52 protein-coding genes, 2 rRNA genes and 1 pseudogene (1 of these 55 only partly in view) are annotated in these 56118 nt (G+C 73.0%); 19 read left to right on the top strand and 36 right to left on the bottom strand.

The features are described 5' to 3' along the window. On the top strand, nt 1-304 hold the end of the coding sequence (locus AB0F01_RS05810) for a serine/threonine-protein kinase (protein ID WP_362090348.1). 1523 nt of this gene lie to the left of the window's left edge; the window shows 304 of its 1827 coding nt (coding positions 1524-1827); its start codon lies beyond the left edge, outside the window; it ends in the stop codon at nt 302-304. Between the two features lie 29 nt (nt 305-333). Here AB0F01_RS05810 and AB0F01_RS05805 read toward each other — a convergent pair whose 3' ends face one another. From AB0F01_RS05805 to AB0F01_RS05765, 9 genes are all read right to left on the bottom strand, one after another. Further along, a complete protein-coding gene (locus AB0F01_RS05805) occupies nt 334-789 on the bottom strand; it encodes an SRPBCC domain-containing protein (protein ID WP_362090346.1) in 456 nt (151 codons plus the stop codon). A 481-nt stretch (nt 790-1270) separates the two neighbouring features. After that, complete coding sequence (locus tag AB0F01_RS05800; protein ID WP_362090344.1) at nt 1271-1978, bottom strand: AAA family ATPase; 708 nt, start codon at nt 1976-1978, stop codon at nt 1271-1273. Nucleotides 1979-2069: 91 nt separating this feature from the next. Further along, the gene (locus tag AB0F01_RS05795; protein ID WP_362090342.1) at nt 2070-3335 is read right to left on the bottom strand and encodes an ArgE/DapE family deacylase; all 1266 of its coding nucleotides are present in this window, start codon (nt 3333-3335) and stop codon (nt 2070-2072) included. 362 nt (nt 3336-3697) lie between these two features. Beyond that, nucleotides 3698-5287, bottom strand: coding sequence for an ATP-binding protein (locus AB0F01_RS05790; protein WP_362092417.1), 1590 nt, complete (start codon nt 5285-5287; stop codon nt 3698-3700). A gap of 400 nt (nt 5288-5687) precedes the next feature. Further along, nucleotides 5688-6431 carry a response regulator transcription factor gene (locus AB0F01_RS05785; protein ID WP_362090340.1) on the bottom strand — a complete coding sequence of 248 codons (744 nt, stop codon included), beginning with the start codon at nt 6429-6431 and terminating at the stop codon, nt 5688-5690. Between the two features lie 76 nt (nt 6432-6507). Next, nucleotides 6508-7257, bottom strand: a complete 750-nt coding sequence (locus tag AB0F01_RS05780) for a CE1759 family FMN reductase (RefSeq protein WP_362090338.1) — start codon at nt 7255-7257, stop codon at nt 6508-6510. Then, nucleotides 7254-8363 carry an LLM class flavin-dependent oxidoreductase gene (locus tag AB0F01_RS05775; protein ID WP_362090336.1) on the bottom strand — a complete coding sequence of 370 codons (1110 nt, stop codon included), beginning with the start codon at nt 8361-8363 and terminating at the stop codon, nt 7254-7256. The genes AB0F01_RS05780 and AB0F01_RS05775 overlap by 4 nt, the downstream gene beginning before the upstream one ends. 406 nt (nt 8364-8769) lie before the next feature. Then, nucleotides 8770-9246 (bottom strand): MarR family transcriptional regulator, encoded by a 477-nt coding sequence (locus AB0F01_RS05770; RefSeq protein WP_362090334.1) that lies wholly within the window; start codon nt 9244-9246, stop codon nt 8770-8772. A gap of 20 nt (nt 9247-9266) precedes the next feature. Continuing rightward, on the bottom strand, nt 9267-9836 hold the full coding sequence (locus tag AB0F01_RS05765; RefSeq protein WP_362090332.1) for a hypothetical protein: 570 nt from the start codon (nt 9834-9836) through the stop codon (nt 9267-9269). A gap of 222 nt (nt 9837-10058) precedes the next feature. On the opposite strand from AB0F01_RS05765, the gene AB0F01_RS05760 reads away from it, so the two are divergent. Further along, nucleotides 10059-10397, top strand: a complete 339-nt coding sequence (locus AB0F01_RS05760; protein WP_362090330.1) for a YnfA family protein — start codon at nt 10059-10061, stop codon at nt 10395-10397. A 287-nt stretch (nt 10398-10684) separates the two neighbouring features. Further along, nucleotides 10685-11470: an SDR family NAD(P)-dependent oxidoreductase gene (locus tag AB0F01_RS05755; RefSeq protein WP_362090328.1), complete on the top strand. Its 786-nt coding sequence runs from the start codon at nt 10685-10687 to the stop codon at nt 11468-11470. A gap of 170 nt (nt 11471-11640) precedes the next feature. Here the strand turns inward: AB0F01_RS05755 and AB0F01_RS05750 are convergent, their stop codons facing one another. After that, complete coding sequence (locus AB0F01_RS05750) at nt 11641-12834, bottom strand: RtcB family protein (RefSeq protein WP_362090326.1); 1194 nt, start codon at nt 12832-12834, stop codon at nt 11641-11643. Between the two features lie 215 nt (nt 12835-13049). On the opposite strand from AB0F01_RS05750, the gene AB0F01_RS05745 reads away from it, so the two are divergent. The 3 genes from AB0F01_RS05745 (at nt 13050) to AB0F01_RS05735 (ending at nt 16839) form a co-directional block, all read left to right on the top strand. Beyond that, nucleotides 13050-13964, top strand: a complete 915-nt coding sequence (locus tag AB0F01_RS05745; protein ID WP_362090324.1) for a DUF3558 domain-containing protein — start codon at nt 13050-13052, stop codon at nt 13962-13964. Between the two features lie 133 nt (nt 13965-14097). Then, a complete protein-coding gene (locus tag AB0F01_RS05740) occupies nt 14098-15024 on the top strand; it encodes a DUF3558 family protein (protein WP_362092414.1) in 927 nt (308 codons plus the stop codon). 276 nt (nt 15025-15300) lie between these two features. Beyond that, nucleotides 15301-16839 (top strand): DUF2637 domain-containing protein, encoded by a 1539-nt coding sequence (locus AB0F01_RS05735; protein WP_362090323.1) that lies wholly within the window; start codon nt 15301-15303, stop codon nt 16837-16839. 85 nt (nt 16840-16924) lie between these two features. Here the strand turns inward: AB0F01_RS05735 and lysS are convergent, their stop codons facing one another. Next, nucleotides 16925-18667 (bottom strand): lysine--tRNA ligase, encoded by a 1743-nt coding sequence (gene lysS, locus AB0F01_RS05730; protein WP_362090321.1) that lies wholly within the window; start codon nt 18665-18667, stop codon nt 16925-16927. A 237-nt stretch (nt 18668-18904) separates the two neighbouring features. Between lysS and argS the strand changes: the two genes are divergently transcribed. Together argS and AB0F01_RS05720 are read left to right on the top strand one after the other, a co-directional pair. Continuing rightward, a complete protein-coding gene (gene argS, locus AB0F01_RS05725) occupies nt 18905-20662 on the top strand; it encodes an arginine--tRNA ligase (RefSeq protein ID WP_362092411.1) in 1758 nt (585 codons plus the stop codon). Between the two features lie 266 nt (nt 20663-20928). After that, nucleotides 20929-21429: a hypothetical protein gene (locus AB0F01_RS05720; protein ID WP_362090319.1), complete on the top strand. Its 501-nt coding sequence runs from the start codon at nt 20929-20931 to the stop codon at nt 21427-21429. A 71-nt stretch (nt 21430-21500) separates the two neighbouring features. Here AB0F01_RS05720 and AB0F01_RS05715 read toward each other — a convergent pair whose 3' ends face one another. Beyond that, nucleotides 21501-23054, bottom strand: a complete 1554-nt coding sequence (locus AB0F01_RS05715; RefSeq protein ID WP_362090317.1) for a helix-turn-helix domain-containing protein — start codon at nt 23052-23054, stop codon at nt 21501-21503. A gap of 213 nt (nt 23055-23267) precedes the next feature. Here AB0F01_RS05715 and AB0F01_RS05710 point away from each other — a divergent pair, with 213 nt between their 5' ends. Further along, nucleotides 23268-23981: a DUF4232 domain-containing protein gene (locus tag AB0F01_RS05710; protein ID WP_362090315.1), complete on the top strand. Its 714-nt coding sequence runs from the start codon at nt 23268-23270 to the stop codon at nt 23979-23981. Between the two features lie 65 nt (nt 23982-24046). Here the strand turns inward: AB0F01_RS05710 and hemB are convergent, their stop codons facing one another. After that, complete coding sequence (gene hemB / locus AB0F01_RS05705; RefSeq protein ID WP_362090313.1) at nt 24047-25048, bottom strand: porphobilinogen synthase; 1002 nt, start codon at nt 25046-25048, stop codon at nt 24047-24049. Between the two features lie 357 nt (nt 25049-25405). Here hemB and AB0F01_RS05700 point away from each other — a divergent pair, with 357 nt between their 5' ends. The 3 genes from AB0F01_RS05700 to AB0F01_RS05690 are packed head-to-tail and all read left to right on the top strand — an operon-like array spanning nt 25406 to nt 28285. Further along, a complete protein-coding gene (locus AB0F01_RS05700) occupies nt 25406-26011 on the top strand; it encodes a LysE family translocator (RefSeq protein WP_362090312.1) in 606 nt (201 codons plus the stop codon). Between the two features lies 1 nt (nt 26012). Further along, on the top strand, nt 26013-26741 hold the full coding sequence (locus AB0F01_RS05695) for a phenylalanine--tRNA ligase beta subunit-related protein (protein WP_362090310.1): 729 nt from the start codon (nt 26013-26015) through the stop codon (nt 26739-26741). Nucleotides 26742-26755: 14 nt separating this feature from the next. Continuing rightward, on the top strand, nt 26756-28285 hold the full coding sequence (locus AB0F01_RS05690) for a PLP-dependent aminotransferase family protein (RefSeq protein ID WP_362090309.1): 1530 nt from the start codon (nt 26756-26758) through the stop codon (nt 28283-28285). 10 nt (nt 28286-28295) lie between these two features. On the opposite strand, the gene AB0F01_RS05685 is transcribed toward AB0F01_RS05690, so the two are convergent. After that, nucleotides 28296-29426: a helix-turn-helix domain-containing protein gene (locus tag AB0F01_RS05685; protein WP_362090307.1), complete on the bottom strand. Its 1131-nt coding sequence runs from the start codon at nt 29424-29426 to the stop codon at nt 28296-28298. A gap of 374 nt (nt 29427-29800) precedes the next feature. Between AB0F01_RS05685 and AB0F01_RS05680 the strand changes: the two genes are divergently transcribed. Then, complete coding sequence (locus tag AB0F01_RS05680) at nt 29801-30331, top strand: SMI1/KNR4 family protein (RefSeq protein ID WP_362090305.1); 531 nt, start codon at nt 29801-29803, stop codon at nt 30329-30331. Nucleotides 30332-30333: 2 nt separating this feature from the next. On the opposite strand, the gene AB0F01_RS05675 is transcribed toward AB0F01_RS05680, so the two are convergent. The 4 genes from AB0F01_RS05675 to AB0F01_RS05660 form a co-directional block, all read right to left on the bottom strand. Continuing rightward, on the bottom strand, nt 30334-30765 hold the full coding sequence (locus AB0F01_RS05675) for an ATP-binding protein (RefSeq protein ID WP_362090303.1): 432 nt from the start codon (nt 30763-30765) through the stop codon (nt 30334-30336). 87 nt (nt 30766-30852) lie between these two features. After that, nucleotides 30853-32055, bottom strand: coding sequence for an ATP-grasp peptide maturase system methyltransferase (tgmC, locus tag AB0F01_RS05670; RefSeq protein WP_362090301.1), 1203 nt, complete (start codon nt 32053-32055; stop codon nt 30853-30855). Further along, nucleotides 32052-33032 carry an ATP-grasp ribosomal peptide maturase gene (tgmB, locus tag AB0F01_RS05665; RefSeq protein WP_362090299.1) on the bottom strand — a complete coding sequence of 327 codons (981 nt, stop codon included), beginning with the start codon at nt 33030-33032 and terminating at the stop codon, nt 32052-32054. Before tgmB ends, tgmC begins: the two co-directional genes overlap by 4 nt. Nucleotides 33033-33035: 3 nt before the next feature. Further along, nucleotides 33036-33302, bottom strand: a complete 267-nt coding sequence (locus tag AB0F01_RS05660; protein ID WP_362090297.1) for a putative ATP-grasp-modified RiPP — start codon at nt 33300-33302, stop codon at nt 33036-33038. 203 nt (nt 33303-33505) lie between these two features. Between AB0F01_RS05660 and AB0F01_RS05655 the strand changes: the two genes are divergently transcribed. Together AB0F01_RS05655 and AB0F01_RS05650 are read left to right on the top strand one after the other, a co-directional pair. Beyond that, nucleotides 33506-34336: a helix-turn-helix transcriptional regulator gene (locus AB0F01_RS05655; RefSeq protein WP_362090295.1), complete on the top strand. Its 831-nt coding sequence runs from the start codon at nt 33506-33508 to the stop codon at nt 34334-34336. Further along, nucleotides 34333-34593 (top strand): DUF397 domain-containing protein, encoded by a 261-nt coding sequence (locus tag AB0F01_RS05650; protein WP_362090293.1) that lies wholly within the window; start codon nt 34333-34335, stop codon nt 34591-34593. Before AB0F01_RS05655 ends, AB0F01_RS05650 begins: the two co-directional genes overlap by 4 nt. 197 nt (nt 34594-34790) lie before the next feature. Here the strand turns inward: AB0F01_RS05650 and AB0F01_RS05645 are convergent, their stop codons facing one another. Together AB0F01_RS05645 and AB0F01_RS05640 are read right to left on the bottom strand one after the other, a co-directional pair. After that, the gene (locus tag AB0F01_RS05645) at nt 34791-35498 is read right to left on the bottom strand and encodes a class I SAM-dependent methyltransferase (protein WP_362090291.1); all 708 of its coding nucleotides are present in this window, start codon (nt 35496-35498) and stop codon (nt 34791-34793) included. 103 nt (nt 35499-35601) lie between these two features. Next, a pseudogene (locus AB0F01_RS05640) lies at nt 35602-36066 on the bottom strand (hypothetical protein); the annotation flags it as partial. A 187-nt stretch (nt 36067-36253) separates the two neighbouring features. On the opposite strand from AB0F01_RS05640, the gene AB0F01_RS05635 reads away from it, so the two are divergent. Continuing rightward, nucleotides 36254-37543, top strand: coding sequence for a helix-turn-helix transcriptional regulator (locus AB0F01_RS05635; protein WP_362090289.1), 1290 nt, complete (start codon nt 36254-36256; stop codon nt 37541-37543). Nucleotides 37544-37613: 70 nt separating this feature from the next. Here the strand turns inward: AB0F01_RS05635 and AB0F01_RS05630 are convergent, their stop codons facing one another. The 5 genes from AB0F01_RS05630 to AB0F01_RS05610 all read right to left on the bottom strand — a co-directional run bounded on the left by AB0F01_RS05630 (nt 37614) and on the right by AB0F01_RS05610 (nt 43314). Then, a complete protein-coding gene (locus tag AB0F01_RS05630) occupies nt 37614-39329 on the bottom strand; it encodes a bifunctional uroporphyrinogen-III C-methyltransferase/uroporphyrinogen-III synthase (protein WP_362090287.1) in 1716 nt (571 codons plus the stop codon). Beyond that, nucleotides 39326-40285: a hydroxymethylbilane synthase gene (gene hemC / locus AB0F01_RS05625; protein ID WP_362090285.1), complete on the bottom strand. Its 960-nt coding sequence runs from the start codon at nt 40283-40285 to the stop codon at nt 39326-39328. The genes AB0F01_RS05630 and hemC overlap by 4 nt, the downstream gene beginning before the upstream one ends. Further along, nucleotides 40278-41987, bottom strand: a complete 1710-nt coding sequence (locus AB0F01_RS05620) for a glutamyl-tRNA reductase (protein ID WP_362090283.1) — start codon at nt 41985-41987, stop codon at nt 40278-40280. The genes hemC and AB0F01_RS05620 overlap by 8 nt, the downstream gene beginning before the upstream one ends. Further along, nucleotides 41984-42745, bottom strand: a complete 762-nt coding sequence (locus AB0F01_RS05615; protein WP_362090281.1) for a redox-sensing transcriptional repressor Rex — start codon at nt 42743-42745, stop codon at nt 41984-41986. Before AB0F01_RS05615 ends, AB0F01_RS05620 begins: the two co-directional genes overlap by 4 nt. A gap of 290 nt (nt 42746-43035) precedes the next feature. Beyond that, nucleotides 43036-43314, bottom strand: a complete 279-nt coding sequence (locus tag AB0F01_RS05610; protein WP_362090279.1) for a glutaredoxin family protein — start codon at nt 43312-43314, stop codon at nt 43036-43038. Nucleotides 43315-43410: 96 nt separating this feature from the next. On the opposite strand from AB0F01_RS05610, the gene AB0F01_RS05605 reads away from it, so the two are divergent. The 3 genes from AB0F01_RS05605 (at nt 43411) to AB0F01_RS05595 (ending at nt 47061) form a co-directional block, all read left to right on the top strand. Further along, on the top strand, nt 43411-44322 hold the full coding sequence (locus AB0F01_RS05605; RefSeq protein ID WP_362090277.1) for an HAD-IB family hydrolase: 912 nt from the start codon (nt 43411-43413) through the stop codon (nt 44320-44322). Nucleotides 44323-44754: 432 nt separating this feature from the next. Continuing rightward, on the top strand, nt 44755-45585 hold the full coding sequence (locus AB0F01_RS05600) for an ECF subfamily RNA polymerase sigma factor, BldN family (protein WP_362090275.1): 831 nt from the start codon (nt 44755-44757) through the stop codon (nt 45583-45585). A gap of 234 nt (nt 45586-45819) precedes the next feature. Next, the gene (locus AB0F01_RS05595) at nt 45820-47061 is read left to right on the top strand and encodes a DUF5667 domain-containing protein (protein WP_362090273.1); all 1242 of its coding nucleotides are present in this window, start codon (nt 45820-45822) and stop codon (nt 47059-47061) included. Between the two features lie 198 nt (nt 47062-47259). Here the strand turns inward: AB0F01_RS05595 and AB0F01_RS05590 are convergent, their stop codons facing one another. The 11 genes from AB0F01_RS05590 to AB0F01_RS05540 all read right to left on the bottom strand — a co-directional run. Next, on the bottom strand, nt 47260-48339 hold the full coding sequence (locus AB0F01_RS05590; RefSeq protein ID WP_362090271.1) for a lysophospholipid acyltransferase family protein: 1080 nt from the start codon (nt 48337-48339) through the stop codon (nt 47260-47262). A 14-nt stretch (nt 48340-48353) separates the two neighbouring features. Further along, a complete protein-coding gene (locus AB0F01_RS05585) occupies nt 48354-49415 on the bottom strand; it encodes an NAD-dependent epimerase/dehydratase family protein (protein WP_362090269.1) in 1062 nt (353 codons plus the stop codon). Between the two features lie 366 nt (nt 49416-49781). After that, the gene (locus tag AB0F01_RS05580) at nt 49782-49880 is read right to left on the bottom strand and encodes an AURKAIP1/COX24 domain-containing protein (RefSeq protein WP_003948845.1); all 99 of its coding nucleotides are present in this window, start codon (nt 49878-49880) and stop codon (nt 49782-49784) included. A 155-nt stretch (nt 49881-50035) separates the two neighbouring features. Next, nucleotides 50036-50248, bottom strand: coding sequence for a helix-turn-helix domain-containing protein (locus AB0F01_RS05575; RefSeq protein WP_362090267.1), 213 nt, complete (start codon nt 50246-50248; stop codon nt 50036-50038). 129 nt (nt 50249-50377) lie between these two features. After that, entirely contained in the window at nt 50378-51193 is an 816-nt protein-coding gene (locus AB0F01_RS05570; RefSeq protein WP_362090265.1) for a phosphatase, read from the bottom strand. A 260-nt stretch (nt 51194-51453) separates the two neighbouring features. Beyond that, nucleotides 51454-52626, bottom strand: a complete 1173-nt coding sequence (locus tag AB0F01_RS05565) for an acetoin utilization protein AcuC (RefSeq protein ID WP_362090264.1) — start codon at nt 52624-52626, stop codon at nt 51454-51456. Then, nucleotides 52577-53974: an MFS transporter gene (locus AB0F01_RS05560; RefSeq protein WP_362090262.1), complete on the bottom strand. Its 1398-nt coding sequence runs from the start codon at nt 53972-53974 to the stop codon at nt 52577-52579. The genes AB0F01_RS05565 and AB0F01_RS05560 overlap by 50 nt, the downstream gene beginning before the upstream one ends. Before the next feature lie 156 nt (nt 53975-54130). Further along, on the bottom strand, nt 54131-54985 hold the full coding sequence (locus AB0F01_RS05555) for a VC0807 family protein (protein WP_362092408.1): 855 nt from the start codon (nt 54983-54985) through the stop codon (nt 54131-54133). A 152-nt stretch (nt 54986-55137) separates the two neighbouring features. Further along, a complete protein-coding gene (locus AB0F01_RS05550; RefSeq protein ID WP_362090260.1) occupies nt 55138-55782 on the bottom strand; it encodes an HAD family hydrolase in 645 nt (214 codons plus the stop codon). Between the two features lie 60 nt (nt 55783-55842). Continuing rightward, a 5S ribosomal RNA gene (gene rrf / locus AB0F01_RS05545) occupies nt 55843-55959 on the bottom strand. An 85-nt stretch (nt 55960-56044) separates the two neighbouring features. Continuing rightward, nucleotides 56045-56118, bottom strand: a 23S ribosomal RNA gene (locus tag AB0F01_RS05540); the annotation flags it as partial.

The following is a 56118-nucleotide window of genomic DNA, read 5'->3' as shown; positions in this document are numbered from 1 at the left end:
GGCCGAACTCGTCTACAACTCCGACGGCTGGCTCGGCAGCATGCTCGTGGTCGTCGGGAAGCGGACGACCGTGTGCACGGAGGAGCAGCAGACGGCCGTGCTGTCCCACCCGCTGCCCGCGGCGGAACTGCGCCTGGGTCGGCAGGTGAAGGTCGGCACCGTCCTGTGCTCCATCACCAGCAACGACAACGTGGCCGAGGCGGAGATCACCGAGATCGTCCCGGGCGAAGGCCCCGACGGCCTGCCCACGTACAAGGGGTACGTCACCGCGTGGAAGCGCCCCGACCCGGGGCCGGGCAGCTGACCTGCCCTTCCGGCCGGCAGGTCGCCGGTTCAGGACCGGGTCGGGCCCTGCTCCAGGTAGGCGGTCAGGCTGTCGAGGAGCAGGGTGCTGCCCTGTTCCGCCATGTCCCGCTCCTCGGCCGTGTCGCAGTTCTGACGCAGGACGATGGTGGTGCGGTGGTCGTCCCGGGCGTCGAGTTGCATGGCCATGGAACTGGGTTCGGCGCCGCCGGGCCGGTCCATGGCGAGGACCAGCAGGCGGTGCGGGTCGACCTCCTGGTAGGAGCCGGTCAGCGGGACGCGGTCACCGTTGGGGGTGGCCACGGTGGCCTTCCAGGCCCCGCCCGGCCGGACGTCCATCTCGACGCTCCCCGGCACGGCGTAGGCCCACCGCGCGTACGTGTCGGGGGTGGTCCAGGCCCGCCAGACGGTCTCCGCGGGGGCGTCCAGCGTGCGGGTCAGGGCGTAGGAGAAGGGGCCGGTGCGGGGAGTCTGCTCGGTGCTCATGGGTGTCTCCTCGGGGTGTCGACCGCTCGTCCACGACGGTGGTGTGCGTGGTTCCTGTCGCAGGGTGGACCCCCGCCGGGGCCGGAACTCATCGCCCGCCCGGACATCGCGGGGCCGAGCGGGACAGCGCGAGGATGCGGGTCCGGAGTCGCGCGAAGCCGGTCCGGGCCGGCGCCGGCCGCGCGGTACGGCCGGCCGGGCCGCCGGTCCGGTCAGGTGAGGGTCAGGCCAGGCCGCGCCCTGCCCCCCGCCGCGTCGACCGTGCGGTCGCGGCGGCCAGCCGTGCCGGGCGGGCCGGTCGCGCGCCGGGCGTGCGGGGGCGTACCGGTCCCTGCCCGCCGCGCCGGCCGTGCGTCCCGAACCGGCCAGTCGTGCCGGGCGTGCCGGGCGTGCCGGATGGGCCGGTCGCGCCGACCGCGCCGGATGGGCCGGTCGCGCCGACCGCGCCGGACGGGCCGGCCGGTGTCCGTCCCGGCCGGTGTCAGTCCAGTACGTGCCGCAGGTAGGCGCGCGGATCGGCGAGGTAGCGCCGCCAGTGGTCGACGAGGGCGAGGTCCTCCCAGGCGGTGCGGCGCATGCCGTGGTCGCCGACCTCGACGATGTCGGCGCCCGGCAGCGCGGTCAGCAGGGGCGAGTGGGTCGCGCAGACGATCTGCGCACCCTGACGCGCCAACTGGTCGAAGTGGCCCAGCAGTTCGAGACACGAGGAGAAGGAGAGCGCGGCCTCCGGCTCGTCCAGGACGTAGAGGCCCGGGCGCAGGAACTTGTCGCGGAACGCGGCGAGGAAGCCCTCGCCGTGGCTGCGGGCCTCGGGGTCGAGCCCCTCGCGGCCGAGGGCGTCCAGGGCGGTCTCGGCCCGCAGGAAGAAGCCCTGGCGGGCGGACCAGGAGGCGAGCATGCGGCGGCCCCGGGGCGCCGCGTCGAAGCGGATGCGCTGACCGAGCGCGGATTTCGTGCGGTGGCTCGCATAGCGCCACTCGTGGGAGCCGCCCCACGGGTCCAGGCCGAAGCCCTCCGCCAGGGCCTCGACGAGCGTGGACTTCCCGGAGCCGTTCTCCCCGACCACGAACGTCACCGGCGCGGTGAACCGCAGCCCGCCGTGCAGCAGTTCCCGCACGCAAGGTACCGACCAGGGCCACTCCGCGCCGTCCCGGTCACCACCGTGCGCGTACGCACGTTCGATGATCACCCGTCGAGTCTCCCACAGCGGCCCGCACCGGGCCCGGAGCGGCACGACCGCCCTCCACCCTCCGCCCCGCGTCCCGGGGGCTGCCGGCCCGCTACTTCGTCCCCACCGTCCGCAGCACCGTGAGCGCCAGGGTGCGCGCCACCCGTACCACCTCCCGCAGGGACACGTGTTCGCGCTCGCTGTGCGCGACCGTGATGTCCCCCGGCCCGTACTGGAGCGTCGGGATGCCCGCACCGGCGTAGAGCCGCAGGTCACTGCCGTAGGTGGCGCCGCGCCCGCGCGGGCGGGGGCCGTCCGTCGCGTCGGCGTGCGCGCCCGCGACGGTGTCCGCCAGCGCGTGCCCCTCGGGCAGCCGGCCGCCGGCGAACTGCCCGCCCGGCCAGGTGACCGTCGCCGGGTGCTCGCGCAGCCAGGGATTCGCGGCACATGCCTCGGCCACGCAACGTTCCAGGTCGGCGCGGGCGTCCGCCGGGTCCTCGTCGATCCGCACCCCGAGCCGCCCTTCGGCGACCAGCAGATCCGGCACGCTGCTCGCCCAGTCCCCGGCCCGGACGGTCCCCACGGACACCGCGTACGGGATCGGGTACTCGGCCAGCAGCGGGGAGGGGTCCCGGTTCCGCTCCGTCTCCAGGGCGGCCAGCGCCCGGTGCAGCGGCAGATAGGCGTCGACGGCGCTGACGCCCTGCTCGCGGGAGCTGCCGTGCGCGGCCCTGCCGGGGACAGCCAGCCGGAAGGTGAGGGCGCCCGCGTTGGCGGTGATCAGGGTGCCCGCGGTGGGTTCGGCGATGACGCAGGCGTCACCGCGGTGCCCGCGGCGCAGGGTGCCGAACGCACCGAGACCGCCGTCCTCCTCCCCGACGACGAAGTGGGCCGCGACCCGGCCGCGCAGCCGGGTGCCGGTCGTCCGTATCGCGGCCAGGGCGGCGAGGTGGGCGGCCAGCCCCGCCTTCATGTCGCAGGCCCCGCGCCCGTGCACGAGGTCCCCCGTCACCCGGGGCACGAACGGGTCGCCCTCCCAGGCGGCCGGGTCGCCCGGCGGGACGACGTCGACGTGGCCCTGGAGGATCAGGGTGGGCCCGTCACCGCCGTCGGGGGTGGTGCCGACCAGGCCCCAGGCCTCGTCGCGGGGCGCCTCGGTGCCCGGGAAGTCCGGGTCGGCGCGGAGCGCGGGCAGGTCCATGGACCACAGGTCCACCTCCATCCCCAGCCACTCCAGCCGCCCGGCCAGCTGGTGCTGGAGCTGCGACTCGGCGGCGCTGCCCGTCACGCTGGGCACCGAGATCAGCTCCAGCAGGGTCCGCCCCAGGGCCGCTTCGTCGATCGCCGCCAGCACGGCGGCCTCCTCGTCGGTCAGCATGTGCCGTCCCTCCCCTCCGGGGGCGGCGCACACGGCCCCCGGACGCATACATGCTCGCGTGTGACCGCGCGTACGCGGTGGCGTACTTCACAGCCCGCCGCACCGGAGGCGCGGGCCCGGTGAAGGAGCGTTCCGGGCCACCGGCGCGCGGAGGGAGGGACACCGGGCGCCGGGACGCGTCCGGGCGGAGAGCCCGCCCCCCGGGGGCCGGGCGGGGAGCCCGTCCCCGGGGGCACGCCGGGGGACGGCCGTCACGGGACCACCGTGCGGGTGGCGCCCGGCGGGGCTCCCCTCCGGGCCACCCGCGAGGGCCCTTCCCGGGGCCGGCCGGCCGGCCCACCCGCCCACGGGGACCGCCCCGCTCACTCCTCGCCGTGCGGTCGCACGCCGCCCACGGTGAACCCGGTCACCGTCCCGCCGCCCTGCCGCCGGGCCGCGTAGGGGGCGCCGCCGTGGGACAGGGCCACCTCTCGGACGATGGACAGGCCGAGGCCCGAGCCGGGCAGGGACCGGGCGTCGGCGGCGCGGTAGAAGCGGTCGAAGACGTGGAGCAGGTCACCGTCGGCGATGCCCGGCCCCCGGTCCCGCACCTCGACCCGCACGAGGCCCCGCCCGCCCGCGCTGAACGGGCCGTCCGGGACGTCCGGGGCGTCCGCGCCGCCTCGGCCGCCCTGGCCGTCCGCTCTCAACGGGCCGCCCGCGCCGAACGGGCCATCGGGGCAGAACATGCCATCCGGGCCGAACGCGCTGCCCGGGCCGAACAGGCCATCCGGTTGGTCCGGCCCCTCCGCACCGTGCGCCCCGTCCGGGCCGGTGACGTCGATCTCCACGGGGGCACGGCCGTCCCGGTCGAACTTGACGGCGTTCTCCACCAGGTTGGACAGCGCCCGGGTGAGCATCCCGGGCCGCCCGTCGGTGACGGTGTGACCGCTCGCGCGGACCACGATCCGTCGGCCGGTGCGCCGCCGGGCCAGGGCCGCCACCTCCTCCGCCACCTCGGCGAGGTCGACCCGCCGGGGCGGCTCGGCATCGGACTGTCCGGCCGCCAGCTCGACGAGTTCGTTCACCAGGTCGGTCAGTTCGAGGGCCTCCTGGCCGAGGTCGGCGACGAGTTCCTCCCGGGTGCCGGGCGGGAGCTCGTCGATGCGGCGCAGCAGGCTGATGTTGGTGCGCAGGGAGGTCAACGGGGTGCGCAGTTCGTGGCCGGCGTCCTGGACGAGCCGCCGCTGGTCCTCCTCGGACTGGGCGAGCCGCCCGAGCATCCGGTCGAAGGCCCGGCCGAGGCGGCCGACCTCGTCGTGGCCGGCGACGGGCACCTGGATGCCGAGCCGACGGGTGCGGGTCACGTCCTCGGCGGCGCGGGTGAGGACGACGAGGCGCCGGGTGATGCGCCGGGCCAGCCACCAGCCGAACAGTCCGGCGCCGAGCACCACCGCGGCCATCAGCACCAGGGTGCGGCGCTGGAGGGTGCGCAGCAGGTCCTCGGTGTCGCTGGACTCCTGGGCGACCTGCACGGCGCCCCGGCCGCCGCCCAGGGAGACGGTGGCGACCCGGTAGAGGTCGTCACCGACCCGCACGTCGGCGTGCTCGACGGCGTCCCCGGCTACGTCGGACGCGGCGACCCGGCGGTCGGCGGCCCCGACCGGCAGGCCGGGGTCGCCCGGGTCGAAGACGTCACCGTCCGGTCCGAGGACCTGGACGTCGGTGCGGGCCGGGCGGACGAGGTCGTGGCCGGGAGCGGTGGAGGAGAAGTCCACCGGGGTCATGTGGTTGGCGCGCACCTCGTTGCGCAGGTCCTGCACCACCTCGTGGAACACGGACTGCTGGTCCACACGGACCAGGCGGGCGGCGGCGGTGTAGGAGAGGAAGCCGATCAGCAGGGTGACGGAGGCGGTCACGGCGGCGAACGAGACGGCGAAGGTGGTCCCCAGCGACAGCAGACGCGGTCGCAGCGCGCGCCGCCGGGAGCGGGGGCGGGGGCGGGGCCGGAGGTGCGACCGGGTGACCTCCGGCCGGGTCGCGGCACCGGACGGCGGACGGCCCACCACCCCGGCTACGGATGCTCCGGGGGCACCGGGGGTGCCTGGGGCACTGGCGGCGTCTGAAGCGCCTGGGGCACCCGGGGCACCTGGGGCGTTGGCGACGCCTGAAGCACCCGGGGCACCGAGGCCGCCGGCCACCGACCCGGCCACGGCACCGGCTGCCGGACCAGTCGCGCTACCGCTCTCGACACGGCTCCCCGCGCCGGTCTCGGCCCGGGCCACGGCACGACTCTCGGCACCGGCCATCGGAGTCGCCGCCGCCCCCGTCCCCGCGTCCGCCCGGCTGTCGTCCTGGGCCGTCACCGGGGCCTCAGTCCTCCCGCAGCACGTACCCCACACCGCGCACGGTGTGGATCAGCCGCGGGCCGTCCGGCTCGTCCAGTTTGCGGCGCAGGTAGCCGACGTAGACGGCGAGGTTCTTGGAGCCGGGGCCGAAGTCGTAGCCCCAGATGCGGTCGTAGATCGTGGAGTGGTCAAGCACGGTGCCCGCGTTGCGGACCAGCAGTTCCAGCAGTTCGAACTCGGTGCGGGTGAGTTCCAGTTCCCGTGGGCCGCGCCAGGCACGGCGGGCCCGCGGGTCCACGCGCACCCCGGCCGCCTCGACGAAGCGCCCCGCCGCCGGTTCCGGGGAGGGTTCGCGTACGGGCTCCGGCGCCGCCCCCGCCGGCCCCTCTCCCGGGGCGGGTGCGGCGGCCCGGCGCAGCAGGGCCCGGAGGCGGGCGAAGACCTCGTCGACGTCGAAGGGCTTGACGACGTAGTCGTCGGCGCCCGCGTCCAGTCCGGCGATGCGGTCGGCGGTCTCCACCAGGGCGGTCAGCATGAGAACCGGGGTGCGGTCGCCCTCGGCGCGCAGCGCCCGGCAGACCTGGAGGCCGTCCATGCCGGGCATCATCACGTCGAGCACGAGCACGTCGGGCCGGCCGCGGTGGGCCTGGGCGAGGGCCTCGACGCCGTCGGCGACCGCGGTGACCCGGTAGCCCTCCAGGGTCAGCGCCCGTTCCAGGGCGTGGCGGATCGCGCGGTCGTCTTCGGCGAGCAGGACGGTGTGCGGCACGAGGTCCAGTGTGCAACGGCGGGCGCCGGACCCGGCCCCGGTGGAGGGATCCGGGGCCGGGTGGTCACGGGGTTCCTCACCCGGTGGGACGCAGCGCGGCGAGCCGCTCCTCGAAGGGCACGACCTCGTCGAAGGTGTCCCGTGCGGGCATCGCCCGGCCGCCGGGGACCCCGGTCAGTCCGTCGGAGGCGGGACCCGGGACGGTGCCGGGCGCGGGGCCCGAACCGTTGGGCGGAGCGGCGTCCGGGGTGGCGTCGGGCGCCGTGTCCGGCGCTCCCGGTACGGCGGCCGACGCGGGGGCGGCCAGCGCCACCAGTTCCCGGGCCGCGCGCCCGATGCGCTCGTCCAGTCCCCCGGCGCCCCAGTCCTCCGAGGCCGCGAAGACCCCGGTGGGGGCGACGACGGCCTTCAGGTAGGAGAACAGCGGGCGCAGGGCGTGGTCGAGCACCAGCGAGTGGCGGGCGGTGCCGCCGGTCGCCGCGACGAGCACCGGCTTGCCGGCGAGCGCGTCGGGTTCGGAGACGCTCAGCCCGTCGAAGAACGACTTGAACAGGCCGCTGTACGAGGCCGAGAACACCGGGGTCACGACGATCAGCCCGTCGGCCCGCGTCACCGCCTCGTACGCCTCGGTCAGCGACCGGCCGGCGAAACCGTTGGTGAAGGTGTGCGCGATCTCCACGGCGAGGTCGCGCAGTTCGATCACCCGGACCTCCGCCGCGTCCGGCCCGTCCGGGGCCGCGGCCCGCGCGGCGGCGGCCAGGCGGTCGCCGAGGAGCCGCGTGGACGACGGCACGCTCAGTCCCGCCGAGACGACGACGAGCTTCATGCGGGGGTCACCTCCGTGTTCTTGCGGTCCTCGCGGGCCCTGCGGGCGAGGAGCGACGCGTGGGTCGGCGCCTCGGGGGTGTCGGCGGGGCGGTTGGCGGCGAACTCCTTGCGGAGCACCGGCACGACCTCCTCGCCCAGCAGGTCGAGCTGCTCCAGCACCGTCTTGAGCGGGAGTCCGGCGTGGTCCATCAGGAAGAGCTGACGCTGGTAGTGACCGGCGTAGTCGCGGAACGACAGCGTCTTCTCGATCACCTGCTGCGGCGAGCCCACGGTCAGCGGCGTCTGCGCGGTGAACTCCTCCAGCGACGGACCGTGGCCGTAGACGGGTGCGACGTCGAAGTAGGGGCGGAACTCGCGCACCGCGTCCTGCGAGTTCTTCCGCATGAACACCTGGCCGCCGAGGCCGACGATCGCCTGCTCGGGGGTGCCGTGCCCGTAGTGCGCGTACCGGGTCCGGTACAGCTCGACCATCCGCTTGGTGTGGTCGGCCGGCCAGAAGATGTTGTTGTGGAAGAAGCCGTCGCCGTAGTACGCGGCCTGCTCGGCGATCTCCGGCGAGCGGATCGAGCCGTGCCAGACGAACGGCGGGACGTCGTCCAGCGGACGGGGCGTGGAGGTGAAGCCCTGCAACGGCGTGCGGAACTTGCCCTCCCAGTTGACGACGTCCTCGCGCCACAGCCGGTGCAGCAGGGCGTAGTTCTCGATGGCGAGGTTGATGCCCTGACGGATGTCCTGGCCGAACCACGGGTAGACCGGGCCGGTGTTGCCGCGACCCATCATCAGGTCCATCCGGCCGTCGGCCAGGTGCTGGAGCATCGCGAAGTCCTCGGCGATCTTCACCGGGTCGTTCGTGGTGATCAGCGTGGTCGACGTGGAGAGGACGAGCCGCTCGGTGCGGGCGGCTATGTAGCCCAGCATGGTCGTGGGGGACGACGGCACGAACGGCGGGTTGTGGTGCTCGCCCGTCGCGAAGACGTCCAGGCCCACCTCCTCCGCCTTCAGCGCGATGGCGACCATCGCCTTGATCCGCTCGCGCTCGGTCGGCGTGCGTCCCGTCGTGGGGTCGGGGGTCACGTCCCCGACGCTGAAGATCCCGAACTGCATCCGGCTCACCCTCCAAGTTGTTTACGGTTCAACTATATCTCCGGAACGGTGCGCCCGCACGTCCTATTCCCGCGTTCCCGGAGGCGCGCCGGCGGCGCGGGCCCGGGACGCGTCTCCCTGGGCGCGCCGGCTGCGCAGACCGGCCGCGCGGCCGGCGTCCTCGTACGGCGACGCGTCCGGCCCCGGCGGCCACCCCGCACCGGTCGCGCCCCGTGCGGGCCACAGCCTCACCCGGGTACCCCGCCCACCGGCCGGGGTTCCTCCCCGGATGACGCCCTTCGCCTCACCTCGCCCCACCGAGCAGCCCGGTTCCGCCCGCGCCACCGAGAACCCCGCCGTTCGCCTCACCGGGGCCCGGCCGACCCTGCCCGCGCCACCCGAGCCCCCGCCCCAGCCGAGTGAGGCTTTACGCGTCCCCCGACCGCAGCCGGGCGGCCCGCGTCGCGGCGAAGTCGCTCGCCCGCCCCAGCAGGTCGACGAAGCCGGCGAGCCGGTCGTCGTCGAGGTCGTCGAAGAGGGCGACCCAGTTCCCGCCGACGCCGTCCCACGCCCGGTGGAAGGCGTCGGCCCGCTCCGGCACCGTCGACACCAGCACGCGCCGCCGGTCGGCCGGGTCCCCCTCGCGCACCACGTACCCGGCCCGCTCCAGCCGGTCGACCAACCGGGTCGCCGCGCCGGTCGACAGGCCCGTCAGTCCGGCGATCCGGCCGGTCGTCACCGGACGGCCCTCCAGGGTCAGCAGGTTCAGGCACTGCAGGTCGGTGGGGTGCAGTCCGAGCCGGTCGGCGACGGCCTGGTTGAGCAGCACGTAGGCGGCCATGTGGCGCCGGGACACCACGGCCAACTCCGCCAGCAGCCGCTCCCGCGCGGGTGGCCCGGACACGCCCCGCCCGTCCGTCCCGCTCAGAAGTGGTACTCGTCCCCGGTGTCCAGCACCAGGACCCGTTGCCGGTCGTTCAGCCGGTTGCGGTCGAGCGCGCCGCCGCTCCACACCGTGTCCACGTCGACGAACACCTCCGACGGCGCCCCCTCCAGCCGCACCCGCACCTCGATCCGCTCCCCCACACCGTCCACGGCCAGCGCGCCCGTGCGGCACAGCACCGCCTGCCCGCCCGAACGGGCGCAGCCCGGCGGCAGCCCCGGCTGCTCGTCGGCGAGCGGCTGCGACCACTGGAGCCGCACCGTCGCGTCGGCGACGGCCGACGGCCCGTGGTTCACCGGCACCAGCCGCACGTCGGTCTCCCCCGCGATCAGCGTCGCGACACCGTGGTATGCGAGGTCCGCCTCGGCTCGGTCCAGCGCCGCCGCCCCGGCGGCCGTCCCGGCGGTCACCGCGAGGACCGCCGCCCCCGCCCCGAGCACGCGCGCCGCCCGGCGCCCCGCACCCGACGCCCCGGCCCGCACCCGCGCCGTGCGCCGCCCCGCACCGCCCCGCTCCCGAGCACCCTGCTCGCGCCCGACCGGATTCCGCATGCCGCCACCCGCTCCCGCTCGCACCGCATCGACTCACCGACGCGCCGACTCACCGTGATCGTGTGGATGTATCCCCCGCGCCGCCCCGCGCAGGCGCCGTCCAACAGGTGACGCGCACCCCGGAAGGGCTCCGGAACGGCACGCCGGGCCCCCGGAAGGGCCCCTGGAACGGCCCGCCGGGCACCCGGCAGGGCCCGCCGCGCCGCGTGCGAAGCTGCCCGCATGCTGATCCTCCGTTCCGCCGCCCTGTTCGTCCTCGCCGCCGTCCTGGAGATCGGCGGCGCCTGGCTGGTCTGGCAGGGCGTACGGGAACAGCGCGGGTGGATGTGGGCCACCGGCGGTGTCCTGGCCCTCGGCGCGTACGGCTTCGTCGCCACCTTCCAGCCCGACGCCCACTTCGGGCGCGTCCTCGCCGCCTACGGCGGGATCTTCGTCGCCGGGTCGATCCTCTGGGGCGCGCTGGCGGACGGCTACCGCCCGGACCGGTACGACATCACCGGCGCCCTGGTCTGCCTCGCCGGGATGGCCGTCATCATGTGGGCGCCCCGCAACGGGGGGTGAGTCACCGGGGAGGGCGCCCGGAGGGGGCCACCGGAGCCGGGCCGCCCGCTCCCCCACGGTGCCGCGCGAGCAGCCGCGGGCAACCGCACGCCGCACACGCCCCCACACCACTGCGCGCCCTTGGACGAGCCCGCCGGCGACCACCGCCGCCCCCGCCCGCGGACCCCGTCTACGCTGGGCGCCGACCACCCGCACCGGCCGGTGGCGCCCCCGGCCCCGGGGGCCGGTCCGGCCCGCCGCGCCGGGCCCGTCGTCCGGCCCGGCCCGTCCCGACCCGAGGAGCGTCCATGCCCAGCCCCGCCGCCGTACCGCCCGCCGCGTCCCGGATCGCCGTCGTCACCGGAGCGAGCAGCGGCATCGGGGCCGCCACGGCGCGCGGACTGGCCGAGGCCGGGTACCGCGTGGTCCTCACGGCGCGCCGCAAGGACCGCATCGAGGCGCTCGCCGAGGAGCTGAGGGCGGCCGGCCACTCGGCGACGGCGTATCCGCTGGACGTCACCGACCGGGCCGCGGTCGACGAGTTCGCGACCGCCTTCCGCAGCATCGGCGTGCTGGTCAACAACGCCGGCGGCGCGCTGGGCGCCGACCCGGTGGCGACCGGCGACCCGGACGACTGGCGCCGCATGTACGAGACGAACGTCATCGGCACCCTCCACCTCACCCAGGCGCTGCTGCCCAAGCTGGAGGCGAGCGGCGACGGCACCGTGGTGATCGTGTCGTCCACGGCGGGCTTCGCCACCTACGAGGGCGGCGCGGGCTACGTGGCGGCCAAGCACGCCGAGCACGTCCTCGCCGAGACGCTGCGCCTGGAGATCGTCGGCCGTCCGGTGCGCGTCGTGGAGATCGCGCCCGGCATGGTGAAGACCGACGAGTTCGCGCTCACCCGCTTCGGCGGGGACACCGAGAAGGCCGCCAAGGTCTACGAGGGCGTCGCCGAGCCGCTGACCGCCGCCGACGTGGCCGACACCATCACCTGGGCGGTGACCCGGCCCAGCCACGTCAACATCGACCTGCTGGTGGTCCGCCCCCGCGCCCAGGCGTCCAACACCAAGGTGCACCGCGAGCGCCCCTGACCCGCCTCGTCCGGCACGGGCACGCACCGCCCGGCACGGGCTCGGCACAGGGCCGGGGCCGGGCGGCCCCCCGCGCCGCCCGGCCCCGGCCCCGCCGCGTCCGCTGCCGCCGCCCCCGTCCGCCCAGCCCCGTCCAGTCCCATCCGGCACCGGACCCTTCTGACGTTCCGTCAGCCCTTCACGCACACCACCTGCTTGAGCTTGGCGACGACCTCCACCAGGTCCCGCTGCTGTTCGATGACCTGCTCGATCGGCTTGTAGGCACCCGGGATCTCGTCGACGACGCCGGAGTCCTTGCGGCACTCCACGCCCCGCGTCTGCTCCTCCAGGTCCTTGGCGGTGAAGCGGCGCTTCGCCGCGCTGCGGCTCATCCGCCGGCCGGCGCCGTGCGACGCCGAGTTGAAGGAGTGGGCGTTGCCGAGACCCTTGACGATGTACGAGCCGGTGCCCATGGAGCCCGGGATGATCCCGTACTCGCCGGAGCCCGCGCGGATCGCGCCCTTGCGGGTGACGAGCAGGTCCATGCCGTCGTAGCGCTCCTCGGCCACGTAGTTGTGGTGTGCGCTGATCTCCTGCTCGAAGCGGGGCTTGGCCTTCCTGAACTCCTTGCGCACCACGTCCTTCAGGAGCGCCATCATCAGGGAACGGTTGTACTTCGCGTACTCCTGCGCCCAGAACAGGTCGTTGCGGTAGGCCGCCATCTGCGGGGTGTCCGCCACGAACACGGCCAGGTCCCGGTCCACCAGACCCTGGTTGTGCGGCAACTCCCGCGCGACACCGATGTGATGCTCGGCGAGCTCCTTGCCGATGTTGCGGGAACCGGAGTGCAGCATCAGCCAGACGGCGCCCTCCGTGTCCGTGCACACCTCGACGAAGTGGTTGCCGCCGCCCAGCGTGCCCATCTGCTTGGTGGCACGCTCCTGGCGGAAGCGCACCGCGTCCGCGACGCCCCCGAAACGGCTCCAGAAGTCGTCCCACCCGGCGGTCGCGAAGCCGTGCAGCCGGCCGGGGTCGACGGCCTCGTCGTGCATGCCGCGGCCCACCGGGATGGCCTGCTCGATCTTGGACCGGAGACGCGACAGGTCGCCGGGCAGGTCGTCGGCGGTGAGGGAGGTCCGCACCGCCGACATCCCGCAGCCGATGTCCACCCCGACCGCGGCCGGGCACACCGCACCGCGCATGGCGATGACCGACCCGACCGTCGCGCCCTTGCCGTAGTGCACGTCCGGCATCACGGCGAGCCCCTTGATCCAGGGCAGGGTGGCGACGTTCCGCAGCTGCTGGAGCGCGCCCTCCTCCACCGTCGCGGGATCGGCCCACATCCGGATCGGTACCTTCGCGCCCGGCAGTTCCACGTACGACATATCGCCCTCATTCCCCCGGTTCACCACAGAAGCATCGAAACGCAAAACCGGCGCCAAGGTCATGGAAAAGGGATGACGGACCGGCGTCCACGGCAGTGCGTGCGATACACATTGTCTCCAGCGGACACCCCGGCCCGGCAACCGAAATACCGGCGGGGACACCGCGAGGCAAGGCGGGCACCGGCCCGCGCGACCCACCCGAGAGGAGCCCGACCGTGCAGCGCAGGGCGTACGTATCCGGCGCCGCCGCACTCCTCGCGGCCCTGCTGGCGGGGTGCACCGGCGGCTCGGGCGACGGGGCGCAGTCCGACAACTCCAAACCCGGGGAACCGGGCACCGCGTCGCAGGCGGCGCAGCCGGGCCGGTACGCCACGCTGCCCGAGCCGTGCGGCACGATCGGTGACAAGGAGCTGGAGCAACTGCTGCCGGGCCTGCGCCAGTTGACCGACGAGGCGCAGCGACGGAAGGCGTACGCGGGTGAGGCGACGCTGACCTACGACACCGACCGCAAGGTGGGCTGCCGCTGGAAGGTGGAGTCGGCCGACGCCACCGACCACCTGATGGTCGACTTCGAGCGGATCGTGTCGTACGACAACAGCGTCAGCGACGACAGCCAGGCCGAGACGCTGTTCGCGTCGAAGCGGGCGGCGGCCCAGCTGCCGGAACCGTCGGCCACCGGGTCCGGCACCGCCGGCGACGACGCGTCGGAGGACCCGGACGCGTCGTCCTCCTCCCCGTCCTCCACGTCGTCCCCTTCGTCCCGTTCCTCCTCATCCGCCGACTCGTCCGGCTCGTCCGGCACCGACGGCTCCGACGGCTCCTCACCGTCCTCCTCCTCTTCCCCGTCCTCGGACGGCACCGGTTCGTCCGCGCCGGCGTCCGACGCCGACCTGCGCCCGCGGGTGCTGGAGGACCTGGGCGACGAGGCGTTCCTCGACGACGTGCTCAGCAGCTCCGGTTCGACGGCCAAGGAGCGGACGGTCACTGTGGCGTTCCGCACGTCCAACGTCATCGTGACCGTCCAGTACGCCGAGCAGCCCGCCGCCGTCGGCGTCGAGCCGGACAGCGAGGAAATGCAGGACAGGGCCCGGGAACTGGCGTCCCGGCTGGCCGAGTCCCTGGGCGGCTGAGGCCCGTTCGGGCCCCCTTCGCCCCACGGCGCCGACCTCGTGAAGCAGGACCGCGCGGGGGACATACCGCGTACCGTGACCCCTCGGACCCGATCCGGACCGGACCGCAGGGAACACGAACGTCATGAGCGTCATGAGTGAAGGAACCATGCAGCGACGAGTACAGCGAGACCAGCACGGCCTGGGAGGAGCACCCACGGCGCCCCGGCGGAGCGGGAGAGCACGCCTCTCCCGGAGCCTGGTCGCCGCCGCGGCCCTCCCCGTGATGCTGGTCGCCGCCGGCTGCTCCTCGGACTCCGGCTCCGACGGCGGCAAGGACCCCAAGGCGTCCGACGCCTCCGCATCGGCGTCCGCCGCCCCGTCCCCGACGGTGCGGGCGGCGGTGTTCAAGCAGCTGCCCGAGAACCCCTGCAAGGTCCTGCCGAAGAAGACCCTCAAGGACCTGGTGCCCGAGGCCGAGGGCGGCAAGGAGGGCACGTCGGACGACATCGCGAAGCGGACCAGCTGCTCCTGGGACAGCCTGGACAGCAACGGCGTCAAGGGCTCGCAGTACCGCTGGCTGAACGTCTCGCTGCTGCGCTACGACTCGGACGTCACGCGCGGCGCGGGCGACGAACTCGCCAGGAAGTACTACGACAAGCAGGTCGAGGACGCGCAGGGCACCGAGGGCGCGAAGGGCGTCAAGGCCGAGCCGGTCGAGGGCCTGGGCGACGAGGCGACCGCCGTGCACTACGAGCTGAAGAAGAAGGAAGGCACCTTCCAGCAGCAGACGGTCGTGGTGCGCACCGAGAACGTCGTGGTGACCGTCGACTACAACGGGGCCGGTTTCGCGGGGGACAAGACCCCGGACTCCGACGGTCTGATGAAGAAGGCGAAGAAGGCCGCCGAGGACGCGGTCGCCTCGGTGGCCGAGGCCAACGGCAAGGACGCGTCGTCGTCCGGGTCCCCGGGCCCGGACACGTCCTCGTCCCCCTCGAAGGGGTCGAAGGATTCCAAGGATTCGAAGGAATCGGAGTCGTCGGAGTCCTCGGAGTCCTCGGAGTCGTCCGACAAGGACTGATCCGGAGCGCTACCGGGCCCGGTAGCGGCCCGACGGAGGCCGGGCGGAGACCCGACGGAGGCCCGACGGGGCCCAGGGCCCGGGGGCCGGCTCCCGGGCCCGGCCGGCCCATGGGCCGGAACGGAGCCTGCGCCCCGGTCCGGGGCCCCGTCCGAAGCCCGGCCCGGGGCCCGTGCCCGTGACGGATCCCACGGCGAAGCGGAACCGGCCACCCGTCTCCCGCACACATGTGCCACTCTGTTGCGCGCAACAAGACGCAAAGGGAGGGGAGTACGGGTGGCCGCGCCAATGCAGCTGACACGGACGCACCGCATACTCATCGGCGTGGTCGTCACCGGTGCGGTCATCATCGCCGGGATCGGCTTCGCCGGTTCGTACGCGGCGGTCCGTGAACTGGCCCTGAAGAAGGGCTTCGGGGACTTCAGTTACGTCTTCCCCATCGGTATCGACGCCGGCATCTGTGTCCTGCTCGCCCTGGACCTGCTGCTGACCTGGATCCGCATCCCGTTCCCGCTCCTGCGGCAGACGGCGTGGCTGCTGACGGCCGCCACGATCGCCTTCAACGGCGCGGCGGCCTGGCCCGACCCGCTGGGCGTGGGCATGCACGGTGTCATCCCGGTGCTGTTCGTGGTCTCGGTGGAGGCCGCGCGGCACGCCATCGGCCGGATCGCCGACATCACGGCCGACAAGCACATGGAGGGCGTCCGCCTCACCCGGTGGATGCTGTCGCCGGTGCCCACCTTCCTGCTCTGGCGCCGGATGAAGCTGTGGGAGCTGCGCTCCTACGAGCAGGTGATCAAGCTGGAGCAGGAGCGGCTGGTGTACCAGGCGCGGCTGCGGTCGCGCTTCGGCCGTGCCTGGCGCCGCAAGGCACCGGTGGAGTCGCTGATGCCGCTGCGGCTCGCCAAGTACGGTGTCCCGCTCGCCGAGACCGCCCCGGCGGGCCTGGCGGCGGCGGGCATCGAACCGGCGCTGATCCCGCCGGCGCCCCGCACGGAGGTGACCGGGGCCGGCCGGAACGGTTCCCCCGCGGAGGTGGGCGCCGCACCGGCCGCCGGCGAGCAGCGGCTGGAGCTGGAGGGCCACCGCGCGGGCGGGCTCCCGGACGGCACCGGCGTGGAGGCGTACGCCGGGCAGGCGGCCGGGGCCGGGAACGCCCCGGCCCGGCCCGGCACCCCCGGCGCCCCGTACGGCCCCGGCCCCGCCGGCCCCCAGGCACCCCAGGGCCCCGCCAGCCCTGCCGGCCACGCCGGTCCCGCTGGTCCCGCCGGTCCCGCCGGTCCCGCGGGCGAGGAGCAGAGCCCTTGGTTCAACACCCCCCGGCACATCGAGTACCAGGGCGGCTACGACCCGACGTACGACCCGGCCGAGCAGTACGCCCAGTGGTACGAGGAGCAGCAACAGGCCGACCAGTACCGGGACCAGTACGAGGAGGAGCCGCCGCTCCAGGAACCCTCACCGGAGGAGACCGGCAGCTTCCCCATCCCGGTGGTGCCGGGCGGGCGCACCCGCGAGCTGGGCGAGGGCGGCGGCCCGCAGCAGTTCCGGCAGCAGCCGCGGACGCCCCGGCCCCAGGAGGCCCAGATGCCCCAGGGGCCCGAGCAGCAGGGCCAGGAGCCGCAGGAGCCCGACGAGGAGGGCTTCTACCAGGTCTTCAAGCAGTCGATCAACGACAGTTTCCCCACCCCGCGCGAGTTCGGCGAGAACATCCAGGCGACGTACGGCACGTCCCTCACCGACGCCGAGGCCAAGCGCATGGTGACCCGCTTCTCCAACCGCTTCAACGCGGAACTGGAGGAGAACCACATCGCCTGACCCCGCACCACCCGCGACAGAAGGAGGGGGGCGCCCGGTACTCACCGGGCGCCCCCTCCCCGTCGTACGACGGACCGGGCTCCTGCTACTCCCCGAGCAGCGCCCGCACCCGGTCCTGACCCACCGCGAGCAGCAGCGTGGGCAGACGCGGGCCGGTGTCGCGGCCGACGAGCAGGTGGTAGAGCAGCGCGAAGAACGACCGCTGCGCCGTCTTGATCTCCGGCGGCAGCTCCTTCGGCGTGGCATCCGCGGAGAAGCCGGCCTGGACCTTCGGCACCCCGTAGACGAGGTGGGTCAGGCCGTCCAGGGACCAGTGGTCGGCCAGGCCGTCCAGCAGCAGCCGCAGGGACTGCCGGGCCTGCTCGTCGAGCGACTTCAGCAGCTCGCTGTCGGGCTCCGCCCGGACGACGGTGCGCTGGTCGGCGGGGACGTGGGTGTTGATCCACTCCTCGGCCCGGTCGTAGCGCGGGCGCGCCTCGTCGAGGGAGGCCAGCGGGCGGTCCGGGTCGAGGTCGTTGAGGATGCGCAGCGCCTGGTCCGCGTGGCCGGCGGTGATGTCGGCGACGGAGGCCAGCGTGCGGTACGGCAGCGGCCGGGGCGTGCGGGGCAGCTCACCGGCGGCGGTGCCGACGGCGCGGGCGTGCGCGGCGACATCGCCCGGCAGCGCGGTCCCCTCGGCGACCTTGGCGTCGAGCCGGTCCCACTCGTCGTACAGACGCTGGATCTCCTGGTCGAAGGCGATCTTGAAGGCCTGGTTGGGCTTGCGCCGGGCGTAGAGCCAGCGCAGCAGCTGCGGTTCCATGATCCTCAGCGCGTCGGCCGGGGTGGGCACGCCGCCCTTGGAGGACGACATCTTGGCCATGCCGCTGATGCCGACGAAGGCGTACATCGGGCCGATCGGCTGCTCCCCGCCGAAGATCCCGACGATCTGCCCGCCCACCTGGAAGGACGAGCCCGGCGAGGAGTGGTCCACGCCGCTGGGCTCGAAGATCACGCCCTCGTAGGCCCAGCGCATGGGCCAGTCGACCTTCCACACCAGCTTGCCGCGGTTGAACTCGCTGAGCCGGACGGTCTCCGAGAAGCCGCACGCGGTGCACGCGTAGGTCAGCTCGGTGGAGGCGTCGTCGTAGGCGGTGACCGTGGTGAGGTCCTTGCCGCAGTTGCCGCAGTACGGCTTGTACGGGAAGTAGCCGGCGGAACCGGAGCTGCCGTCGTCCTCGGCGGCGGCGCCGGAGCCCTCGGCGGCCTCCAGCTCGGCCTCGTCGACCGGCTTCTGCTGCTGCTTCTTCGGCGGTGCCTTCTTGGTGCGGTACTGGTCGAGGATCGCGTCGATGTCGCCGCGGTGCTTCATGGCGTGCAGGATCTGCTCGCGGTAGGCGCCCGAGGTGTACTGCTCGGTCTGGCTGATGCCGTCGAACTCGACGCCCAGCGCGGCCAGCGACTCGATCATCGCGGCCTTGAAGTGCTCCGCCCAGCTGGGGTGCGGGGAGCCCTCCGGGGCGGGGACGGAGGTGAGCGGCTTGCCGATGTGCTCCGCCCACGTCTCGTCGACGCCGGGGACGCCGGCCGGGACCTTGCGGTACCGGTCGTAGTCGTCCCAGGAGATCAGGTGCCGGACCTCGCGGCCCCGGCGGCGGATCTCGTCGGCGACGAGGTGCGGGGTCATGACCTCCCGCAGGTTGCCCAGGTGGATGGGGCCCGACGGGGAGAGCCCGGACGCGACGACGACCGGTTTGCCCGGGGCCCGACGCTCCGACTCGGCGATGACGTCATCCGCGAAGCGGGAGACCCAGTCGGTGGTCTCGGTGCTCTGAGCCACGATCGGCACGTCCTCTTTCCTAGGTTCCTGAGGTGTCTCGGGATTCTCCGGGAGTTCTCGGGGTTCGCTCGCGTGTGCGGGTGTTGCCCGACGTCGCCCCGGTCCTCGCCTGAGCCGGCCGCCGCTTCCGCGCGCCCGGCCGCCCCATTCTCCCAGGACGGCCCGCATCCGCGAAAACCGCTTTTCACCGCGTGGGATACTCGGCTTCCATAGATGTCACAGAACCCGAGCAGAACGGCAGCCTCCATGGCCTCGGTCACGTCCCTCACCGACTCCGTCCAGCAGCAGCTCGCGTCCGCCCTCCAGGCCACCCGGCCGGAGGCCGCCGGCGCCGACCCGCTGCTGCGCCGAAGCGACCGGGCGGACTTCCAGGCCAACGGCATCCTGGCGCTCGCCAAGAAGGCGAAGGCGAACCCGCGGGAGCTGGCGGCCGAGGTCGTCGGGCGGGTCACCACCGGCGACCTGATCAAGGACGTCGAGGTGTCCGGGCCCGGCTTCCTCAACATCACGCTCGCCGACCGGGCGATCACCGAGAACCTCGCCGCGCGGCACGCGGACGGCGAGCGTCTCGGCGTGCCGCTGAAGGAGAACCCGGGCGTCACCGTCGTCGACTACGCCCAGCCGAACGTGGCGAAGGAGATGCACGTCGGCCACCTGCGTTCCGCGGTCATCGGCGACGCCCTGCGCGGCATGCTCGACTTCACCGGCGAGAAGACGATCGGCCGGCACCACATCGGCGACTGGGGCACCCAGTTCGGCATGCTCATCCAGTACCTGTTCGAGCACCCCGGCGAGCTGGCCCCCGCGGGCGAGGTCGACGGCGAGCAGGCCATGAGCAACCTGGACCGCGTGTACAAGGCGTCGCGTGCGCTGTTCGACGCGGACGACGCGTTCAAGGAGCGGGCCCGCAAGCGGGTCGTCGCGCTCCAGTCCGGCGACAAGGAGACCCTCGACCTGTGGCAGCAGTTCGTCGACGAGTCGAAGGTCTACTTCTACTCCGTCTTCGAGAAGCTGGACATGGAGGTCCGCGACGAGGAGATCGTCGGCGAGTCCGCGTACAACGAGGGCATGCCCGAGACCGCCCGGCTCCTGGAGGAGATGGGCGTCGCGGTCCGCTCCGAGGGCGCCCTGGTGGTGTTCTTCGACGACATCCGCGGCAAGGACGACCAGCCGGTGCCGCTGATCGTGCAGAAGGCCGACGGCGGCTTCGGCTACGCGGCCTCCGACCTGACCGCGATCCGCAACCGCGTCCAGGACCTGCACGCGACGACCCTGCTGTACGTCGTCGACGTGCGCCAGTCGCTGCACTTCAAGATGGTCTTCGAGACCGCCCGCCGGGCCGGCTGGCTCAGCGACGGCGTCACCGCCCACAACATGGGCTACGGCACGGTGCTCGGCGCGGACGGCAAGCCCTTCAAGACCCGTGAGGGCGAGACGGTGCGGCTGGAGGACCTGCTGGACGCGGCCGTGCAGCGGGCCGCCGAGGTCGTGCGGGAGAAGGCGCGGGACCTCACCGAGGACGAGATCCAGGAGCGGGCCGCCCAGGTCGGCATCGGCGCCGTGAAGTACGCCGACCTGTCGACGTCCCCGAACCGCGACTACAAGTTCGACCTCGACCAGATGGTCTCGCTCAACGGCGACACGTCCGTCTACCTCCAGTACGCCTACGCCCGCATCCAGTCCATCCTCCGCAAGGCCGGCGACGTCCGCCCCGCCGCCCACCCGGAGCTGGAGCTGCACGAGGCCGAGCGCGCACTGGGCCTGCACTTGGACGCCTTCGGCGACACGGTCTTCGAGGCCGCCGCGGAGTACGCCCCGCACAAGCTGGCCGCGTACCTGTACCAGTTGGCCTCGCTGTACACGGCCTTCTACGACAAGTGCCCGGTGCTGAAGGCCGATTCACCGGAACAGGTCGCCAACCGCCTGTTCCTGTGCGACCTCACGGCCCGCACGCTCCACCGGGGCATGGCCCTGCTGGGCATCCGCACGCCCGAGCGGCTCTGACACCCGCACCGGACCACGGCGCGCACGAGCGGCCCGCACCCCACCGGGGGTGCGGGCCGCTCGCCGTCGGGCCACCGGCGCGGGCGGCACCCGGTCCGGCCGCGTCCCACGCCGTCCCACCGCGTCCCGGCCGGGAGCACGTCCGCGCAGGTCCGGGCGTGAGACGTCCCGCCTTGTCTCGCTCATGGTCAGGGACCCCTCACCGCACGTGACGGACACCTACGCTCACCCCTGCTCCGAACAGTCGACGCAATCGAAGGGTGACCATGCGCCATCGTTCCCTCGCGGCCTTCGCCTCCCTGGGCATCGCCGCCATCGCCTCCACGGTCCTCACCGCCGCCCCGGCCCAGGCCTACAACCCGAATCCCAGAGTCATCCAGCACGACAGCGCACGCACCGTGTACTGCCCCTGCCGGTTCACCGACGTCATCGACGGCACCTACTTCGAAAAGGATGACGGCGGCGTGGGTGTCAAGGTCGTCTTCGGCAACGCCAGCGGCTACGCGCTGGCCAAGGTCGAGTTCCACCCCTACGGCGAGAAGCTGATGATGTACGACGTCACGAACGACGGTGACGGCCTCTATTACAAGGTGTCGTACGAGGGCGACGGCGGGAGGTACGGGGTGTACGCGCCTCCGGGCACCTCCAACGCCTGGGACGTCAGGACGGTGAACCTGGACATCCCGGAGGGCAGGAAGGTGACGATCAAGGTGTACGACGACAAGGCGCTGACCGACCACGTCCGCACCATCACGGCTACCGCCTGACGTTCTTTTCCGCTGCCGGCCCCCGAGCGACGGGGGCCGGCCGCCGGACGGCCGGGTACCGCGCCCGGCGGCTATCCGAGGTCGGTCGTGCCCTCCGGCACCCACCCGTCCCCGCCCAGCGGAAACTCGTACGCCGGGCGCCCGTTGTTGCCGCTGGTGCGGAAGGGGCGCCCCTTGTCGTTCACGACGAGCGTGCCGTTGCGGGAGCCGCTGGACCACTTCAGCTCCAGGTGCCAGCTCACGTCGTAGGCGGAGGCGTCGGCGGTGATGTAGTACACCTCGGGGTCGGACTCGCTGACCTTGAAGGGGAAGTCCCGGTGCCCGGACTCGGGCGTCAGGGACGGCCGCGCGGCGTCCAGGGCGACCGTGAAGGACCGCGCCGGCACGTTGCCGCCGCAGCCGACGCCGGGATAGCCCATCGCGTAGTCGTTCCAGGCCAGCGGCGCCCGTTTCCCCGTGACGCGCACGGTGATGCCCTCCACGACCACCGTCTCCGCGCCGGTCCCCTGCACACTGAGCCGCACGAGCTGTTCCCCCGACGACACGGCACGCTCCGCGGCGACCCAGGCCGTCGCGTCCTGTTCGACCGGCGGCGGGTGCACCTTGCCCGGCGGCGCGGCGATCAGGTACCGCTGCGAACAGGGGCTCTCCCAGGCGTACGGATCGACGCGCACGGTGAGCGGCGCCGCCCCGCCGCCGGGCCGGCCGCTCGGCCGGGCGGCGGCCCCCGAACCCGGCGCACGACTCGCGTCCCGGCCCTCGCCGTCGGCGCCGGGTGAACCGGACGCGGAGGCCGGCGCGGACGCGGTGGGCGTCCCGGTGGGCGACGGCGACGCCGTGCCGGAGCCCGGGACATCGACACCCGCGGCCCCGGCCGGTCGCGCCGGCTTCCCGTCACCGTCCGCGCCACCGCCGGGCAGCCCGACGGCCAGCACCACCCCGGCGAGCACGGCGGCCACGGCGGCCCCGGCCAGCACGGCGGTACGGGTCCGGTGCCGTGCGGCAGGGCCGGGGCGGGCGCCACCGGGCGCGTCCGCTACCCGGCCGTCGTCGCACGCCGCCCCGGCCCGCTGCACCTCGCCGTCCCGGCCTCCGGTCTCCGGGGCGCCCGTTCGCCGGGCATCCGTCTGCCGGGCGTCCGTCTCCCGGGCCTGGGCATCGCTCCCCGGCTCCCCGGCCCCGGCGGGTCCGGCCCGCTCGTCCGGCTCCGATGCGCCCGCCGGCCGCGCCCCGCCCGTACCCGTGCCCGTACCCGGCTCCGTCCCGATCCCGGTCCCGGGCCCGGTCTTGCTGCGTGCACCCTCGGCACCCGCGGCCGCACCGGCACCCGCGCCTGGCCCCGCCGCTGCGTCCTGCGGGCCGGACGCCCGGCTCCTGCGCGCCGCGTCCGCCACCACCCACCGCCGGTGCAGCTCGACCAGTTCGGCGGGGGCCGCCTTGCACAGCCGGGCCATCCGCTCCACCGGCGCGTAGTCCGTCGGCACGGCGTCCCCGTTGCAGTACCGGTGCAGGGTCGACGTACTCATGTGGAGCCGCTTGGCGAGAACCCCGTAGCTCAGCCCCGACCGGTCCTTCAACTCCCGCAGCAGCGCGGCGAACTCCACCGCCGGCGTGGCCTCCGACACCGTTCCTCCATCCCCCGTGTCCCGTTCCACCGTTCCAGGGGACGGTCATTTCCCCAGGTCACGGCGGTGCCGGCGTTCCAGCGTCCCGGATCCCCCCGCAGAGGTGGCGGCCGGGACAGATCGCGCCGCACGCTCTGGTCATCCAAGCACGCCGCTCCCGCCGACCGGAGGAGCGGCCACGCCGAACCTCCGTCTGACGACAAGGAATTCGCCATGCGTACGTCCTGCATCCGCCTGCTCGCCGCCGCCGGAATCACCCTCGCCACCCTGTCCCTGACGGCCTGCCAGGACGGGACGGGCGCGAAGGACGAAGGCGCGGCCCAGCCGTCCACGGCCTCGACGGCGAGCACGGACAGCAGCGACGGCTCCGCTGCCGGGTCCGAGGCCACCGCGCCGAGCAAGCCCACTCGGGCCGGCGCGGACAAGGGCGGCGACACGACCCCCGCGGCCGACCGCGCACAGGGCGGGGGCCGGTCGACGGACCCCTCCGACCCGAAGGCCCGCGTCGCCTGCAACGGCTCCGACACCGCCGTCACCGCCCAGCCGGTCCCGCGCCCCCTCAACCACCTGCTGATCACGGTCCGCAACACCGGCTCGAAGGTCTGCGACCTGACCTACTACCCGGTCCTGCGCTTCGACGAGATGCAGTGGGTGCCGCAGCCCATCGAGGAGTCGAAGCCGCAGGCCGTGGTCACCCTCGCCCCGGGCGAGTCGGCGTACGCGGGCGTCCTCCTGTCGGCCGCCGACGGCAGCGGCGACGGCGGCACCACGGGACACCGGCTGACCGTCGGCTTCCAGGGCCGCACCCCGAACAGCGACGGCGGGCCGGCGGCGACCCCGTCCCTCCCGGCCAAGGGCGTGCACTACGACAGCTCGCTGACCGTGACGTACTGGCAGCAGTCGAGGGAGGACGCCCTCACCTACTGAACGCGCTCCGACCACCGACCGTGCTGCGGCCACCCATCCTGCCGCGGCCACCGACCCTGCTGCGGCTACCGACCGCGCTCCAGCATCCGGGCCGCCTCGACGGCCCAGTACGTGAGGATGTTCTGCGCCCCGGCCCGCTTGATGCCGGTCAGCGACTCCAGGACGGCCCGGTCGCGGTCGATCCAGCCCTTCTCGGCGGCGGCCTCGATCATCGAGTACTCGCCCGAGATCTGGTAGGCGGCGACCGGCACGTCCACCGAGTCGGCGACCCGGGCCAGGATGTCGAGGTAGGGCCCGGCCGGCTTGACCATGACCATGTCGGCGCCCTCTTCGAGGTCCAGCGCCAGCTCGCGCATCGACTCGCGCACGTTGGCCGGGTCCTGCTGGTACGTCTTGCGGTCGCCGCGCAGGGAGGACCCGACGGCCTCGCGGAACGGGCCGTAGAAGGCGGACGCGTACTTCGCGGTGTAGGCGAGGATCGCCACGTCCTCCCGGCCGATCTGGTCCAGGGCGTCGCGGATGACCCCGATCTGGCCGTCCATCATCCCGCTGGGGCCCACCACATGGGCCCCGGCGTCGGCCTGGACCTGAGCCATCTCGGCGTACCGCTCGAGCGTGGCGTCGTTGTCGACCCGCCCCTGCTCGTCCAGCACCCCGCAGTGCCCGTGGTCGGTGGTCTCGTCGAGACACAGGTCGGACATGACGAGCAGCTCGTCCCCGACCTCGGCCCGCACGTCCCGCAGGGCGACCTGGAGAATGCCGTCCGGGTCGGTCCCGGGCGTGCCCACGGCGTCCTTCTTGGACTCCTCCGGCACCCCGAACAGCATGATCCCGGAAACCCCGGCCGCCACGGCCTCCGCCGCCGCCTTCTTCAGGCTGTCCCGCGTGTGCTGCACGACCCCCGGCATCGCCGCGATCGGCACCGGCTCGCTCACGCCCTCGCGCACGAAGGCCGGGAGGATGAAGTCGGCGGGGTGCAGCCGGGTCTCGGCGACCATCCGACGCATCGCCGGAGTGGTCCGCAGACGCCGGGGCCGAGTACCGGGAAAGGATCCGTACGTCGTCATACCACCTACGCTACGCCCGCCCCGACGGTGCCTTTGCCGACGGGCAGTCGGCGGCCGGCCCCGGAGAACGCGGACGCCGCCCGGGCCACGGCGAAGCCCCCCACGGCCCCGACGGCCGCCCCGGCCGTACACCTGGCCCCGCACGTCACGGGCAGCCGAGTGGCCCCCGCCCGGCGGTGGTTCCTCGCCGTACGAGGGGGCGCCCCTCCCGCCCTCCGCCCGTCACCGGCGGGGTCCTGGGCGGTGCGCCGTCCGGCTCGCATCTTTGGACCTCTCGAAGCCTGCCTCTTTGGCTCTCCCGTCGGGTCCATCGGCGCAGCAGGCTGGAGCCACCGTCGACCTCGCGGAGGGTTTCCCTTGAGTCTCGCGTTCCTGCTGACCACCCTGGTCATGGTGGTCACCCCCGGCACCGGGGTGGTGTACACCCTCGCCGCCGGGCTGTCCCACGGCCGCCGGACGGGCGTGGTGGCCGCGCTCGGCTGCACGCTCGGCGTCGTACCGCACCTCGTGGCGACGGTCACCGGCCTCGCCGCGCTGCTGCACACCAGCGCCGTCGCCTACGCGGTGGTGAAGTACCTCGGCGTCGGCTACCTGCTGTACATGGCGTGGGCGACCCTGCGCGACAAGCGCGTGCTCGTCGTCGAGGCGGACCCCGCGCCGGGCCCGGTGCTCCGCGTGATCTCCTCCGGGGTGCTCCTCAACCTGCTGAACCCCAAGCTGACCCTGTTCTTCGTCGCGTTCCTCCCGCAGTTCGTCCCCGCCGGCACACCCGGCTCCACCGGGCTCATGCTCCGGCTCGGCGGGATCTTCATGGCCCTGACCTTCGTCGTCTTCGCCGTCTACGGCATGGCCGCCGCGGCCGTCCGCGACCGGCTGGCGGCCCGGCCACGCGTCATGACGGGCCTGCGCCGGGGGTTCGCCGTCACCTTCGTGGCGCTGGGCGCGCGGATGGCGGTGGCGTGACGTGCGGTTCCGGCACGCCGAAGCGATCTGGTCCGACCACCCCGGCCTCGCCGCGGGCGCCCTCCACACCACCGGTATCGGCCCGGTGGCCGACGTCCGGCCGTACGTCGAGGAGTACACCGCCCGTGCCCGGAGCCGGCTGGCCGGCACCTCCGAGAGCCGGTTCCCCGAAGTGCTGGCCTGGCGGCGGGTCTTCACCCGGATGGGGCTGAAGCCGACGCAGTACCGGTGCGCCTCGGAGTCGCTGCTGCGGCGGCTGCGCAAGGAGGGGACCCTGCCGAGCATCCACCCGGTGGTCGACCTGTGCAACGCGGTCTCCGTGGCGTACGCCGTCCCGGTCGCGGTGCTCGACGCCGACCGCGTTCGCGGCCCGCTGCTGGAGGTGCGTCACGCCCGAGGTGATGAGCTGTACACGACCTTCGGCGGCACCACCGAGCATCCGGCCCCCGGCGAAGTGACGTACGCGGACTCCGCCGACCGGGCGCACGCGCGCCGCTGGACCAACCGGCAGAGCGGCCACTCCGCGGTCGGCGGGCACACCCGCCGCGTCCTGGTGGTGACGGAGGCCGTGCACGACGGCGGTGCGGACACCGTCGCGGAGGCACTGCGGACGATCGCCCGGGACCTCGCCGAGCTCTGGCCGGCCGACCCGGCCACCGCCCTCCTGACCCCCGCGCGACCGGAGTTCGTTCTGGACGAGCAGTCGTCGTCCGGCACCGGGGCGCCCTGACCCGGCGTGGCACCATGGGCACGGTGAGCGAGGTGGAAGGCGCGGCGGCGGGTCCCGTACCGCCGGCGCACGGCTCCGACTTCCTGCAACTGCGTCCCGGGGACGCTCCCGTCGGCGGCAAGGCGGACTGGCTGGCGGAGCGGCTGCGGCAGGCGATCGGCGACCGCCGGCTGACCGTGGGCAGCCGGTTGCCGGCCACCCGGGTGCTCGCCGCCGAACTGCGGGTCTCCCGGGGCGTGGTCACCGAGGCGTACCGGCGGCTCGCGGAGGACGGGCACGTGGAAGGGCGCGGACGCGGCGGCACGGTGGTGGTCGCGGTGCCTCCCGCCCCCGGGCCGCCGTCCCCTCGCGGGCGAGCCGCGGGGCGCTCCCCCTTCACGGGTCCGCCCGCTCCCGACGTCTTCGACGCGCTGCGCGTCGCCGATGCCCGCATCGACCTCACCCCCGGCCGTCCCGACCTGTCCGCCTTCCCCCGCACGGCCTGGCTGCGCGCCGAACGCGCCGTGCTGGCCGAGATGTCGGCCACCGACCTCGGGTACGGCGACCCTCGCGGCGCGCCGCGGCTGCGTCGTGCCGTCGCCGGGTGGCTGGCGCGCAGTCGCGGCATCCGCGTCGAGCCGGACGGGATCCTGGTCGTCGCGGGCACCGCCCAGGCGCTCACCCTGCTGCATCCCGTACTGCTGGCGGACGGCATCACCGGTGTCGCCGTGGAGGACCCCGGCTCCCTCGGCACCCGCCAGCACCTGGGGAGCCGGGGACTGGCCACCCCGCCCGTGCCGGTGGACGCTCACGGGCTGCGCGTCGACGCACTGCGCGCCTGTGGCGCCCCGGCGGTCCTGCTCACCCCCGCCCACCAGTTCCCCACCGGCGTCGTCACGAGCGGTGAGCGCCGCCGTGAACTGCTGCGCTGGACAGCGGACGGCGGGGTGATCCTGGAGGACGACTACGACGCCGAGCACCGCTACGACCGGCCGCCCGTGCCCGCGCTGCGCTCCCTGCTCTCCGAGCGGCTGTACTACATGGGCAGCGTGTCGAAACTGCTCGCCCCCGCGCTGCGGATCGGCTGGCTGATCCCGCCGCCCCACCGCCTGGAGGCGCTGACCGGCGAGAAGCGCTTCGCGGACCTGGGCAACGCCGTCCTCCCGCAACTCGTCCTGGCCCGGCTGATGGAGTCGGGGCAACTGGAGCGGCACCTGCGGCTGCTCCGCTCCCGCCACATCCGCCGCCGTGACGCCGTGCTCGACGCCGTCGGCAGGCATCTCCCGGGCGCGGTCGTCCACGGCGCGGCGGCCGGCCTGCACCTGACGGTCACCTACCCCCACGACGTCCCCGACACCGATGTAGCCGCCGCCGCGCTCGCCCACGGCGTGAAGTGCCACCCCCTGTCCTGGCACCGCCAACTCCCCGGCCCCCAAGGCCTGGTCCTCGGCTACGCGGCCGACCCGCCCGGCACGCTCACCGAAGGGGTGGCCCTCCTCGGGCGAGCCCTGCACGAGGTGTCCGGCCGGTCCGGGGCGGGCCGTGAACCGCGCGGCCGGTCGTGACCGAGGCTGATCAGGCAGCCCGGGCGACCGCGTCCACCCCGCCCGCAGCGGCACCGGCCCGGCAGTCCCGGCAGCGGCCCGGCGCCGGGGCGCGGAACACCCGGTCGCAGCCGTCGCAGTCCTGGAAGGGGTGGGGAGGGCTGGCCTGTACCGCTCCGGTGACCGGTGCGAGTGCCGCGGCGACCGGGAGCGGAGGGGGCAGCATCTCCCGCAGCCGGTAGGCGATCACTCCGGCGGGGTGCTTCATCACGGCCGGGAGATCGGCGGTCAGCGTCCGCAGCACGGCGCCGGGTGTGGCCCCTCGTTCGAACCAGGCGACGACACTCGGGGCCAGTCTGTTCACGTCCCGCACGGAGAGGGTGAGGCGCTCGTCGGTCCGGCGCAGCCCGGAGAGCAGGTCGGCCGCTTCGCCGCACCGGAGGCCGGCGGGCCGCTCGCCCCCTCCCACCGGAGCATCAGCCCCGCCCACGGCCGGCGCCCCGGCAGGCTCTCCAGGCCCCTCAGCCTCAACGGGCCCATCCGCATCGTCAGGCCCATCCGCATCGCTTGGCCCATCAGCCGCCCCAGGCCCATCAGCATCGTCGGGCTCATCGGCATCGCCGGGCTCATCAGGACTGCCGGCCGGGTCGGGGCGTTGGTCATCCTCCTGGGACGGGTCGGGCACCTCGTCCGCCGGGTGCCCCCCGGGCGAAGGTGCCCGGTCCGCGGGCGCCGCCCCCGTCTCCGACCGCGCGGGCACGGCCCTGACGGCGCGGGCAGCGGCCTGTGCCGTCGTCGAGAACGGCACGTGGTGGGCGTACGTCCGCGTCACCAGCCGCCCCTCGGGGGTGTGCTCCCGCACCCGGCGCAGGTAGCCGTGGGTCTCCAGTTCCCGCAGTGCGACGGCGATCCGGCCCCGCCCCTCGGGGAAACGCTCGGCGAGGCTGCGGATGTCGACGGGGGTGCCCTCGGGCACCGACAGGATGTGGGCGGCGAGTCCGATCGCGGTCAGCGACAACTCCCGGTGCTGGGCGAGGTGGTTGCCGATCAGCACGTACTGACCGGACTGGTACGTACGTACGTGGGTGACACCGGAGGGGGTGGCGGATCGTCGAACGCCCTGATGCGGACGCGGGGCGGGGATAGGCTTCTGCTCAGCCATGGGGGAAGGCCTTTCTCTTCCTCGGTGGTCAGGCCCTCGCCTCGGGAGTTGCGGTCCCAGCGGGGGCCGATTCATGCACGGATTCCGGGCTCATCGGCTTACGAGGGCGTCGAGTTGGTCGACTGCCCCTGCGCCGAGACTGCCCGCCCGACCAGCCGCCGCGCCAGTCACTTCGACCGATTTCACCCACCCGAGTGATCAAGACCAGGTTTGGTGGGGTTGGTTGGTTATTTCCCTGGGTTCTTAAGTCTTTTACCGCCCGAAGCCCCGGCGTCCCGCCCCACCACAGCCCGCCTTTCCGGGCGCCGGTGACGAGCCGCCCGAACGACTTCCGCAGCAACCCGGATGTCAGTGCGGCCGGATACCGTGCCCACGTGAACGAGAGCCACGGCGACGACCGCTGCTTCCCGCCCGCCCTCGCGGACCTGGCCCGCGTCGGGATCGACTACGCCGACGGCGAGGGCATCGACTTCGAGCCCTTCAGCGACTTCACCTCGGCCGAGGAGACCACACAGTGGATCCGCCAGTGGACCGGCAACCCGGGACTCGACGGTGACGCCTACCGGTTGTTCGGCGCGGACGGCACCGGCGGCACCGCCGCCCTCTGGTACGCCCGCCCCGGCCGGCCCCTCGCCGAACAGCCCGTCGTCTTCCTCGGCTCCGAGGGCGAGGACGGCGTCATCGCCGGAAACCTGTCCGACTTCCTCTGGGTCCTCGCCGACGGCGTCGGCCCCATGGAGGTCGTCCTGTTCCGTGACACCGGCCCCCGCCCGACCACCACCCCGCTCGCCGACCTCGCCGCCCGCCACGCCACCACCCCGCGCCGCCCCGCCGCCACCGTCGTCGCCGAGGCCCAGGCCGAGTTCCCGGACTTCTCCGAGCACATCGAGGCACTCTGCCGCTGACGTCACCGAAGGCGGCCGGGCCTCAGCTCGGCCCACACCGTCTTGCACGGGAACGGCCCCGGCAGCACGCCCCAGTCGTCGGCCTCCTCCTCGACCAGCAACAGCCCGTAACCCGACTCACCGGGCTGCGGTACGGCGCCCCCGCGTACCGGCTCCCTCTCGCCCCGAGGGTCGGTCACCTCGATGCGCAGCACCCCGCACGCGGTCACGGTGAGCGTGAGCCGGAAGCCTCGCCCCGGGACGCGTCCGTGCCGGGCCGCGTTCGCCGCGAGTTCGGCGACGATCAGCCGCGCCGGGTCCACCGGCAGCCCCCAGCACTCCAGTCGCTCGGCGGCAAGCAGGCGGGCCAGGCGAGCACCCCGACGGGTGGCGGAGAGGGGCACGGAGTAGTGCAGGTGCGGGACGGATGATGCTGCGGTGAATTCTCGCTTCATGTCACCCAGCGTGTTCAACCGCACGCCACCTGTGAAGGTGATCCGCCCGGGCGGACGGAGGCTGCCCGGGCGGGTCCGGGACGCCCCTCAGGGGGACGGCAAGGGAAGGCAGGGCATGTCCGGGTGCCGCACGCGCTGTTGACGATCGCGCACGCACAGGGTGAAGGTCTCCGGCCCCGGCCGCCCCGCCGCGTCATGGGCATCGAGCATCGACTCGACCCGTTCCCACAACCGGACGCGCCCTCCCTCTCGCACCCGCCAACCGCCGTCCGCGTCCGGCATCAGCTCGGCAGCCGACCCGCTCACCACGTCGACGAGGTGCACGCTGTCGCCGCAAGTGAACAGCTGAGCGTCGGGCACCGCGCACTGTGCGAGGAAGCGCAAGGAGAAGGCTTCCTCGGTCGCGGCGGTGATCCGCTCGGGGGCATGCCGGGCGACGCGAGACTCCCCCGGCAGTTCCGCGGCCCAGTGGGCGGGGTTGCCGAAGGCCGGCGCAGCGTGCGTGCGCGCCGCCATGAAGGAGACCGTGCCGCCGAGCAGGTGCCCCTCGGCCGTACCGTCCCCGTCCACGCTGAGCAGGACGCGGGCGTATCCGTAGAGCCAGCCGGAGAGTGTCAGCAGGATCTTCCCGCCCGGTCGGGTCTGGGCCAGCAGAGCCGGGGGCACGGACCGGAACGAGCAGGCGGCGACGATCCGGTCGAACGGGGCCTCGGGCCAGTACCCGTACAGCCCGTCGGCGACCGCGAGGGTGGGCGTGTGACCGCAGCCGTGCAGCGCGTTCGCGGCGCGTTCCAGTCGGCGCGGATCCACCTCGATGCTCGTCACACCGGCCGACCCGAGCCGTTCACAGGCGAGCGCGGTCGAGTACCCGGTCCCCGTGCCGATCTCCAGCACCGTGTGCCCCTCCCGGACATCGGCGTCGGCCCACATCCGCACCACGAGCGACGGCAGCGTGGAGGACGAGGTCGGGGCGCCGCCGTGCCGGTCGGCCGGGTGCTCCCAGTCGGGTTCGTCACCGTCGAACTGTGTGATGAGCGTGGTGTCGGAGTACGCGGCGGCCAGCCAGCGCTCCCGGTCGAGCTCGGCGGTGACCGGCTGCCACAGCGTCAGCCCCCGCCCGTCCCGCTCCTCGCCGGGCAGGTAGAAGCCGGGCACGAACCGGTGCCGGGGCACCGCCTCCACCGCTGCCCGCCACGCCGGATCGTCCAGCGCCCCGCGAGCGGCGAGGTCCTCCGCCAGGACCGCGCGCAGCCGCGCGGCATCGGTTTCGAGGTCGACGGGCAGCGTCATGGACGGCCCTTCCTTTCCACGGTGAGCAGGTCGGCGAACGCCTCGGTGATGTCCTCGGCGTCGGGAAGCCAGCCCCATTGGCCGTTCGGGTTGCACTCGATCACCGTCCAGTGTTCCGGGTCGTCCCCGTCCCCGGTGAGCGCGAAGTCGAAGCAGCCGAAGGCGAGCCCGAACGAGGCCAGGTAGGCGTGCAGCGCCGTCTCGACGGACGGCGGCACGGTGATCGGGGCGTGGTGCAGGGCGTCCCAGTCGCCCCGCCGCCAGTCCAGCGCGCCGTCCGGTGCGGCGATCCGCTGGGCGAAGACTCGACGGCCGACCACGGTGACGCGTACGTCACCGGTCTTGGGGATCTCGGCCTGGAACAGGTGGGCGGTCACGGCGAGCGTGTCGTCGAAGTCGGCCGGGTCGACCCGCTGGGTCCAGATCGCCCCGGCGCGCCCGTCGTCACCGACGGGCAGCCCACGGAACGTCTTGCAGACGACGGGCCCGTACTCGGCCGCGAACTCCTCGGCCTTCCTCCGGTCGTTGGTGATCAACGTCGAGGGAATCCTGAGCCCGAGCCGGGCGAACCCACGGAGCTGGGCGGGCTTGGACTCCGCACGCCCCACCGCGGCCGGATGGTTGACGTACCGGGCACCGGACAGGGCGTTCAGTACGCCGCCGAGCCCGTGCCGCGCCTCGGAGGCGGCGAAGTCCCGCTGCTGCCCGGGCAGCTGGGCGAACCGGGTGGCGTACGGAGTGGGACGGCGGTAGTACACCGCCGTCACCTGCTCCGTCTCCACCTCCCGGCTGGCCGTACGCAGCCATCCGCTCCACGCCGGACGCTCCGCGTCGACACGGAAGCCGAACGTCAGGGCGGGACCGATGTCGGCGGGGTCGACCCGGACGACGGGCACCTCCCGCGCGTTCAGCGCGGCGACGACCCGGTCCGCGGTGACGTCCTCCAGTGCGGTGACGACCAGGACGGTGGAGGCCATCGGTCAGTCCGATTCGTAGTCGGTGGTGCTGTCGTCCTGCGTCTGCGGCTGCGGACCGTTCCCGTCGCCGCCCCCGGACACGGAAGCGGTACCGGTCGTCCTCGACGTTCCGTGCCTGCCCATCTCGACCGGCCGCCCGGCGGCGTCGGTGTAGCGGGCAGTCTGCGTGACGGGGTCGAGCGCCACGGTCGCGTACGGCGGCGGCCCGACCGGCAGCCGGTCGCTGACCAGGCGCAGCGCCCAGGGGGCGGCGGGGGCGAGTGTCGTCATGGAGGTCCCTTCTCTGTCCGCGATGCGGAGTCCCGGATATCGCCACTCAGTGTGCTCGCGTGTGCGCACCCTGTGAATTCCGGCAGCTCGTACGGCCGCTGGTTGTACGCCGGCTGTCCGGTTTCTGTCCGCCCTGCCCGGGGTGACCGGGCGGGGTGGCCGGAGTTGGTCCGGGGAAGGGCGCGCGACGGGAGGCGGCAAGCATGGGTGAGTGGGAAGCGGGGCTGGACGACGAGGCCGGGGCCGTGATGCGCACGGTCACCCGGCAGTTGAAGCTATGGCGGGAGGCGGCCGGCCTCACCCAGGCGGAGTTCGGGGCGGCGATCAAGTACGGGGAGGAGATGGTCTCCTGCGTGGAGCGCGGGCGGCGGATCCCCCGACCGGAGTACCTGGACGCGGCGGACGAAGTCCTGGGCGCGGGCGGCAAGATCGCCGCGATGAAGAAGGACGTGGCGGAGGTCCGGTACCCGAAGAAGGTCCGGGACGTAAAGCGGCTGGAGGCGGAAGCCGTCGAAATCTGCTCGTACAGCAACTCCGTCGTCGACGGCTTGCTGCAGACCGAGGCATACGCGCGGGCTGTGTTCAGCTCTCGGCGGCCACCCTTCACGGAGGAGGAGCTAGAGCAGCAGATGGCTGCGCGTACAGCTCGCCAAGAGATCATCAGCGGCGACACCTCGCTGCCCGTCTTCAGCTTCGTTCAGTGCGAGTCGACGTTGCGACGCCCCTACGGGGGCAGAATGGTGATGCGCGAGCAGCTCGAACGACTGTTGCAGTTGGGTAAGTTGCGGAGCGTTGACCTCCAGGTCATGCCTCTTGGGCGTGAGGGGAACGCCGGGGTCGATGGCCCCTTCCGAGTCCTTCGACTCAAGGATGGAACCACTGTGGGATCCAACGAAGTTCAGCTCACCAGCCGTGCGATCGTCGATCCGAAACTCATTCAGATCCTTGAGATCCGCTACGGGACCATCCGATCTCAGGCTCTCACTCCCGAGGAGTCCCTGGCCTTCATCGAAAAAATGCTGGGAGAGCCATGAGCTTCAAGCCTGCGTTTGAGAACGGGACAGCACTCATGTGGATAAAAAGCAGCTACAGCACGGATGACGGCCCGTCCTGCGTCGAAGTGGCCTGGAAGAAGAGCAGCTACAGCGGCGCTGATACTCCCTCCTGCATCGAGGTGGCCGCCGCCCCCGACCACATCCTCGTCCGTGATTCCAAAAACCCGGACGGCCCCCGCCTTGCCCTCACACCCACCACCTGGACCGCTTTCCTGCCGTACGCGTCAAAGCAGTGACGTAGCCAACACACGTGGCCCGCGCCCGGATACACGGGTCCGGGCCACGCGTGCGTGTCAGTCGGAGGACGGGGCCGCTACCTCCTCCGCCGAGCCCTCCCCCCGCGCCTGCTGCAAAGCTGCTTTCCCCCAGATGGGCTGGGTCCCGAGTTTCCGGGGCTGGTTCGGCACTGACAGGGCGACCGTTCCGGTGCCCACTACGGCAGCGGACCACGCCATGCGGTGAGCAGCAGTGTGTCGGCCGATCGCGGTCCCTGCCCGGCGGGCAGGAGGACGCCGCTGATCCGGGTGAAGCCGGCTTCGTCGAGGAGTTTGACCCACACGTGCTCCTGAAGCACCCAGCGGCGCATCGTGGCCGGCTCCCCCTCCGGGGTCCTGGCCGGAATGTCGGCGTGCTCCACGTCGGGCTGAGCGGGCGTCCCGTCGACGTAGTGGGCGAGTGTGGAGAACACCAGCCGTCCGCCCCGCCGCAGCGCGGACGCCGCTGCCGGCAGCAGCTGACGCGGCTCGGTGAAGTCGACCGCGCCGAACACGCTGTAGAGCACGTCATACCTGCCGGACGCCGCCCGCAAGTGCTCCACGACGTCCGACCGCACCAGTTGCAGGCACGGCGCGAGGTGGCCGTACAGGTTCGTGGCCATGGCGTGCTGAGCGGGTGAGGCGTCGACGGCGACAACCCGGGCAGGCCGGTGGTGGACGGCCAGGTGGGCGGCGTGCCGGGCGGCGCCCGCCCCGAGGTCGCCGACGCACAGTCCGGACAGGTCACCGAGGATGTCCGCCCCGGGCCCCCGGTCCTGGCCCCAGGCCCACCGGAACGTGTCGGGCACGGTCCGGTCGGTGGCGTGGCGCGTGCGGCCGTAGTGGTGCCACAGGTCTGGGGAGGCAGGAGCTGTCACTCGCCCCATGGTGGCGGGTGCAGCCTCCAGGAGGGCCGGTTCGCGGGAATCTGAACCGGACGTGTCCTGGACTCCGGCAGCCGGCCGGAGTCCAGGACACCGGGGCGGCGCAGTGGGAGTCGCTGCCGGGGTGGCACGGGCTGCACTTGGCGGCGTCCTGCCAGAGCGGCAGGTCGACCTCCCAGCCGTCGGCCGCGACCCGGTGCGCGGTCTTCATCACGGAGCCGTCGTTCTTGAAGTCGACCTCGGGGACGTGGTGCAGGAAGTGCCCGCCGTTGAAGCGGTCGCACAGCTCGGCGTACGCCACGGTGTCCAGGATGATCGTGTGGACGCCGATGTCGACGAGGGAGCTCGGCGCAAGGCCCAGCTTGTCGCCCCGGTGGTTCATCGCGGTCAGCAGGTAGGCGTAGCCCTGTCCCAGCACCCGGGCCGCCATGACCGAGTCGTACGGGTAGTCCCGCATGAGGAGACCGACCTGCTTGTTCCACAGGGCAGCCGGAACGACCTCCCGCGCCGAGCGGATCGGGCCGGTCGCCGGGTTGGCGGCCGGGGTGGGTGCAGCGGTGCTGGTTGCCATGGTGCCTCCGATGGACGGCGCCCCGCGGATCGGGGCGATGCACCCAGAGCACCGCACGGGCGACGTCGCGTGTAATCAACTCTCGCTGCCTGCACGGCATTTGCACGGCGCGAAAGCGGTATCGACGGGCGCCGTGCAAGGCCCCTACCGTGGGACGCCCCCGGTAGTGCGGCGTGGGAGGGGTCCGGTGTTCGTCGACCCGCTCTGGAACAGCAGAAGAGCACGCGAGTCAGCTGCCCAGCGCCGCCCCGGCGCGCTGATCCGGCTCGGCCGGGAGCACCGGGCGTGGACCCTGGCCGTGCTCGGCAGCCGCATCGGCTGCTCACCGGCCACCCTCTCACGGCTCGAACGCAGTGCGCGGGTCGTCGACTTGGCCCTGGTACACCGCGCGGCGCTGGAGGTCGGCGTGCCCCGACACATGCTGGTGACTTCTCTCGCGCCACCGTCCCCCGCAGCACCGGCCGCCACTAAAGTGACAGCCAGTCCGCGTGACGCCGAGGAGGACCCCATGCGCCGCCGTACGCTGCTCACCGCCACGGCGGCCGCCGGACCGGTCGCCCTGCTGACAGGCCTGGACGACGCGCTCGCCAATACTCCGGCCCCCGGCGGCATCGGGCCCCTGGACGCACGCCTGACATCCGCCCGGACGCTGTACGACACGGGCAGGCACCGTCAGCTCCTCGCCGCACTGCCCGCCCTCATCGCCGACGGGCACAGCGCAGCCACGTCCCGGAAGAGCCTCGATCAGGTACGGCTCTCCTCTGTCTACAGCCTCGCCTCCGCCGTGCTCATCAAGCTCGGCTCCTACGACCGCGCCCGCCTCACCGCCGACCGCGCCCGCACCTGGGCCGAGGTATCGGGCTCGCCCCTCGCCGCTGCGGCCGCCGCGAGGGAACTGGCGATCGTGCTGCGCCACCAGGACCGCCACGCCGACGCCCAGCGGTTGATGACATCGGCGGCCACCACCGTCGAGGCCACCGGGCTGCGTACGGAGGCGGCAGCGGCCGCGTACGCGCAGATGCTGTGCACCCTCGCCTATACCGCCGCCCGGGGCGGACAGCGCGCCGACGCACTGGCGATGACCGAGGAAGCCCGCCGTGCCGCCCGCCGGCTACCGGGCACCGCCCCGGCGGGCCGGCTGTTCCCGATCAGTCCGGCCGCCGTCGACCTGTACGCGGTCGGCGTGCACTGGGCGCTCGGCGACGCGGGCGCCGCGCTGGACGCGGGAAAGAACCTGCGCGCCGCCCAGTTCCCCACCGCCGAACGCAAGGCTCGTATGGGCACCGACATGGCACGCGCCTGGTGGGCCTGGAACCGGCCCGAACAGACGGCACGCGCCCTGCTGGATGCCTACCGGGCCAGCCCCGGCGAAGTACGCGACCGGCCGGCGATCCGCAGCATCGTCGACGAACTCGCCGAGCGGCACCCGCGGACCACGGGGGTACGGGAACTGCGCACCGCAGTGGCCCAAGGCTGAACGGAAGTCCGAGCACGACGAGGAAGGGCGCCCCCGAAAGGGCGCCCCTCCTCACCTCACGCGGACGACCTCACGTCGTCGACCGCCGCCTCCGCGCCCCCGGACGCCGCTCGCTCGGGCGGGTGACCGGGTCGCCCGCCTCGATGGCGGCGAGCCGGCGGCGGGCGCCGAAGTCGGCGAGGACCTCGGCCAGCTTGTGGACCGACGGCTCGGGAGCCATCACGTCGACGCGCAGGCCGTGCTCCTCGGCGGTCTTGGCGGTCGCCGGGCCGATGCAGGCGATCACCGTGACGTTGTGCGGCTTGCCCGCGATGCCGACGAGGTTGCGGACCGTGGACGACGACGTGAACATCACCGCGTCGAAGCCACCGCCCTTGATCGCCTCACGGGTCTCCGCCGGCGGCGGCGAAGCGCGCACCGTGCGGTAGGCCGTGACGTCGTCGACCTCCCAGCCCAGCTCGATCAGCCCGGCGACCAGCGTCTCCGTGGCGATGTCGGCCCGCGGCAGGAACACGCGGTCGATCGGGTCGAAGACCGGGTCGTACGGCGGCCAGTCCTCGACCAGCCCGCGCGCCGACTGCTCGCCGCTGGGCACCAGGTCGGGACGGACCCCGAAGTCGATCAGGGCCTGCGCGGTCTGGTCGCCGACCGCGGCGACCTTGATCCCGGCGAAGGCGCGGGCGTCGAGCCCGTACTCCTCGAACTTCTCGCGCACCGCCTTGACCGCGTTGACCGAGGTGAAGGCGATCCACTCGTAGCGGCCCGTGACCAGGCCCTTGACCGCGCGCTCCATCTGCTGCGGGGTGCGCGGCGGTTCGACGGCGATGGTCGGCACCTCGTGCGGCACCGCGCCGTAGGAGCGCAGCTGGTCGGAGAGCGACGCCGCCTGCTCCTTGGTGCGCGGTACGAGGACCTTCCAGCCGAACAGCGGCTTGGACTCGAACCATGCCAGTTCCGCCCGCTGTGCGGGGGCGGACCGCTCACCGACCACGGATATCACCGGCCTTCCGCCATCGGGCGAGGGCAGCACCTTCGCCTGCTTCAGCGTCTGCGCGATCGTGCCGAGCGTCGCCGTCCAGGTGCGCTGGCGGGTCGTCGTCCCGGCGACGGTCACCGTCATGGGGGTGTCGGGCTTGCGACCGGCGGACACCAGTTCGCCCGCGGTCGCGGCCACGGAGTCCAGCGTGGTGGAGACGACGACGGTGGCGTCCGAGGCCCCGACCTCCGTCCAGCACCGGTCGGAGGCGGTCCGGGCGTCCACGAAGCGCACGTCGGCGCCCTCGGGGTCGCGCAGCGGCACACCGGCGTAGGCGGGCACACCGACCGCGGTCGCGATGCCCGGGACGACCTCGAAGGTCACCCCGGCCGCGGCGCAGGCCAGCATCTCCTCGGCGGCGTACGCGTCGAGACCGGGGTCACCGGTCACCGCACGCACGACCCGCCTGCCGCCCCGCGCGGCCTCCATGACAAGATGTGCGGCATCCCGCATCGCGGGCGCACCGGCGGTTGTTGACGCGCCGTCAACGACTGTCAGCTGGGGCGTGCCCGTGCCCGGAACGGCTGCCGTGGAAGAGCCCGAAGCGTCCGTGTCCGTGAGCACCTCGGCGACGCCCTCCCTGGCGTGCCGGCGCACCACGTCGAGCACCTCGTGCTCGGCGACCAGGACGTCCGCGTTCGCCAGCGCCTCCACGGCGCGCAGAGTCAGCAGTCCCGGATCCCCGGGTCCGGCACCGAGGAAGGTGACGTGCCCTTGTTCCGGAGGGGCGGGAAGGGTGGTGGGGCTCAATGTGCTCGCTCCCCCATCAGACCGGCCGCGCCCTGCGCGAGCATCTCGGTGGCGAGTTCGCGACCGAGCGCCATCGCCGCCTCGTGCGTCTCGGGCACGGGACCGGTGGTGGACAGCTGCACCAGCCGCGAGCCGTCGGTCGTGCCGACGACGCCGCGCAGGCGCATTTCCTTGACAATCTGCCCGTCACTCAGGAGGTCGGCCAGTGCGCCCACGGGAGCACTGCACCCGGCCTCCAGGGTGGCGAGCAGTGACCGCTCGGCCGTGACGGCGGCCCGCGTGAACGGGTCGTCGAGCTCGGCGAGCGCGGCGATCAGCTCCGCGTCGTCCGCGGCGCATTCGACCGCCAGGGCCCCCTGGCCGGGGGCGGGCAGAACGGTGTCGACCGGGATGAAGTCGGTCGCCTCGTCGATGCGGCCGACCCGGTTCAGGCCCGCGGCGGCCAGCACCACGGCGTCCAGCTCGCCGCTGCGCACGAAGCCCAGCCGGGTGTCGACGTTGCCGCGGATGGGCACCGTCTCGACGGCCGTGCCACGGGCGCGGGCGTGCGCGTTGAGCTGCGCCATGCGACGCGGCGAACCGGTGCCGATGCGGGCGCCGTCCGGCAGGTCCGTCAGCTTCAGGTCGTTACGCGCGACGATCACGTCCCGCGGGTCCTCGCGCACCGGGACGGCGGCCAGGGTGAGCCGGGGGTGCGGGGTGGTCGGCAGGTCCTTCAGCGAGTGCACCGCGAAGTCGACCTCACCGCGGATCAGAGCCTCACGCAGGGCGGCGACGAACACACCGGTGCCGCCGATCTGTGCCAGGTGCTCGCGCGAGGTGTCACCGTACGTGGTGACACCGACGAGCTCGACGGGCCGTCCGGTCACCTGGCTCACGGCTTCCGCCACCTGCCCGGACTGGGCCATGGCGAGCTTGCTCCGCCTGGTCCCGAGCCTCAGTGCCTTCTCAGTCATGCCGGCCCTCGGTTTCTGCCTTTTCGGTGCTTTCCTCGGCGCGGGAGACGGAGGCCACCGTCTCGGGGTCGAGGTTGAACAGGGTGCGCAGCGCGTCGGCGTACCCGGCGCCGCCGGGTTCGGCCGCGAGCTGCTTGACCCGCACGGTCGGTGCGTGCAACAGCTTGTCGACCACCCGCCGCACGGTCTGCGTGATCTCCGCGCGGTGCTTGTCGTCCAGGCCGGGCAACCGCCCCTCGAGACGCGCGATCTCACCGGCCACCACATCCGCTGCCATGGTGCGCAGGGCGACCACGGTCGGCGTGATGTGCGCCGCCCGCTGCGCCGCCCCGAAGGCCGCGACTTCGTCGGAGACGATACGCCGGACCTGGTCCACATCGGCAGCCATCGGAGCGTCCGCGGACGCGTCGGCGAGCGATTCGATGTCCACCAGCCGTACTCCGGCCAGCCGGTGCACCGCCGCGTCGACGTCCCGCGGCATCGCGAGGTCCAGCAGGAACTGCACGGGTTCCGGGCGCGGCGGCTCCTCCACCGGCTCCGGACGGCGCCGTTCGGGGATCCGGCCGGTGCTCGCCGCGAGCGCGGCCAGCGCACCGATCAGCTCGGCGTCCGCCTCGACGGCGCGCCGGCCGACCTCGCGGCGCTCGACCGCGCTGCCGGCGGCCCAGGCCGCGTGCTGCTCCAGCGTGGCGGCGTCCATGCCGGCCACCGCGGCCTCCCCCATCACGGAGAAGCCGGGCTGCACGGCGGACAGGTCCAGCGGGCAGTTGTCGTCGGCGCCCGCGGCAGTGGACGGCAGCACCGTTTCGCCTGCGGCGGGCTCCGCCTCGGCGACCGGGCGGGTGACCGCCGGCTCACCGGTGCGTCCCTCGAGGCCGGCCGCGATCATGTCGGCGGTCAGCACGGTCCCGGTGGCGCCGGTGCAGGACACGACGATGTCGGCACGTGTCAGCTCGAACGGCACCGAGGCCATCGGCACGGCGCGGGCCAGCGCCTCCGTGTCGTCGCCCTCGGTCAGGATCCGGGCGAGCCGTTCGGCCCGGTCGGAGGTGCGGTTGGCGACGACGATCTCGGCGACCCCGGCCCGCGCGAGCGTGGCCGCGGCCAGCGACGACATCGAACCGGCGCCGACGACCAGGGCCTTCTTGCCCCGCGCCCAGGCGCCGACGTCCGCGCCGCGGGCCAGCTGCTCCAGGCCGAAGGTCACCAGGGACTGCCCGGCACGGTCGATCCCGGTCTCGGAGTGGGCCCGCTTGCCGACCCGCAGCGACTGCTGGAACAGGTCGTTCAGCAGCCGCCCGGCGGTGTGCAGCTCCTGCGCGCGGGCCAGCGAGTCCTTGATCTGGCCGAGGATCTGCCCCTCGCCCACGACCATCGAGTCCAGTCCGCACGCCACCGAGAACAGGTGGTGCACGGCCCGGTCCTCGTAGTGCACGTAGAGATGGGGAGTGAGCTCCTCCAGGCCGACCCCGCTGTGCTGGGCCAGCAGCGTGGACAGCTCGGCGACACCGGCGTGGAACTTGTCCACGTCGGCGTACAGCTCGATGCGGTTGCAGGTGGCGAGCACCGAGGCCTCGGTGGCCGGTTCGGCGGCGACCGTGTCCTGCAACAGCTTGACCTGCGCGTCCGCGCTCAGGGAGGCCCGTTCCAGCACGCTGACCGGCGCGCTGCGGTGGCTCAGGCCGACGACCAGCAGACTCATGTCGGCATCACGGCGGGTACGTCCCCGTCGGGCCCCTGTTCGGCGGCGATGTTCTTGCGGGCGGTGCGCGGCACGGCGGCGGTGGCCGCGGCCTCCTCACCGGCCTTGCGCTGCTCGTGGAAGGCGAGGATCTGCAGCTCGATGGAGAGGTCCACCTTGCGCACGTCGACGCCGTCCGGCACCGACAGCACGGTCGGCGCGAAGTTCAGGATGGACGTGACACCGGCGGCCACGAGCCGGTCGCAGACCTGCTGGGCGGCACCGGCGGGGGTCGCGATCACGCCGATCGAGACACCGTCGTCCTGGATGATCTTCTCCAGCTCGTCGGTGTGCTGCACCGGGATCCCGGCGACGGGCTTCCCCGCCATGGCGGGGTCGGCGTCGATGAGGGCGGCGACCCGGAACCCGCGGGAGGCGAACCCGCCGTAGTTGGCGAGCGCGGCGCCGAGGTTACCGATCCCGACGATCACGACCGGCCAGTCCTGGGTGAGGCCGAGTTCACGCGAGATCTGGTACACGAGATACTCGACGTCGTACCCGACGCCCCGGGTGCCGTAGGAGCCCAGGTAGGAGAAGTCCTTGCGCAGCTTCGCGGAGTTCACGCCCGCGGCGGCCGCCAGTTCCTCCGAGGAGACCGTGGGTACGGAGCGCTCGGACAGCGCGGTCAGGGCGCGGAGGTACAGCGGAAGCCTGGCGACGGTGGCCTCGGGAATTCCTCGGCTACGGGTCGCCGGTCGGTGAGTTCGGCCAGTTGCCACGGTGCTCCTGCGGGTCGAGCGGGGCTTCAGGCGGTCATACGTCCCCGGACCGCCCCGTCGCATGCAGGCTATGCCTTTGTGAACGCGTGCACAAAGATGGTGTCCGATTTGCCCGGCCAACGTGACCGGGGTCACGCAACCACGGCGCATTCGCACGGAACCGGCACGTGAGCGCCGTCGCACCTTTGCTTCCGGGGGCAAAACAGCACACCTTCCTCTGTCTATCCCGCCCCCGAGACCCAGTCACCATCAATCCTAAGCGCATCTCCCCCACACTTTGGACTGATCAGTCAGTCGTTGAGCGCCTTACGAAGTCGGTCCTCGTCGACCCGCCAGAACGTGTGCTGCTCGCCGTCGACGAGAACGACGGGAATCTGCTCCCAGTACCGCTCGTACAGGTCCCGGTCCTCGGTGATGTCCCGCTGCTCCCAGCGGACGCCGAGTTCACCGCACACCTTCTCCACCACCACCTGCGCGTCGTCGCACAGGTGACAGCCGGGCTTGCGGATGAGCGTGACGAGACGGTCCTTGGGCGCCGTGCGGCGGAAGAGAGGGCTCATGCCGGCCATTGTCGCGCGCCGGTTCACGACACGGACCCGTCGAGTTCACGGCGTCCGCACCGTCGTGACTCCGGAACGGCCCGTCCGACTGGCTATGCTCACGCCATGGCCGCTCTTGGATGGCTCACCCCCCGTAGGCGCTCCGCCACGGCGCGGAGCGTGTTGGCAGGCGAGGCCTCGGCGGAGGCAGCCCGCAAGTCCACCCAGGACCTCGCCGAGCACGAACCCCCGTTCCCGGTGCACGGCGACGAGCGGGCCGCCGCGTTCTTCGACCTCGACAACACGGTCATGCAGGGCGCCGCCCTCTTCCACTTCGGCCGCGGCCTGTACAAGCGGAAGTTCTTCGAGACCCGCGAACTCGCGCGGTTCGCCTGGCAGCAGGCGTGGTTCCGGCTCGCCGGGGTGGAGGACCCCGAACACATGCAGGAGGCCCGCGACTCCGCGCTCTCCATCGTGCAGGGCCACCGCGTCAGCGAACTGCAGTCCATCGGCGAGGAGATCTACGACGAGTACATGGCCGAGCGGATCTGGCCCGGCACCCGGGCCCTGGCCCAGGCGCACCTCGACGCCGGCCAGCGGGTCTGGCTGGTCACGGCCGCGCCCGTGGAGATCGCCCAGGTCATCGCCCGACGGCTGGGACTGACCGGCGCCCTGGGCACCGTCGCCGAGTCCGTCGACGGCGTGTACACCGGCAAACTGGTCGGCGAACCGCTGCACGGCCCCGCGAAGGCGGAGGCGGTCCGCGCCCTCGCCCTCGCGGAGGGCCTGGACCTCTCGCGCTGCGCCGCGTACAGCGACTCGCACAACGACATCCCGATGCTGTCCCTGGTGGGCCACCCCTACGCCATCAACCCGGACGCGAAGCTGCGCAAGCACGCCCGGGAGAAGGACTGGCGGCTGCGGGACTACCGCACGGGCCGCAAGGCGGCCAAGGTCGGCATCCCCGCCGCGGCCGGTGTGGGAGCCGTGGCGGGCGGCACCGCGGCGGCCATCGCCCTGCACCGCCGCCGCCGCTGAATCGCCCTGCACCGCCGCCGCCATCGCCCGGCACCGCCGCCGCGCGGGGCGGTCAACCTGCTGACACGCCCGTTCACCGCCCCGCCCGTGACCGGCTCGGAACACGTTCCGCGCCCCGCCCGGAGTCCCGGCCAATCCAACTGCCGTACCCCGCAACCCGCCTGTCCAGTCGCGTTGGCTGCACACGGCCACAACTCGTACCGCACCGACCGTGAACTCGAAGCCAATCGGTCAATTTTCCGTCACTTTGCGGCACGAGAAGTCACATCAACCGGTTACCGAAGCGACGTAATCGACGATTTGAGCAACTGGGTGTAGCAGTGCCTGTACGAAGCGTTATTCTCCTCAGACGCAAACCGGCACCTTCCCGTCGCTACGACGGGTGAAAGGTTCCGACCTGCACGTGATGGAAGCTCTGCCTCTGGGAGTCCCGTGTACCCACACGTCGGGGTTGACGCCTCGGGCCTGGCTACGCTGCGCGCAGCGGTCGCAACGGCCCGGGACACGCTGCGCGGCTTTGTCCCCCCCGCGTACGCCGTCCCCGCATTCGCCACCGCACCCGTCGGACCGTGCTACGCCCTCGCCGACGGGATCGAGCGGGGACCGGCGCGCAGCGCCGTCGTCGAGGGGCGGCGGGCCGGCGACGGGCGGGCGGTCGCCCGACGGGGGCGCGCCTCGGGCTCCACCACCGTCCGCAGGCCCGCCGCGGACAGTGACAGCGCCCGGATGATGGACCTCGTCGAGCGGGCCCAGGCCGGCGAGGCCGAGGCCTTCGGACGCCTCTACGACCAGTACAGCGACACCGTGTACCGGTACATCTACTACCGGGTGGGAGGCAAGGCGACCGCCGAGGACCTCACCAGCGAGACCTTTCTGCGCGCCCTGCGCCGCATCGGCACCTTCACCTGGCAGGGCCGCGACTTCGGCGCCTGGCTGGTGACCATCGCCCGCAACCTGGTCGCCGACCACTTCAAGTCGAGCCGTTTCCGCCTGGAGGTCACCACCGGCGAGATGCTCGACGCCAACGAGGTCGAGCGGTCCCCCGAGGACTCCGTCCTGGAGTCCCTCTCCAACGCCGCGCTGCTCGAAGCGGTGCGCCGGCTCAACCCCCAGCAGCAGGAGTGCGTCACGCTCCGCTTCCTCCAGGGCCTCTCGGTGGCCGAGACCGCCCGGGTGATGGGCAAGAACGAAGGCGCGATCAAGACCCTCCAGTACCGGGCCGTGCGCACCCTGGCCCGGCTCCTCCCGGAAGACGCCCGCTGAGCGGCACACGCTCGGCGACATTCAACTCACGGTCAGTGAAAGTCCGTTGACTTCCTCATCCGATCCTTGTCCGTCCGTAACCGAAGTGCCGCGCCGCTCGTTGTGCGGGATGCAGGCTCCCTGTGGTCATCCCTCGGCCGACTCCGATCACCCGATCGTGTGGACGCGTCCGGGGGGTGGAACCCTCAGGACCCCCTGGGGAGTCGACCGTCATGACGAGAGGAGGTGCCGCCAGTGATCGCGAACGTATCGGCGCACCGGCGGGCGAACGCCTTCGCCCAGGCCCTGGAGGAGCAGTCCGATCGGGGCCCGGCGGCCGAGCAGTCCGAAGGACCCGCCCCGGCCACGGCGGAGCACGAGCAGACCCACCTGCTCGCGCTGGCCTCCGGGCTCGGCGCGCTGCCCCGGCCGGAGCTCGACCCCGAGGTCAAGGTCGTCCAACGGGCCCAGCTGGTGGCCGCGTTCGAGGCCATGCTCCAGGAAGGCACCGCCGCGGGCGAGGCGAGAGACACGGCCGTGCCCGAACAACTCTCGCGCAGGGCCAGGGGCGCCCACCGGGCGACCCCCCTGAGCAAACTCCGGCCCCGCTCCCGGCTGGCCAAGGGCCTCACCGCGGGCGGACTCAGCGTGGGCGTGGCCGCGGGCGCCCTCGGCGGAGTGGCCGCCGCCAGCTCCGACGCCCTGCCCGGCGACTCCCTCTACGGCCTGAAGCGGGGCATCGAGGACGTCAAACTCACCCTCGCCGACGGCAACGACGAGCGCGGCCGGGTCTACCTCGACCACGCCTCCACCCGGCTCTCCGAGGCCCGCCGGCTGATGGAACGCGGACGCAGCGGCCCCCTCGACCACGAATCCCTGGGCGAGATCCGCCGCGCACTCTCCGGCATGCGCCACGACGCCTCCGAGGGCCACCGGCTGCTGCGCGAGGCCTACCAGCGCCACCCGGACTCCCTCGGCCCCATGCAGGCGCTGTCGTCGTTCTCCCAGTCGCACCGCGACGTCTGGGGGAACCTGCGCGAACAGCTGCCCGTGCAGCTGGGCGACGTCAGCGAGCAGGTCTCGTCGGTGTTCGACGCCATAGACGAGGACGTCGCCCCGCTCCAGTCCCTCCTCCCCCAGCCCCCGGCCCGCGAGGGCGGCGACAGCGGGCGGAAGGGCAGCGGCGGTTCGACTCCGGGAGGACCGTCCGAGACCGGCCGTCCGCAGTCCCCCGGCGCGGACCACGGCGACCCCTCCGACCAGGACGGCGCCCAGAGCCAGGGCCCCAGCCGCTCCGCGGACTCCGGCTCCCAGGACGACGGCCTGCTCGGCGGCAACACCGGCGGTCTGCTCGACCCCCCGAAGGGCAGCGACACCAGCCCCTCCCTGCCGTCGACCGGCGACATCACCCCGCCCAGCAGGCCCGACGTCACCCTCCCGCCGCTCCTGCCCGGCCTGCTCCCGGGCCTGGGCATCGACGCCGAGGACGCGGACTGACGGTCCGTCCCGCCGGACACGCACCGGACACGCACCGGGCGCGACCGGGGACCCTCCACGGAGGGACACCCCGGCCGCGCCCGGCCGCACGCGCGGACGGCCGACGAAGGCCCCGCCGGACCCAAGCACCGGACCCGGTCCCGAGCACCGGACCCGGCGGCCTCCCACCGGACAAGCCCCGGAAGACAGTGACGCCTTCTAGAAGAACACCGACCGGCGCTGCACCAGCAGCTTGTACAGCGTGTGCTGGATCTGCTCCCGCACCTGATCGGTCAGGTTGAACATCAGCATCGGGTCCTCCGCCGCCTCCGGCGGATAGCCGTCCGTCGGGATCGGCTCCCCGAACTGGATCGTCCACTTCGTCGGCAGCGGCACCAGCCCGAGCGGCCCCAGCCACGGGAACGTCGGTGTCAGCGGGAAGTACGGGAAACCCAGCAGCCGCGCGACCGTCCGGGCGTTGCCGATCATCGGGTAGATCTCCTCGGCGCCCACGATGGAGCACGGGATGATCGGCGCCCCCGCCCGCAGCGCCGTGGAGACGAAACCGCCCCGGCCGAACCGCTGCAGCTTGTAACGGTCCGCGAAGGGCTTCCCGAGGCCCTTGAACCCCTCCGGCATCACCCCGACCACCTCGCCCTGCTCCAGCAGTCGGGCCGCGTCCTCCGCGCACGCCAGGGTGTGCCCCAGCTTGCGGGCCAGCTCGTTGACCACCGGCAGCATGAACACCAGGTCCGCCGCCAGCAGCCGCAGATGACGGCCGGCCGGATGGTTGTCGTGCACGGCGACCTGCATCATCAGGCCGTCCATCGGAAGCGTCCCGGAGTGGTTGGCGACGATCAGCGCCCCGCCCTCCGACGGGATGTTCTCGACGCCCTTCACCTCGACCCGGAAGTAGTTCTCGTAGACCGGCCGCAGCAGCGACATCAGGACCTGATCGGTCAGCTCCTCGTCGTAACCGAAGTCGTCGACCTCGTAGTCGCCCGTGAGCCGCCGCCGCAGGAAGGCCAGACCGCTCGCCAGACGCTGCTCCAGGCCGTCGGAACCACCTCCGTCCGCCCCGCTCTCCCCGCCCGCCCCGTCCCGCGCGGGCGGCTCCCCGGAGAGTCCGGCGTCGTCGTCCGGCGCGGAGGCGCGGCCGGGCAGCGGCTGGACCTCCCCCACCGCCGGGGACGGCGGGCCGGAGCGCCGGTTCCCCGCGCCCCGGCGGCGCGACGCACGCTGCCCGTTGGTCCCGCGGGAGCGGTCGTCGTCGAACGGAATGACCTTGGCGTCCGCCATCGTTGCTGCGCTCCTCAGTTGGCGCTCTGCTTCGGGGGGTGACCGCTGCCCGGCAGCGGCAGCGCGGCGATCCGGTCGACGGCCTCCGCGAGCGCTTCCGGCGGAAGCAGCCCCGGGCCGCGGCTGCGCACGAAGTCCGCGAACGTTTCTGCGGTCGTGTACTTCGGCGAGAAGCCCAACGTGTCACGCATCTGGTCCGTCGCCACCACCCGGCCGTGGGTCAGCAGCCGGATCTGCTCCGGCGAGAAGTCCGACATCCCCAGCGTACGCACCAGCGAACCCGCCCACGTGACGGCCGGCAGCAGCAGCGGCACGGTCGGCCGGCCGAGCCGCCGCGAACACTGGGAGAGCAGCAGCACCCCGTCCCCGGCGATGTTGAACGTGCCGCTGTTCAGCGTGCCCCGCCGCGCCTCGTGCGAGCCGATCCGCAGCACCTCGATCACGTCGTCCTCGTGCACGAACTGCAGCCGCGGGTCGTAGCCGAACACGGTCGGCAGCACCGGCAGCGAGAAGTACGAGGCGAGCGGGCTGTCCGCGGTGGGGCCCAGGATGTTGGCGAACCGCAGCACGCACACGGCGACGTCCGGCCGACGGCGCGCGAAGCCCCGCACGTACCCCTCGACCTCCACGGTGTCCTTGGCGAAGCCGCCGCTGGGCAGGGACTTGGGGGTGGTCGTCTCGGTGAACACCGCCGGGTCCCGGGGCGCGGAGCCGTAGACGTTGGTGCTCGACTTCACCACCAGGCGCGTGATGTTCGGGGACTTCTGGCAGGCACCGAGCAGCTGCATGGTGCCGATGACGTTGGTCTCCTTCAGCGACGTCCGACCGCCGCCGGCGAGCGGGGTGCCCGTCACGTCGAGGTGGACGACCGTGTCGGCGCCCGTCTCGGCGAGCACCCGCGCGATCGTCGGCTGCCGGATGTCCGCCTGCACGAAGTCGGCACCGCCGAGGTGGTGCTCGGGCGGGACCGCGTCCACGGCGACGACCCGCTCCACCTCCGGGTCACGCTGGATCCGCCGGACGAAACGGCCCCCCAACGGCCGGGCCACTCCGGTCACGAGCACGACCTTTCCCAAGATCCGCGCCTTCCTTCTCGCTCCGCCCTCGTCCTGACGGTCAACCTAGCGGGTCACCGTCGCTCTGGGGCGCCCGCCCGATACATGAAGTGACGACTACCCCCAAGGGGCGAACGGACCCGGCCATCCGCCCCCGGCGCCCGCCCAGCGCCCTCACGGCGCCCGCCCTGAGCACGGGCCTGCACGGCCTGCGTGACCCCCACGGACCTTCGGACGGCCACGGGCCTTCGGACGGCCACGGTCCTTCACGACGGCCACGGGGGCAGGGGACGCGGAGACGCGACAGGGCGCACGGCACGAAAGACAGTGGCCCCCCACCGCATCGACTGCGGTGGGGGGCCACTGATCACGCTCTCGCGCTGCCGCTTACTTCTTGTTGCGACGCTGAACGCGCGTGCGCTTGAGCAGCTTGCGGTGCTTCTTCTTGGCCATCCGCTTGCGCCGCTTCTTGATAACAGAGCCCACGACTACCCTCGCTCACTTCTCATCACTCGGTGTTTGGGCGCCATGGGCCCACACGACCTACGAGGGGCTAGCCTACCCGCCCGAGAGCTGAGGTCGTAATCGAAGGGGCGGGGAGATCCCCATGAGTGCCCTGTGCGGATCTCCCCGGCCTGCCGTCAGGCGGTGTCCACCCCCACATAACTCTCGCGGAGGTACTCGTGAACCGCTTGCTCGGGGACGCGGAACGACCGCCCCACCCGGATCGCGGGCAGATGACCGCTGTGCACCAGCCGGTACACGGTCATCTTCGACACCCTCATCACCTTGGCGACTTCCGCCACGGTAAGGAACTGAACCTCGTTCAGAGGCCTTTCGCCAGCTGCAGCCATGACACACCTGAACCTTCCGCACTCGACGGCCACCGGCTTCCCCTTCCGGTGACTCTTCGTCGCTGCGTGCTCACTCCCCAATGTAGGGGCGGGTGATGCGAGTGGGGAAGAGGTGGACGCATCCGCGGCCTACTGTGACAGACACGCCCGATCGAGTACGTAGCGGGCCAGTGGCAGGTAGTGATGACGCCGCGCACCGTCATCAAGTGGAACGACGACCGACACGCGCCCCTCTGCCTCCCCCACGAACGGCGCCGGGTCGTTGACATCGGCCAGTGCGAGCACCTCGAACCCCAGCTGACCTGCCCCGCAGGCCCAGCCGTGATCACCGATGACCACGTCCGGAAGGGGCTCGCCGGCCTCCGCGGCAGCCTCCAGCGCGGTCCGAACCGGCAGAGGGGAGTGGGTGTGCGCGCCGGGCTCACAACCGGAGCGTTCCGGGTCGGCCGCCCGGACCAGCCCGACTCCCCGGAGGTAGTGGAGGTTGTGGGTGCGTAGACCGAACCGGGTCGTTATGTCGACACAGCGACCCTGCGCCGGGGTGAGGACGGTACATCCCGCCGCCGACAGTGCGTCTGCGAGCCCGGCGTAGAAGCCCAGCAGCCGGTCCGGGTGTCCGGTGCCGAACAGCACCGGTGAACGGCGCCGGGCCACCGCCGCCAGCCGCTCCGCCCAGGCGTCCAGCGCGGCCAGCGTCCGGTCGGGATCGATCACATCATGGCCGGAGATGCACCGCGGGTCGGCCGAGACCCCGCACCTGTCCGCCATCAGCCCGATCAACTCGCGGGATCCCCACACGCCTTCGGGCTCGATCCCGATCAGCGCGCGCGGATCCCGGGCCGCGAACAGCCGGTAACTCCGCAGGCTCTCCTCACGCGTCGTGGCCACCGCACCGGCGAGCCGGGCAGCCAGCAGATGCGCGCGAAGGTCCGCGGGAGTCAGCACCCCGTGATGGTGCGCGACGGCGGCCCCGGACATCCGGGGAACCGGGAAACACCGCACAGTTGGCGTAACCCGTCAGGGCCCGACCGCTGAGGGCCCGACCGCTCAGGGCCCGACCACTCACGGCGTAACGGCCTCGGGGCATGACAGCCGGCGCGGGCGGCCGACGCGGGGGCCAGGACCGGCACCATGGCCCGCGTATGGCCGGACCAGGACCGTGCCCAGGACGATGACCAGGATCATGACCAGGACCGGCGGAAGGACTACGGAAGCAGGCCCCGCAGGGGGAACACCGCGCGGCGGGCGGACCGGATCGCCTGGTCCAGGCGGTCCGCCGGGTCGTAACCCGCCTCCCAAGAGGCCCACTCGACCGGCCACCGCCCGTCCGTCATGCGCTGCGGCCCCAGCTGCCGGGTCCGCGCGTACACCTCCTGGCGCCAGCCCTCGGGGATCACGGTCGCCGGGTCCACCGGCCGCTCGGCCGCGATCCCCACCAGGTGCGTCCACGACCGGGGCACGACCTCGACCACCGCGTAGCCGCCCCCGCCCAGCGCGACCCACCGCCCGTCGGCGTGCTCGTGCGCCAGGTCGTGGCAGGCCACCTGCACCGCCCGCTGCGCGTCCAGCGACACCGCCAAATGCGCCAGCGGGTCCTCGAAGTGGGTGTCGGCCCCGTGCTGCGTCACCAGCACCTGCGGCCGGAACTCCGCGAGCAGCTCGGGCACCACCGCGTGGAACGCCCGCAGCCACCCGGCGTCCCCGGTCCCGGCCGGCAGCGCGACGTTGACCGCGCTGCCCTCCGCACCCTCCGCGCCCGTCTCCTCCGGCCAGCCGGTCTGCGGGAACAGGGTGCGGGGGTGCTCGTGCAGGGAGATCGTCAGCACCCGCGGGTCCTCCCAGAACGCCGCCTGCACCCCGTCCCCGTGGTGCACGTCCACGTCGACGTACGCCACCCGTTCCGCGCCCAGTTCCAGCAGCCGCGCGATGGCCAGCGAGGCGTCGTTGTAGACGCAGAAGCCGGAGGCACCGCCCGGCATCGCGTGGTGCAGCCCGCCCGCGAAGTTGACCGCGTGCAGCGCCTCCCCGCGCCACACCGCCTCCGCCGCCCCCACCGACTGTCCCGCGATCAGCGCGGACACCTCGTGCATCCCGGCGAACGCGGGATCGTCGACCGTGCCCAGCCCGTAGGCCAGGTCCGCCGCGTGCGGGTCGGCCGACGCGGCCTTCACCGCCGCGATGTAGTCCTCCCGGTGGACCAGGCGCAGCGTCGACTCACCGGCCGCCTTGGCGGCGACGACGTCCACCTCCCGGTCGAGTCCGAGGGCGCCCACCAGACTCCGGGTCAGCGCCAGCCGCACCGGGTCCATCGGATGCTCCCGGCCGAAGTCATAGCCCGTTACTGCTTCGTCCCACATCAGCTGTGTGCGGCCGCTCATGCCCGCCACCGTATCGGTCCGGCCGTGGCGCGAACGACCTGGCGTACACGAGCGTCACCAGCATCAGGACCATCGGGACCAGCATCGCCCCCCGGTAGCTCCACGCGTCCCCCAGCGCTCCGACCAACGGCGACCCGATCAGGAAACCGACGTAGTTGAAGACGTTCAGCCGCGCGACGGCCGCGTCCGAAGCGCCCGGGAACAGCCGGCCCGCCGCCGCGAACGTCTGCGGCACCAGCACGCACAGGCCGAGCCCCAGCAGCGTGAAGCCCAGCATCCCCGCCCAGGCCCCCGGCGCCCCCGCCACCACGGCGAACCCGCCCGCCGCCACCAGCGCCCCGGCCCGCACCACCGCCACGGCACCGAACCGCCGCACCCCGAAGTCGCCGAGCGTCCGCCCCAGCAGCGTGGTGACCATGTAGACGTTGTAGGGCACGGTCGCCGTCTGCTCCGAACTGCCCAGCACGTCCTGGAGGTACTTCGCGCTCCAGTTGGAGACCGTCGAGTCCCCGATGTACGCCACCGTCATCACCAGGCACAACGGGAGCAGCATCCGGAACGCGACGGCCCCGCCGGGACGCGCGGCCTCGTCGCCGCAGGTGCTGGGGTCGCGGCCGGCACTGGGGTCGCCGCCGGCACTGGGGTCGCCGCCGGCACGGGTGGCGCGGTCGGCACGGGTGGCGCGGCCGTGGTCCTCCGGTTCCGCGTCCGCCGCCCGTCCGCCCCCGATGCCTTCGGGGACCGCCGCCCGGGCCGCCCCGCCGACCTTGGCCGCTCCACCTGCCCCGGAGTCCCCGTCGACGAACCAACGGCTTCCCACCAACGCCGCCGGCATCAGCACCAGCACCACCGGCAGGTACGACACCCACAGCGCCAGCTGCCCGTGCGCCCCCACCCACGCGAGCGACGCCCCGACGATCCCGCCGAGGCTGTAGGCCGCGTGGAAACTCAGCATGATGCTGCGCCCGTACGCCCGCTGGAGACTCACACCGAGCATGTTCATCGAGGCGTCCAGCGCGCCCACCGCCAGGCCGAAGACGGCCAGCGAGACCGCCAGGAAGGCCATGTCCCGCCCCGCGCCCACACCCAGCAGCGCGAGCAGCACCACGGGCTGCGACCACCGCAGCACACCGCTCGGACGCACCCTCCGCACCAGCCGCTCGGTCGCCACGCTCCCGATCCCGGCCAGGATCGGCACCGCGGCGAGGAAGACCGGCAGCAGCGCGTCGGAGACCCCGTACCGGTCCTGGATCGCCGGGATGCGCGTCACGAGGAGGGCGAACGCGACCCCCTGCACGAGAAAGCTGAACGCCAGCGAGGCCCTGCCGCGCCGCAGCACATCGGTCATGGCGGCGAGCGTAGGGCCCCGGGGTACCGGTGGGTAGATCCGGCCAAAGGTGAATTCCCTTCAGCTCCGCGGGAGTTCGCCTGAGGCCGAGGGATCGGCTTGGCGGGAGTTCCGCTGAGGCGGAAAGGTCAGCTCCGCAGGAGTCCGGTTGAGTGGTCAGCTCCGCAGGAGTCCGGCTGAGGCCGAGGGCCGGGCGGACGCTTCCACGGTCCCGTGTCCATCGCCGAACGCCACGTCGGCGGTGAGGGCGGTACCGGACCGGGTCGGGCCGTCGGCGGCACGGGCGCCCTCGAACCGGCCGTCCTCGGACCGGACGCCCTCGGACGGGACGCCCTCGGACCGGGCCGACGGTCCGCAGCCCTTCACCTCCGCGGCGATCATCGCCGCCATGGGGCCCGCGCCGAGCGCCCCGCTGACCAGGAACGTGCCGCTCATCGTCACGATCATCAGCACGACTCCGAGCCACACCATGGTGTCCACGGGCACCGTGTACGCCAGCACGACCCGCACCACGCACTCCCCGAGCAGAGCCACGCCCCACACCACGGAGAACCGCCGCTCGGCCCGCCGGAACGCCTCCGACCCGTCCGACAGGCGCGTCCAGGCGGCCTCCCGGTCCGCCCGCCCGCGGGTCAGCCACGGCTTCATGGCCGCCGTCATCATCGGCCGGCCGGCCATCACGGACGCCAGCACCCCGATGCCGATCACACTCCCGATGGCCCCGTCCTTGGCCAGCATCAGCCGGGCGTCACCGGTGACGAAGCCGGCCGCCAGGGAGGCCACGTTCACGAAGAGGATGAGGGCGGCGAAGGCGTTGAGTGTCCGGTCCACCACCGCGCTCCACACCGTCCGGACGGCCGGCAGGACACTGCTCCAGGCGAGAGCACCGACGGTGCCCATCCCGAAGCCGTTCTTCAGGAGGTAGTAGGTCCCCACCGGTACCGCCACGTCCAGGACGATCGGCAGGAAGGTCCGTCGCTTGCTGCTAGGAGTCACCGCGTTCACCGTCATGCCACCCAGCGTCGCCGTCAGCACCCGGCCCACAGTAGAAACGAACGTCCGCACCTCGGCATGACAATTGTCAACACGCACGGTGTCCCCCGGTCACCCTGCGGGAACACCCGGCAGCTCACACGGCAGCTCACGCGAGGCCCCGGAGTGGGTCACATCAGCAGGTCGGGCAGTTCCCGGAGGTCGGCGAAGAGGTGCTTCGCACCCGTGAGCCTCTCGGCCGGGGTCATCGCGGTGAACCCGTACACGTCCATCCCCGCCGCCAGCGCCGCCCGGACGCCCAAGGGACTGTCCTCGACGACCACACAGCGCTCGGGCGCCACCCCCATCCGCTCCGCCGCGTGGAGGAACAGATCCGGTGCCGGCTTGCCCCGGCCGACGTCCTGCGAGCTGAAGACACGCTCGTCCGTGAACCACCGGTCGAGCCCTGTCGTCCGGTGTCCGACGCGGATCCGCTCGTGGCTCCCGGAGGACGCCACGCAGTACGGCACCGCGTCCGCGGCCAGCTTCTCCAGGACCTCGACGACACCGGGTACGGGCTGCAACTCCCGCTCGAACGCGGCGAAGACCCGGCCGTGGAACACGTCGTCGAAGTCGTCCGGCAGCCGCTGTCCCGTCCGCTCCTCGACGAGGTCGTGCACCCGATGCATGGCGGAGCCCATGTAGTCGCGGATGGAGTCCTCGTACGTGGTGGGGTGGCCGAGCTCGGTGAGGTATCCGGCCAGCAGCCGGTTCGAGATCGGCTCACTGTCGACGAGGACACCGTCGTTGTCGAAGATGACGAGGTCATAGCGCATGCCTCGACCCTAGACGCAGAAAACCCCGCACCGGAATGGTGCGGGGTTTTCCCACTATTTGTTCGGCGGCGTCCTACTCTCCCACAGGGTCCCCCCTGCAGTACCATCGGCGCTGTAAGGCTTAGCTTCCGGGTTCGGAATGTAACCGGGCGTTTCCCCTACGCTATGACCACCGAAACACTATGAAACACTCAACCGCACCACGCACGGACGCATGGGGTTGTTCGTGGTTTCAGAACCAACACAGTGGACGCGAGCAACTGAGGACAAGCCCTCGGCCTATTAGTACCGGTCAACTCCACACGTTACCGTGCTTCCATATCCGGCCTATCAACC

It is taken from the genome of Streptomyces sp. NPDC029526 (genome assembly GCF_040637405.1).
GTDB lineage: Bacteria > Actinomycetota > Actinomycetes > Streptomycetales > Streptomycetaceae > Streptomyces.
The sequence above is the reverse complement of the archived record's forward strand: the minus strand, read 5'-3'. Positions and strand labels throughout refer to the sequence as shown.

Excerpts from the sequence above, each read along its gene's own strand:
- AB0F01_RS05765 (WP_362090332.1), bottom strand. The coding sequence starts at position 9,836 with ATGCGGAATCCGGTCGGGCGCGAGCAGGGTGCTCGGGAGCGGGGCGGT.
- AB0F01_RS05685 (WP_362090307.1), bottom strand. The coding sequence starts at position 29,426 with ATGGCTGAGCAGAAGCCTATCCCCGCCCCGCGTCCGCATCAGGGCGTT.
- AB0F01_RS05660 (WP_362090297.1), bottom strand. The coding sequence starts at position 33,302 with ATGACGACACTCGCCCCCGCCGCCCCCTGGGCGCTGCGCCTGGTCAGC.
- AB0F01_RS05655 (WP_362090295.1), top strand. The coding sequence starts at position 33,506 with ATGGGTGAGTGGGAAGCGGGGCTGGACGACGAGGCCGGGGCCGTGATG.
- AB0F01_RS05795 (WP_362090342.1), bottom strand. The coding sequence starts at position 3,335 with ATGCTGACCGACGAGGAGGCCGCCGTGCTGGCGGCGATCGACGAAGCG.
- AB0F01_RS05675 (WP_362090303.1), bottom strand. The coding sequence starts at position 30,765 with ATGAAGCGAGAATTCACCGCAGCATCATCCGTCCCGCACCTGCACTAC.
- AB0F01_RS05610 (WP_362090279.1), bottom strand. The coding sequence starts at position 43,314 with ATGGCCGGCATGAGCCCTCTCTTCCGCCGCACGGCGCCCAAGGACCGT.
- AB0F01_RS05555 (WP_362092408.1), bottom strand. The coding sequence starts at position 54,985 with ATGACGGTGAACGCGGTGACTCCTAGCAGCAAGCGACGGACCTTCCTG.
- AB0F01_RS05750 (WP_362090326.1), bottom strand. The coding sequence starts at position 12,834 with ATGTCGTACGTGGAACTGCCGGGCGCGAAGGTACCGATCCGGATGTGG.
- AB0F01_RS05720 (WP_362090319.1), top strand. The coding sequence starts at position 20,929 with ATGCGCCATCGTTCCCTCGCGGCCTTCGCCTCCCTGGGCATCGCCGCC.
- AB0F01_RS05620 (WP_362090283.1), bottom strand. The coding sequence starts at position 41,987 with ATGAGTCTGCTGGTCGTCGGCCTGAGCCACCGCAGCGCGCCGGTCAGC.
- AB0F01_RS05805 (WP_362090346.1), bottom strand. The coding sequence starts at position 789 with ATGAGCACCGAGCAGACTCCCCGCACCGGCCCCTTCTCCTACGCCCTG.
- AB0F01_RS05565 (WP_362090264.1), bottom strand. The coding sequence starts at position 52,626 with ATGAGCGGCCGCACACAGCTGATGTGGGACGAAGCAGTAACGGGCTAT.
- AB0F01_RS05550 (WP_362090260.1), bottom strand. The coding sequence starts at position 55,782 with ATGCGCTATGACCTCGTCATCTTCGACAACGACGGTGTCCTCGTCGAC.
- hemB (WP_362090313.1), bottom strand. The coding sequence starts at position 25,048 with ATGACGACGTACGGATCCTTTCCCGGTACTCGGCCCCGGCGTCTGCGG.
- AB0F01_RS05690 (WP_362090309.1), top strand. The coding sequence starts at position 26,756 with ATGGGCACGGTGAGCGAGGTGGAAGGCGCGGCGGCGGGTCCCGTACCG.
- hemC (WP_362090285.1), bottom strand. The coding sequence starts at position 40,285 with ATGACTGAGAAGGCACTGAGGCTCGGGACCAGGCGGAGCAAGCTCGCC.
- AB0F01_RS05645 (WP_362090291.1), bottom strand. The coding sequence starts at position 35,498 with ATGGGGCGAGTGACAGCTCCTGCCTCCCCAGACCTGTGGCACCACTAC.
- tgmB (WP_362090299.1), bottom strand. The coding sequence starts at position 33,032 with ATGGCCTCCACCGTCCTGGTCGTCACCGCACTGGAGGACGTCACCGCG.
- argS (WP_362092411.1), top strand. The coding sequence starts at position 18,905 with ATGGCCTCGGTCACGTCCCTCACCGACTCCGTCCAGCAGCAGCTCGCG.
- AB0F01_RS05775 (WP_362090336.1), bottom strand. The coding sequence starts at position 8,363 with ATGCAGTTCGGGATCTTCAGCGTCGGGGACGTGACCCCCGACCCCACG.
- AB0F01_RS05760 (WP_362090330.1), top strand. The coding sequence starts at position 10,059 with ATGCTGATCCTCCGTTCCGCCGCCCTGTTCGTCCTCGCCGCCGTCCTG.
- AB0F01_RS05650 (WP_362090293.1), top strand. The coding sequence starts at position 34,333 with ATGAGCTTCAAGCCTGCGTTTGAGAACGGGACAGCACTCATGTGGATA.
- AB0F01_RS05780 (WP_362090338.1), bottom strand. The coding sequence starts at position 7,257 with ATGAAGCTCGTCGTCGTCTCGGCGGGACTGAGCGTGCCGTCGTCCACG.
- AB0F01_RS05560 (WP_362090262.1), bottom strand. The coding sequence starts at position 53,974 with ATGACCGATGTGCTGCGGCGCGGCAGGGCCTCGCTGGCGTTCAGCTTT.
- AB0F01_RS05710 (WP_362090315.1), top strand. The coding sequence starts at position 23,268 with ATGCGTACGTCCTGCATCCGCCTGCTCGCCGCCGCCGGAATCACCCTC.
- AB0F01_RS05575 (WP_362090267.1), bottom strand. The coding sequence starts at position 50,248 with ATGGCTGCAGCTGGCGAAAGGCCTCTGAACGAGGTTCAGTTCCTTACC.
- AB0F01_RS05755 (WP_362090328.1), top strand. The coding sequence starts at position 10,685 with ATGCCCAGCCCCGCCGCCGTACCGCCCGCCGCGTCCCGGATCGCCGTC.
- AB0F01_RS05605 (WP_362090277.1), top strand. The coding sequence starts at position 43,411 with ATGGCCGCTCTTGGATGGCTCACCCCCCGTAGGCGCTCCGCCACGGCG.
- tgmC (WP_362090301.1), bottom strand. The coding sequence starts at position 32,055 with ATGACGCTGCCCGTCGACCTCGAAACCGATGCCGCGCGGCTGCGCGCG.
- AB0F01_RS05590 (WP_362090271.1), bottom strand. The coding sequence starts at position 48,339 with ATGGCGGACGCCAAGGTCATTCCGTTCGACGACGACCGCTCCCGCGGG.
- AB0F01_RS05740 (WP_362092414.1), top strand. The coding sequence starts at position 14,098 with ATGAGTGAAGGAACCATGCAGCGACGAGTACAGCGAGACCAGCACGGC.